Origin of the sequence: Staphylococcus sp. HMSC06C11 (assembly GCF_001808345.1) — a bacterium.
Lineage (GTDB): Bacteria > Bacillota > Bacilli > Staphylococcales > Staphylococcaceae > Staphylococcus > Staphylococcus capitis.
In genome coordinates, this window is sequence record NZ_KV793048.1 from 1 (window position 1) to 57671 (window position 57671).

Consider the following 57671-nt stretch of genomic DNA (forward strand, 5'->3'; position numbering starts at 1 on the left):
AGAGGGTCAGAGGTTCGAATCCTCTATGGCTCACTTTTAAACACCTTCATTATTGAGGGTGTTTTTTTATTATTTGATTTAAATAAATATAACTACAATACTTCTTGAAAAATGCAAGCGTATACATTATTCTGAATCTATGTAAATGAAAGGGGTATTGTCATGAATCAACGTATTGAAATTATTGGTGCACCTTCCACATTCGGTCAAAAGAAACTTGGTGTAAACTTAGGACCAGATGCAATTCGTTATGCAGGATTATTGTCACGTCTTAAAAAAATGGGACTTGATGTTATAGATAAAGGTAATATAGAAGTACCAACATTAGATGTAGAGAAATTTAACTCTGATCAAGAAGGGTTAAGGAACTATGATGAAATAGTAACTGTTTCTGAAAATCTTAGCAAAGCTACATCAGAAATAGTAGAGAAAGGAAACTTTCCACTTACACTTGGTGGCGATCATTCAATAGCTGTTGGTTCGATTTCAGGTATTAGTCAACATTACGAAAATCTAGGTGTCATTTGGTACGATGCTCATGGTGACTTAAATGTACCTGAAGAATCTCCTTCTGGTAATGTTCACGGTATGCCTTTAAGAATATTAGCAGGTGATGGACCAGATGAACTTGTCAATATAAATGATTTTACGCCTAAAGTTAAACCTGAAAATATCGTATTAATTGGTATGAGGGATTTAGATGAAGGTGAAAGGAAATACATAAAGGATAAGAATATTAAAACTTTTACTATGGCGGATATCGACCGGTTCGGAATACAAGAGGTGATTGAAAGATCTCTTGAGTATCTAAAATCTAGAAATATAGATGGCCTTCATTTCTCACTAGACGTTGATGCTTTAGATCCCGCTGAAACTCCTGGAACGGGTACAAGAGTAATGGGTGGTTTGAGCTATAGGGAAAGTCACTTTGCACTCGAATTGTTAAATGAATCAAAATTAGTTACTTCAATGGATATAGTTGAGGTTAATCCTCTTATTGACAATTCGAATCATACTGCTGAACAAGCTGTTGCGCTATTAGGTACTTTCTTTGGTGAAACACTTCTATAAATAAAATTGTGAAAGCACGACTTACATGGTATATACTGTGTAAGTTTTTTTATTTTTTAGTCTTTGTTCATATGACACTATTAACAATGATTGGTATAATAATTAATATGGAAAAATATTACCCGGAGGAGATGTTATGGATTTTTCCAACTTTTTTCAAAATCTTAGTACATTAAAAATTATTACTAGTGTACTTGATTTACTGATTGTTTGGTATGTACTTTATCTTCTCATAACAGTTTTTAAAGGCACTAAAGCGATTCAATTACTAAAAGGGATTGTCGTAATTGTTATCGGCCAACAAGTCAGTAAGATGCTTAATTTAACAGCAACCTCTAAATTATTTGATATCGTTATTCAGTGGGGAGTACTTGCACTAATTGTTATTTTCCAACCTGAAATACGACGTGCATTAGAACAATTAGGTAGAGGTAGCTTTTTAAAACGTTATACCAACACTTATAGTCGTGATGAAGAGAAATTAATACAATCTGTTTCTAAAGCTGTTCAGTATATGGCTAAAAGACGAATAGGTGCACTTATTGTTTTTGAAAAAGAAACAGGATTACAAGACTACATAGAAACTGGTATTCCAATGAACTCAGATATTTCTCAAGAGTTATTGACAAACGTCTTTATTCCAAACACACCATTACATGATGGTGCGATGATTATTCAAGGTAGTAAAATAGCTGTAGCAGCGAGTTATTTACCTTTATCAGACAGTGTTAAAATATCTAAAAGTTTAGGAACAAGACATAGAGCAGCAGTTGGGATTTCAGAGGTATCTGATGCTTTTACAGTTGTAGTTTCAGAAGAAACTGGAGATATATCTGTAACTTTTGATGGTAAACTTAGAAGAGATATATCTAATGAAGTTTTCGAAGAATTACTTGCTGAACATTGGTTTGGCGCACACTTTCAAAAGAAAGGTGTGAATTAAAATGTTAGAAAGTAAGTGGGGATTAAGATTTGTAGCGTTAATCCTAGCTATATTTTTCTTTTTATCAGTTAATAATGTATTTGGAAATGTGTTTAATACAGACGATATATCACAGAAATCCACTAAAACAATTCAGGATGTACCTGTAGATGTAATTTACAATAATAAAGATTTACATGTTACGAAAGCGCCTGATAATGTCGATGTTAATTTATCAGGCCCCCAATCAAAGTTAATTAAAATTGAAAATCCAGAAGACCTTAAAGTAACAATTGATTTATCCGATAAAAAAGCTGGAGAGTATCACAAGAAATTTCAGGTTAAAGGTATAGATGACGATGTAAGCTACAGTGTAAAACCTAAAAGCGCAGATGTTCATCTAGAGAAAAAGATTACTAAAAAAATGCATGTTCAACCTGATGTAAGTCAAAGTGATATTGATGCAAAGTATAAAGTAAGTAAACAAAGCATTTCTCCTGAAACTGTTAAAGTGACAGGTGGGGAGCAACAGCTTAAAAAAATTGCTTATTTAAAAGCTACATTTAAAAAGGCTAGTAAAATTTCAAAAGATACAAATGATGTAGCTGAAGTCAATGCATTTGATAAAGAATTAAATAAATTAAATGTCTCAATTAATCCTAGTGAAGTAGATTTAAAAGTTGCAGTTGAACCTTATAGTAAAAAAGTAAAAGTTCGTACTAAATCAACGGGTAAACTAGATAATGATAGAGAATTAGATAATATCAAATTAAACGATAAAGAAGTTGAGATTTACGGTAGTAGAGACGATTTACAAAGCATCAATGAAGTAACAGCTGAAGTTGATTTAGATGGCGTATCAGAATCAACTGAGAAAACAGTAAAATTTGACTTGCCAGACAATGTTACAAAAGTAAGTCCTAAGGAAACGAAAGCATATATAAACGTTAAATAATTGTTAGATATAAAGGAGAGTTTAAAAATGGGAAAATATTTTGGTACTGATGGTGTTCGAGGCATTGCCAACCAAGAGCTTACACCTGAATTAGCTTTTAAATTGGGTAGATATGGTGGATATGTTTTAGCACATAATAAAGGGGAGAAGCATCCAAAAGTACTAGTGGGTAGAGATACGCGTGTTTCAGGTGAAATGCTTGAATCAGCCTTAATCGCAGGTCTTATCTCTATTGGCGCTGAAGTCATGCGTTTAGGTATTATTTCAACACCAGGTGTAGCTTATTTAACTAAAGAAATGGAAGCTGCTTTAGGTGTTATGATTTCAGCTTCTCACAACCCAGTTGCAGATAACGGCATAAAATTCTTTGGTTCAGATGGTTTTAAATTATCTGATGATCAAGAAAATGAAATCGAAGAATTGTTAGATCAAGATAATCCTGAATTACCACGTCCTATCGGTGAAGACATTGTACATTACTCAGATTATTTTGAAGGTGCTCAAAAATATCTAAGCTATTTAAAATCAACTGTAGATGTTAATTTTGAAGGACTTAAAATTGCTTTAGATGGTGCTAATGGTTCTACATCATCACTAGCACCGTTCTTATTTGGTGATTTAGAAGCTGATACTGAAACAATTGGATGTAATCCGGATGGATATAACATTAATGAACAATGTGGTTCTACACATCCTGAGAAATTAGCGGAAACTGTCTTAGAGACTGAAAGTGATTTTGGTTTAGCCTTTGATGGCGATGGAGATAGAATTATTGCTGTAGATGAAAATGGTCAAATTGTTGATGGAGACCAAATCATGTTTATAATTGGTCAGGAAATGCATAAAAACCATGAATTAAATAATGATATGATTGTCTCAACAGTTATGAGTAATCTCGGTTTTTATAAAGCATTAGAAAATGAAGGTATTCAATCTAACAAAACAAAAGTAGGAGATCGTTACGTTGTCGAAGAAATGAGAAGAGGTAACTATAATCTTGGTGGCGAGCAATCTGGTCATATTGTGATGATGGATTATAATACAACGGGTGATGGATTACTTACAGGTGTTCAACTTGCTTCTGTAATTAAAATGAGTGGTAAATCACTAAGTGAATTAGCATCACAAATGAAAAAATATCCTCAATCTCTTATCAATGTTAAAGTAACTGATAAATATCGAGTAGAAGAGAATATTCATGTACAAGAAGTGATGACTAAAGTTGAAACTGAAATGAATGGGGAAGGTAGAATTTTAGTTCGCCCTTCAGGTACAGAACCTTTAGTAAGAGTTATGGTGGAAGCAGCCACTAATGAAGACGCTCAACGTTTTGCTCAAGAGATTGCAGATGTTGTTCAAGATAAAATGGGATTAGATAATGCGTAACGAATAAGTTATTCTTATATTCCTTATTAATAAATTAAAACACCTTCGAAAGAATCTTTCTTCTTTCGAAGGTGTTTTTTATATCATTTACTTTTTCTGTAATAATTCTAGTTCTTTAACAATTTCATCAGCTAATTGATCGTCAACTTTGGCATATGTTTTTAAGAAGGCCTTAGCACCATGTTCTTTAATATAATTATTTTTTTCTACTGTTTCTTGATCAGCATTGTCATCGTATGCAAGAAGAAGAGCAGCTGCTTTAACTAAACCTTCACGTTCTAAACCTTTATTATATAAATAAGTTAATGGTTTAATAATACGATCTTTAGGACCTATTTTACGTATTGTTCCTCGACCAACTCGTGTAACTTCATCAGATAGGTTAGGATTGTTGAAACGATCAATAATTTTCTCAACGTATTGCTTTTGTTCATTTTTAGAGAAATCAAATTGATCTGTGATATATTGACTCGTTTCACTAAGAGCTTGGCGAAGGCCTGCTTCTATTTGTTTATCTTCGATAGAATCTAAAATAGTAGCTTTATTTTCAAAATGACCAGCGTAAGCTAAAAATGCATGTCCTGTATTAACTGTTAGCAATTTTCTTTCTATATATGGTGTTAAGTCATCTACATATTTAATATGTTCTAATTCTTCACCGTACCAAGCATCTTTTTCGATAACCCATTCAAAGAAAGGTTCTACCATGACGTCTAATATATTTTCATTTTTTTGTAATGGCACAATTCTATCCACTGCTGAATTTGCAAAATGGATATTGTCAGCTAATGGCCCAGTAATATCCAGAATGGCTTTTTTCAAAGTATCTGTGGCCATAATTGCATTTTCACAAGCAACAATATTTACATGATTTTTCTTTTCTTTTAAATATGGAGCAAATGATTTAGCAATAATTGGTAAAATATTTACTCCAACAGCCGTTGTGATTAAATCTGCTTCAAGTATTGCTTCTTTAAGTTGATCTGAGGGTTTAGCTGAATTAATAGCATCTACATTATTCACTCGAGTTGTTGTTTTAGCTTCATCAGCTAAAATAACATCGTATTGATGTTCACTATCCAGTGCATTAATTATATCTTCATTTACATCTGCAAAGGTAACTTTAATGTTATTGTCAGCTAATATATATCCGATAAAACCTCTGCCGATATTGCCGGCACCAAAATGAACTGCTTTCATTATGCGTCAGCCTCCTCGAATACTTGTTTAATTTCATCTGCAGATGTAGCATTTACGATGCGATCAACATTTTCTTCTTCACTAAAAGTAATTGCAATTTTAGAGAGTAAATCTAAATGATCGCCATCTTTACCTGCAATGCCAACTACGACTTTTACTTCTTCGCCATTCCAGTCAACACCTTCAGGAATTTGTAATAAGCTTAAACCTGAACGAATCACATTACCTTTAGCTTCTTCAGTGCCGTGAGGAATTGCTAATGCATTACCCATGAAAGTTGATACTACGTTTTCACGGTCTTTCATAGCTTCGATATAGTTTGGTGTTACAGCACCACTATCAACTAAAACTTGTCCTGCTTTTTCGATTGCATCATTTTGATCAGATGCTGATACATTTAAAAAGATATTGTCATTACTAAATAATTCACTCATTTAAAACACTCCTATTGTAATTGATTTTTTATTTGATTTAATAATTTGCTTCTTAAAATAGTTTTAAATTCATATGGATTTTGCATAAATTCTTCGATGTCATTCAAATGCTCGCTTAACGCCTCTGAGAGGGCACTTACGAATTGAGCCATTTTTTGATTATCTGGAATAAACATACTTATCAAATAATGAACTGAATTTAAATCATTTTGATTACGTTGCAATTGTATCGGTTCTTCCAAAATAGTAATAAGTATGGAAGGTTTTTTGAACATGTTATCTTTTAAATGTGGGATTGCTACCGGATAAGGATGTAACACCCAATTAGGATTTTGTTCAAACTTTGATTGCAGTAAATCAGCGAATGATTGCCTGTCCTCAATTATATTTTCATTTAATAAGTAAGTTTCTAAATATTGCTTCCAATTATCTACTAATTTATATTCTATTTTCACTGAATCTAATACCTCTAAACCTATGCGCATATCTTGAATTATTTCTTCAGGATTTGTAAAGGTATTTGAGTTATCATTTTCAGCTAGAAGAGTTTGATTTGAATTCGTACTTAGAAAAGAAGCTACATAAGACACTTCATGTTCTGGTAATAATGGATTAACAATTAGAAATGGGGCTTCGATATCTAAATTTACAGTCGAAATAATTCCGTCGTAGTTATTTAAATCTAATACATTCAAGTCGCTTACAGAAGCTTGAGTAATTCTTTCAATTTCACTAAAGACTTGCTCAAGACGATTGGCTAATAAACGACTTGTTCCAATGCCACTACTACATACGACTAGGATATTTAAAAAGCGATTTCCTTGATTTTTGATGGATCCACCAAAATGAAGCACTATAAAAGCAATCTCACTTTCAGGAAAAATTAAATCAGACCACACCATATGCAATGCTTTATGAATCGTTTCAAAAAGACGAGGATATTTAAATTTAATCATTTCAGTTAAAGGATTGTAGGTTTCAATGTTAGATTTCAAACGATTAATTGCAGGATTGATATGCAATGTTAACCCCTCGATTAAGTTTTCCTTATCTTTAAAATGTTGTCCCGATATTCGTGTAACTGTATTAACAAATTGACGAATCTTTTTACTACTATTATCTTCCTCAGAATTAGAATCCTTTGTACCTTTACGTTTAGCACCACGCAAATGAATTGTTATAAAAGTGATTTCAGCTTGGTTAAACTCAACGTTATATATTTCTTCAAGACGTTTAGCAATTTCTGTTGCAACTTCATGCTCGAAGGTATCTTTAACTGTTTCATATATATCTTTATTTAGTGAGACGTATTCACCATTTTGCATACGTGTAATACTTAACACAATGTGAATCGTCAAAGTTAAATAACTAGATTCTGTTAGGGTATAGGGCAGTTGACCTAAATAGTCCATCAATATACGTTCAATTTTAAATATTCGATCTAAATCTACGAGAGATTGTTGAGAATGATTCAAAGATTGGTAAACAAAGTGATTTTCAATTACAGAATAAACGCTTGTACTATTTAAGTTATTTACCATAAGTTGACTAAGAAATTCTCTTTTTTTAGACTCAGGACCATTTAAGTAGACACCTTCGCCACGTTTTCTTGAAAGTGACAGTTGATAAGATAATAATTCTTCTTCTAAATCATCTAAAAGTTTAGCTAGAGCTTGAATTGAAACACCAATTTCGTGTGCTAAACTAAATTGTTTTATTGCGTGTTTAGTTTGTATAAGAGCATAAAGAATGATTACTTTTTGTTCTTCAATTGATAAATCTAATGTTTGTTGAGTTGTAACTGCTTCCTTCAATCGTCTAATATTGTTAGCTTCTCCAGACAATCGTATACCCTTTTTATTGGCTCGCTCTAATTGTATTGAAAATGTACTTAAGTACGATTCAATTTGTTTTAACTCTCTATGAATAGTACGAGAGGACACCGCTAGTTGTTGAGCGATGTCGTATATAGTGACATATTGGCCGTGATACTTGATTAATATTTCAATAATCTCTTTTTCACGTGTACTCAGTAACATGGCGGTATCCTCCATTTTTGAAAATAATTAAGTTAATCTTCGTGCTTTAAATTATTTAATAACTCTTCATATCTTGGTGAATTTAAGAAGTTATCCACTGAAATATGAATAGCATTTGGAACTTGTTTAATGGCACGATCTGTTAGTGTTTTTTGCGTGATTACAAGTTGTGCATCATGAGGTAATTGATTAATAGCTGTATTAGTCACATTGACGTCAGTAATACCAGCTTTCTTAAATTTATTACGTAGCATACTTGCACCCATAGCACTTGAACCCATACCCGCATCACATGCGAATATAACATGATTTACACCGCTATAATCGTGTGCATCAACATTCTCAGTATTGTAATTATCTAAAAGTTGTTCAGTATTATCTTCATCATTTTCTTTCTCATTTTCTGTAGAAGACATAGTAACACCTGTTGTTCCAGCTGCGCTCGCATTCTGTGCATTTGAACGAGTTGCTTCTTTATCAGAATGCGTTAGTTTAGATGAAACGTTAGATTTTTTACCTTTCGTCGCTTCCATTTGAGCTGTAGCAGATTCTAAATCTTGTTTAGGTTCTTTAGTGAATTTCATAATAAGTGCTGCGATGACAAATGATACTAATGTAGCAAGTACTACACCAAGTAACATGTGTAAGAATTCGCCTCTAGGTGCGTTTAAGCAGTAAACGATAAATGAACCTGGGGACGCTGGACTTTTGAAACCGAAGCCAGTAGCTTGATAAGTTGCAACGCCCGTCATACCACCTAAAATAACTGCAATAAATAGTAATGGACGCATTAAAACATATGGGAAGTAAATTTCATGAATACCACCTAGGAAGTGGATAATACCTGCACCATATGAAGTTGCTTTAGCAGTTCCTTTTCCGAAAATCATATAGGCCAATAAAATACCTAGACCAGGTCCAGGGTTAGATTCAATAGTAAATAAGATAGATTGACCAGCATGAGCTGCTTGGTCGGTACCAAGTGGTGTAAATACACCATGGTTAATCGCGTTATTTAAGAATAAAATTTTAGCTGGTTCAACAATAATACTTACTATAGGTAGTAAATGAAGGTGAACTAAGAATTCAACAGCAACAGACAAGATGTGCATGATGAATTTCATGATTGGAGCTAAAATTTCAAAACCAATAATTGTCATAATAAAACCTAAGATACCTGCAGAAAAGTTATTGAATAACATTTCAAAACCTTGTGGTGTTCTAGGTTGCACGAATTGGTCTACTTTTTTCATTAACCAACCAACAAGTGGCCCCATAATCATGGCACCAAGTAACATTGGTGTTTCAGGTAAAGCTACAATAACCCCCATAGTTGCTGTAGCTGCAATAATACCACCACGTAAACCATGAATTAAACGCCCACCGCTAAATGCGATGAGTAATGGAATTAAGTACGTAATCATCGGTCCAGCTAATTGAGATAAATCTTTGTTAGGGAACCAACCATTATCAATGAAGATTGCGGCAATAAAACCCCATGCGATAAATGCACCAATGTTAGGCATAATCATACTGCTTAAGAATGATCCAAACGCTTGGACTTTACGACCGACTCCTTTTTTCTCTTGAGTTTGTGACATCTCTACACCTCTTTTTTAATTAGTATGTGACTATATTTAGTTTAAATCTTGTAGTTAGTTTCTCTCAATATAAACAAAAATTGAGTTTGTCATGATATTTGTGACAAGATTAAGTCTAACTATTATATATAGTAGAACTTTGAATTAGTTTATATTAATAAGTTTTTTCAAAGGTTAAAAAATAAGTTTTTTAACTTATTTTAGGAAGTATTGTTAAATCATTTGCAAAATAAATCATCGTCAGTGTACAATAATGATTAATGGAAAGGAGGAAAGAAAGTAAATAAATAGTTATAGCGCCTGTGCAAATGACTATATTATTGTTGAAAATTAAAAGTTAATTATGAGAACTTTTATAGAGAATAATATAGCTTTTGTAGACGAGGAGGATAGTGATCGAATAGATCGGCGGATGCTATCCCGGATGTGGCTCATTCGTTAGCTTATTAAGTAAAACACTAGGGCAACTTAGTGGACAAAGTTAATAAGATCGCCGAAATAAAATACTACTAAGGGAAGCGTAGAGTAGCGTGTTAAAATGATCAATTACACACGCTTATTTCTTAATGTCCTCGTATGACATCATTGATATGGTAGAAGGTTATTAATATAAATTAAAATAACAAATCATATTGCTCTTGCTATCCCTCATTTTGGAGGAAATAGATTATGTGTGGAATTGTTGGTTATATTGGATACGACAATGCTAAGGAATTACTTTTAAAAGGTTTAGAAAAATTAGAATATCGTGGTTATGATTCAGCAGGTGTTGCTGTAGTTAATGACCAAGGAACTAAAGTATTTAAAGAAAAAGGTAGAATTGCTGAACTACGTAAAGTCGCAGATAACAGTGATCAAGATGGAACAGTAGGTATTGGTCATACACGTTGGGCAACTCATGGTGTACCAAACTATGAAAACTCTCATCCTCATCAATCAGCAACAGGTCGTTTCACATTAGTACATAATGGTGTGATTGAAAACTATGAGGAGTTGAAAGCTGAGTACCTATCAGATATTAAATTCCTTTCTGAAACTGATACAGAAGTGATTGTTCAGTTAATCGAACACTTTTCAAATGAAGGACTTTCAACAGAAGAGGCCTTTACTAAAGTTGTGACTTTATTAAATGGTTCATATGCTTTAGGTTTATTGGATGAGCAAGATAAAGATACGATTTATGTAGCTAAAAACAAATCTCCATTGCTTGTTGGCGTGGGTGAAGGTTTCAATGTTATCGCTTCAGATGCATTAGCAATGTTACAAGCTACTAACCAATATAAGGAGATTCATGACCATGAAATCGTAATTGTTAAACGCGATGATGTGGTAATCAAAGACACTGAAGGTAATGTTCAAGAGCGTGAATCTTATACTGCTGAAATCGATGCTTCAGATGCTGAAAAAGGTGTTTATGATCACTATATGTTGAAAGAAATTCATGAACAACCAGCAGTTATGCGTCGCATTATCCAAGAATATCAAGATGAAGAGGGTAACTTGAAAATTGATAAAGACATTATCAAAGATGTCGCAGATGCAGATCGTATTTACATCATTGCAGCAGGTACAAGTTATCATGCCGGTTTAGTAGGGAAAGAGTTCATCGAAAAATGGGCAGGAGTACCAACAGAAGTACATGTTGCTTCAGAATTTGTTTACAATATGCCTTTATTATCTGAAAAACCATTATTCATCTATATTTCACAATCAGGTGAAACAGCAGACAGTCGTGCCGTACTAGTTGAAACGAAAAAATTAGGTCATAAATCATTAACTATTACTAATGTTGCTGGTTCAACGTTATCTCGTGAAGCGGATCATACATTACTCTTACATGCAGGTCCTGAGATTGCTGTAGCATCTACAAAAGCATATACAGCTCAAATTGCAGTATTATCAATACTTTCACAAATCGTAGCTAAAAATCACGGTCGTGAAGCTGATATCGACTTATTAAGAGAATTAGCTAAAGTAACAACTGCTATTGAAACTATCGTTGATGATGCACCAGTAATGGAAGAAATTGCTACTAATTTCTTAGAAACAACTCGTAATGCATTCTTTATAGGACGTACAATTGATTATAATGTAAGTTTAGAAGGTGCATTAAAACTCAAAGAAATCTCTTATATTCAGGCTGAAGGATTTGCTGGTGGTGAATTGAAACACGGTACAATTGCACTTATCGAAGAGGGTACGCCAGTTATCGGTTTAGCAACTCAAGAGAATGTTAACTTATCTATCCGTGGTAATATTAAAGAAGTTGTAGCTCGTGGTGCTAATCCTTGTATCATTTCAATGGAAGGCTTAGATAAAGATGGTGATACGTATGTTATCCCTCATGTACATGAGTTATTAACACCATTAGTTTCTGTTGTTACTATGCAATTAATTTCTTATTATGCTGCATTGCACAGAGACTTAGACGTTGATAAACCACGTAACTTAGCTAAATCAGTTACAGTTGAATAATTGAACTAGTTTTTAAAACCAGTTAAGGGAAACCTTGCTGGTTTTTTTAAAAACATTTTTAACAGAATATTCCGAAAAATAGCGTCGCAGTAGCTTATAATATCAATGATGTATTTTAAATTGAAATGCATCTTCGTTAATTCTACAAAAGGCAAAGGTTTCTTAGCTATATGTATGATATCAACGCTTTATTAAAGTTAAAGTCGTTGCACTTTATATCAAACAGTGACACAATTTATTTAAGTAATTAAAGTAACGAGTGGAGGATAATATGAATAACGTTAAAGCAATATTCCTAGATATGGATGGAACAATTTTACATGAAAATAATAAAGCATCTAACTATACCAAGGAAGTGGTAGATGAATTACGTGAAAAGGGTTTTAAGGTATTTCTAGCCACAGGTCGTTCATATTCTGAGATACATCAACTCGTACCTGAAGGTTTTAAAGTTGATGGAATTATTAGTTCTAATGGTACTACTGGTGAAATCGAGGATCAAAATTTGTTTAAACACAGTTTATCTTTAGAACAAGTTAAAAAAATTGTTAAATTAGCTCAACAACAACATATCTACTATGAAGTATTTCCTTTTGGAGCACAACGTATCGTTTTAAAAGAAGATTATCAATGGATGCGTGACATGATTACTGGTGAAACGCCACCCAATAATGTAAGTCATAGTGAATGGACTTCAAGACTAGACGCTATGAAAGATAAAATTGATTGGCGTGACGAGTTGCCGGACTTAGATTATTCTAAAATCTATTTGTTTAATCCAAATCTTGATAAAATTACCACATTCAGAGATGAACTTATTCAGAATAAAGTTTTGCTAAGTATAAGTGTTTCTAACTCGTCTCGTTATAATGCAGAAACAATGGCGTATAATACCGATAAGGGTACGGGGATTAAAGAAATGATTGAACACTTTGGTATTCAGCAAGAGGAAACATTAGTCATTGGAGATAGTGATAATGATCGTGCGATGTTCGACTTTGGGCATTATACAGTTGCAATGAAAAATGCACGACAAGAAATTAAAGATATCACAGATGAAGTGACTGAGGAAACAAATGAAGAAGATGGGGCAGCTAAATACTTAAAATCACGATTATTAGACAAATAAATATATAAACATTAAAAACTCGCAAGTAACGATAATAGGTTACTTGCGAGTTTATTTAATAACTATTATTTCTTGTCAAAAGTGTCTTTAGCTCTATCTGTAATGTCGTTTTTATTGTCAGACACCTTTTCAGAAGCTTTGTCTTTTAAATCTTGACCCTTACTAGAAGCGTTATCTTTTTGATTGCTAAATTGATTTTCAGCTTTATCTTTAAGATTATCACCTTTAGAGTCATTGTCGTTCACTTTATCTTGAACTTTTTCTTTTAAGTTAGATGTTTTACCTTTGTTATCGTCTTTAGATGTAGCTAATGAATCTTTGTCATTCTTCTTACCTTTGCGAGCTTTCTTACCAGGTTTATCAATTTTATCACCACGTGTGATGAAGTAATAAATGATACCCATAAGAATGATAAAGTAAATAACAATTCTAATTAGAATGATTAAAATAAGCACAACGTATGCAAGAATTTGAGCAACTGATTGTGACATATGACTAGTTAAATAACTAAATAGGGTAATTAATGGTTGACCTGTAATAAGAACAACTAGGTTAAGTAATAAAATACCAATAAAGAATTTTAACCAAGTTTTCTTACCATTCTTAATTCCATTAAATCCTTCTTTAACATTACTCATTGCTTTTCGATGTGGATTTTCTGCAAATGCAACTGTGTAATTAATCATGAAGATTAAGAAGAACCAATAAACGATTGAAGTAATGAATCCCATTAGTAAAATAATTACAATTTGAGAAATAATTAAAATAGCAATTGAATTATCCACATTACTTACTGATTGTTGTATCCACGCATACAATTGAATAAAAGTGACATTGTACAATAATTTTAGTAAGTATGCAATGATAAACATAATCATAATAGCAACAACTGAGATCAATGCTAATAATAAAGATGTTGCATAACGGCCTTTTTTAAAGGCAAAAAATAAATCACTAAATTTAATTTTTTCGTGCTTCATAGCCTTTTGGATAACATTAATAGCACCTGCTAATAGTTGATATCCAAGGAAAATAAATAGTAAAGCTAAAATAAGATAAATAATAATAATAGGGATGTACATTGTTAATGAAACGGATTGTCCGAATTGTTGTAACATTTGCATCTGAGTAGAAAATTGAGCTATAAATGCTGATGCAAATCGATAAACAATAAAACAAACTGCAAAACTAATTAAAGCGAATAATAAAGCTTTGAGTAGTTGCGGTTTAGCATTTTTAAATGCCGATTTATAATATCTAAACAAATTTTAAGCACTCCTTTAACGTAATATAAATACAATATCAAAAATCTTATTTTTTTTAAATTAATATCTAACATAAAAGGGTATTGAAGTGTTAAAATATGCTAGTAAATTCACATTGAAAGGAGATATCATCATGAAATTTGCAGTTATTACTGATATCCATGGTAATTATGATGCATTAGAAAAGGTGTTAGATGATATTGATAGTAGAGAAGATATCGATAAAATTTATAATCTTGGCGACAATATAGGTATTGGACACGAGACAAACAAAGTTTTAGATACTGTATTTGATCGTGATGATATGGAAATGATTGCCGGTAACCATGATGAAGCAATCATGACACTAGTTAATAACACACAATATCCTGAAGATCTTAAAGGCAAATTTTATGAGCATCATCAATGGATAGAAAGCCACCTCGATGAATCATATTATGATGAATTAAATCAATTACCACGATACATCGAGAAGACTATTAAAGGTAAAAAGGTTTTATTTATTCATTATGAAATTCCTAATGAAAAATTAGAAGTAGGAATTGAAGGGCAACCTTTCGCACCGATGGCTAGTGATGATGAGCAAGAGATTTCTAAGCTTTTTGAAGATAAAGACGCGGATTTAATATTATTTGGCCACAATCATCGTTTACATTTATTTGATGATAAATCTACAATTTACTTTAATCCAGGTGCAGTGGGATTAAATAACGGAGCTCATACTGTATATGGTATTGTTACAATTAATGAACAAGGCATTTCTGTTGAACGTGTAAAACTAGACTATGATGAAGAAGAATTTATAGAAGGTTTTGCTGAAAAACAAGTACCAGCAAGAGACTTTATTTTTAAAAACTTTATGTAAATAATTGAATATCCTCAAGGATGAGACATTGGAAGTGTCTTGCCCTTGAGGATATTTTTAATGACTACTGGCATGTGTATGAGTGTGTATGTGTTCATGAATACCTGAACATAATGTTGAATCATCATGTTTATGTTTAGGTGTTTCAAGTTGTATTGTCATGTGTTGAACATTTTGATGCAATAAATCATGTTCAATGGTTTCTAAAAGATTTTCACATTCTTTAACTGTTAATTGCTCTGAAACAACTGCGTGACAACTGAGTGCATTCATATCATTTGATATAGTCCAAACATGATAATCATGTACATTTTGAATGCGTTCGTCTTTAGTGATTGTAGATATCACTGCTTCTAGGTCTACATCACTAGGTGTACCTTCCATTAAAATATTTAGTGAAGATTTTGCTATACCGTAAGCACTTTTTAAAATAATTAGTGACACCAGAATACTAGCGATAGGGTCAGCAAGAGTAAAGTTAAACGCCCAAATTAATAATGCTGCTACGATTGCACCAATTGAACCAAAGAGATCACCTAATACATGGATAAAGGCGCCACGCATATTTAAATTATGAGATGTATCACCGCCTCTAAACATTAACGCTGCAACTACAATATTAACGATTAAGCCAATTAAGCTTATAATAAACATCTCTTGAGATTGCACCTCTGGAGGGGCGAAAAATCTACGAATAGCTTCGATAATAATCATAAGACTGATTATAAATAAAGTTACGCCATTGAATAAAGCAGCGAGCACTTCAAAGCGTTTATAGCCATAGGTTTTAGTTTGTGTAGCATTCTTTTCCGCATATATAAATGCGATAAGTGCTACGCCAAGTGAGATGGTGTCACTTAACATGTGAAATCCATCAGAGAGTAAGGCCAAGCTATTGGCAATAAATCCACCGATGATTTCTACTAACATAAATAATCCTATAATAAAGAAAGAGATTAAAAGTACTTTCTTATTATTTGTATGGACATGACCATGTGCATGATTGTGACTATGATGTTGATGATTGTGATTTGTCATATTAACTTCCACCTTCATTTGGATGACTAGCATGATGAATGGCTTGTTTGAGTAATGTAGATACGTGCTTGTCGTCTAAAGAATATATCATAGATTGACCTTGTCGCTTTGATTTAACCAAGTGTGTACTTTTCAATAACTTTAGTTGATGTGACACATTTGATTGAGACATATTCAATGTATGTGAAATGTGTCCTACACTTGCTTCTCCAAATTCTAATAATTCCATAATACGTAAACGGTTGAGATCGCTTAAAGCTTTGAATATCTCAGTGACTTTGCTTAAAGTATCTACATCGGTATGTTTATTTTGATCAATGTCATTCACCTTGAAGCACCTCTTTATATGAATATTTGTTCATATATTAATATAATTTATTGCGGTAGTGATGTCAATCGTATTTTTATTGGGTTTACTTTTTGAAAATGAGTGGTAAACATCAATTACGATTTTAAAAAGGGAGGACGTTAAGAATGAGTATTTTATTAATCGGTGCTAATGGTGGCGTAGGTTCAAGATTAGTACAACAATTAAAATCAGATAATATTGATTTTACTGCAGGTGTTCGTAAAGAGGAACAAGTGAAAGAATTAAAGGACCAAGATGTCGATGCAACGTTGGTAGATGTTGAAAAAGCCACTGTTAAAGATTTAACTCAACTCTTCGACAATTACGATAAAGTTATTTTCTCAGTAGGTTCAGGTGGCAGTACAGGCGATGATAAGACAATTATAGTTGATTTAGACGGTGCTGTTAAAACTATTGAAGCAAGTAAAGAGGCGGACATTAAGCACTATGTAATGGTTTCAACTTATGATTCAAGAAGAGAAGCTTTCGATTCTGCTGGCGATTTAAAACCGTATACAATTGCTAAACACTACTCAGATGATTATTTAAGAAATTCTGGTCTTAATTATACAATTGTGCATCCAGGGAGACTTACTGATGATGAAGGTACTGGTAAAATTGAAGCAGATTTATACTTTGATAAACGTGCGTCTATTCCTCGAGACGATGTAGCAACAGTGCTTAAAGAAGTAGTTACATCAGATAAATTTGCTAATCAAGAATTTCAAATTCTTAGTGGCGATAAAGAAATTAAAGATGCGTTACAAAAATATGAATAATCGTTATAAAAATGATATTAGCAAAAGCAGTCGAGTTACCTTTTAGGTGATTCGGCTGTTATTTGTTTTAAATTATCGAGTGAAAAATGGTTTATTTAACTTCAGATTGATATTGTTAATAATAATGCAAAATTTTAATTAATTAGTGAAGCGTTTGATAAACTAAAATTGAATTAAAGATGATTTGTTCTATTTATTTTTAAATAATAATTTTTATTCAAAAAATTCGGTACTTCTTTAGGTTTTGAAATGTGGTACAATCATAAATAGTGATAATGAAAAATAATGGATATAACTTAAAGTTAGGGAACTCAATACATAATTATTAAATTGACTGTTGTCTCTTTAGAAATATAGAAACTACTTAATAATAAAGTGAAAAATGTCTTTAAGGAGATAAGTATACTTAAGTTAACTTTAGAATGATAGATTAAGTTGACGTTTAAGATAATGGAGGTGTAATGATGCCGTTATTTTTAAAGCCTATTTTTCATGAAAAGGTTTGGGGTGGAAGTAAACTCCAACAATTTGGATATCATCTTCCAGATGAGCATATAGGTGAGTGTTGGGGAATATCCGCACATCCGAATGGTAAGAGTGAAATTCTCAATGGACCTTATGCGGGGCAGACACTAGATCAAGTTTGGAACGACCATAGAGAACTATTTGGCGAGTTTCCAAGTAAAGATTTCCCTTTAATGGCTAAAATTGTTGATGCTGAGGCACCTTTATCAATACATGTTCATCCTGATGATTCATATGCTTATGAAAATGAAAATGGTCAATATGGCAAGTCCGAATGTTGGTACATTATCGAAGCGGAGGAAGATGCTGAAATTACCATTGGCACTAAAGCATCATCTCGTGAAGAATTTGAACAACAAATAAAGGAAGGCAAGTTCCAAGAAAACTTAAGAAAGATTAAAGTTAAACCTGGAGACTTTTATTTTATTCCTGCTGGCACAATTCATTCTATAGGCGCTGGAATCATGGCATATGAGACAATGCAGTCATCTGATGTATCATATAGAGTATATGACTACGATCGTAAACTTAATAACAATGAACAACGGACACTAAATGTCTCTAAAGCATTAGACGTAATGGAGTACTCTAGTGAACTGCCAAATATTGTACCTCAGAACGAAGTGATAGAGAATCACAATTGCACCCACGTAGTGTCTAATGACTTCTTTACTATAGTAAAATGGGAAATTTCAGGTACATTAAATTATATGAAGCCACGTGAATTTTGCTTAATTTCTGTATTAGAAGGTAATGGTAAAATTATTATTGATGGTGAAATTTTTGAGATTGAAAAGGGAACTAATTTTGTTTTAACATCTGAAGATTTAGATAGCGTATTCGAAGGTGATTTTACGCTTATAATTAGTTATATTTAAGCTTGATTAAAAATAAATTGCTAGTAATTATATAGAGATTAATCATACAAGGAGCGTTAGTTTTGAAGCAATTTTTATATATTTCTCTCATTTGTGGAATGATTTCAGGAGCTGGAATATTTTTACATATGCCACATTACCCTACATTAATTCTACCGAGAGTTGTAGCAATTGTAGGTATTATTAGTGCTTTGATTACGATTAAAGATAAAGATATTAATGCTATGCTTAAATTAGGTGGAGTAATGATTAACGTCATTCCGTTATTAGGTAGCATGATTACACCTCATTAATAAATTTGTTTATTATAGGTTATGTAAATGTTTATCAAAAGTTTTAATGACTTTTTATTCGAAGCTAAGACAGATGAGTTGTCTTAGCTTCTTTTTCTTAAAATGATAAAAACAGCTAATTGTTAGAGAATATTGAAAATGTGTGATAAAAATTATGATAAAATGAATTTAAAATTTGTATCAAAGTATTCGTAATACACATTTATTTAAATTATAGGTTAGATAAGGAGTATCATAATGACTGAGGAAATTAACTATTTTTGGCTAAACTGTGGTTATAATAGATGGAATCACAATGAACCCCTTGTAGGTCAAACAACTTTATTTGAATCGGGTGCACATTTCAATCCTTCTCAAGGATTTCGTGCTTTTAAAAAGGCCAAAGCAGGAGATCAAGTCATCTTTTATCAAGTACAAACCGATTCTGGTTTATTAGGTATAGGCGAAATCATAAGTGTTCAAGCAGGCGCTCAAAATAAAATCAGGGTAGAATTTAAATTCAATGAAGAACTGAAATCATTGACAACCGACTATTTAAAACGAAGTGAAGCTTTAGATTTTCGTATGAATAATATGAAAGAAACGTTGTTTAATCAAATTAAACAATCAGAATTTGATTTAATTGTAAGTTTAGGAAAAGGGGGAACTAAAATCCCAAGATACTTTTTATTATCTGAAACAGATGACTTTGAACCAGGTAAAAATTATACAATTTTTACGCATACTTACAATGGAATAAAAAGAAATGGTTATCACTTCTATACACAACTTGAAGTTGGAGATAATATTATTATCTATAATAAAGAAAAAGATCAATCAGTAGTAGGTATCGGTGAAGTGTCTCGTCATATTCATGAGAAACCTCCAATTCCAGGTAGAACGAATAGTACGGCTATAGAAATCTTGTATGGCAAGAATATTAACCCAATTTCTTTAGGTCATTTAAATAAACATCAGAAATTAAAGAATTTATATTTCTTACAAGAAAATGCTAAACAAGCTATCGCGAGTATGTCACAAACACAATATGATGCTATATTAGAAATGAGTGACAATAATGGTATTAAAAATCCATTCGAGACAGTTCAAAAATCAGAAGTCACTGAATATCAAAATGATGATTCACTCAAACCATTTATATTATTAGTTGTTGATAGAAAAGAAGAAGGCTTAAAAGCAGCTAATGATTTATTACAAAAAACAAATGCAAATCCTGTCATTACTAGTGGACATCCTGATTTTACAGAGGATATGTTATATGGCAAATATTTACCAAATGAATCAGGCGCTCTATATTATCGCGAAGGATTTATTACGCAATTAATGCCTACCAAAGATAAAAATTATTTAGTTATTGATAATTTTAATCGTATCGATCCAGATATCTTCCAAACGTACATTAATGTATTAGAAGGTTATGAGGTGACATTACCTAGGTACAATAAAGATGGAAGTATGATTAAATGGTCTAAAAACAAAGATTCCTTCTATCACTTTAATCCTAATTGGCATATTATTGGTGTAACATATGATTCTATAGAGGACATTAAACAGAAGTATTCTCAACAGTTTCTTAAGTATACGCGCATTGTACGCGTTAATCATTCAGAGTAAGTTAGTTTAATAGAATATCTTAATTAAATTTTAGAAATTAAATTTGAAATGACTCTCCTCAAACTCTTTACGTTAATAAGTGAAAGTTTTGAGGGGAGCTTTTTATGTTTTAAAGATTCTTAATCGCCATTAAGTTAAATACAAATGCTTTTATTTCAATTAATTAAAATTACTAAAGAAATGTTTGTAAATGAGGAGGAGGCCGTGTTTATGATGTTTTGAAAAAAGGAAATGTAATTGTAAGAGTTAATAAAGGAGGTATTTAATATGCCTATTATATATTATGACGGTAATTGCATTTATTGTTATAATTATGCGATTTGGCTTATTCAAAATGGACTTTCTAAGAGCTATGAGTTCGCAACTATAAAAGGTGAGATTGGCGAACAATTTTTTAATCAACACCCCGAAGCCAAAAATAGAAATAGTGTAATCTTGCAAAAAGGTGATCATTTAGAATATAAATCAGACGCAATTGCTACGCTTATTACTTCGTTGCCAAACAATAAAAAATGGTTAGGTATAGGTCTAAGAGTACTGCCGAAACCAATACGTGATTTAGGTTATAATTTATTTGCTAATAATAGAGACAAAATGTGGAAGACACACTGGCATAAGCCTACTGAATATGAAAAATCATTCTTTTTAGATGATAATGCTAAAATCAAGTTAACTTAATTGATAATTTTGACTACTAATTGATAATATATAGGTGGAAGTCAAAAAGTAAAAATAACTTTCAATATTAGAAAATATTAGAATTTGTATGTAATGAGTTCATTGATCAATGCAAATAAGCATCGTCATAATTTCGACAACAATTTGAAATAATTATAAATAAAAGTGTGATTTTGCTTTACAGATTAGAATTATTATAATATAATAATTATTGTAATCAAGGAAAGCTGATTAATTAAGGAGTGTATTTTAAATGAGTAATCAACAAGATGTAGTAAAAGAATTAAATCAACAAGTAGCAAACTGGACAGTAGCATACACAAAATTACACAATTTCCATTGGTACGTAAAAGGACCAAACTTCTTCTCATTACACACTAAATTCGAAGAACTTTATGATGAAGCTAGCCAATATGTAGATGATTTAGCAGAAAGAATCTTAGCTATTGGTGGTAACCCAATCGGTACTTTAACTGAAAGCTTAGATAAATCAATTGTTAAAGAGGCTGGAAAAAATTATGCAGCTGAACAAATGGTAGAAGAACTTTCACATGATTTCACTAATATTTCTAAACAATTAGAACATGCAATAGAAGTAGCAGGTAATGCAGGTGATGATGTATCAGAAGATATGTTTATTGGCATGCAAACTTCAGTTGATAAACATAATTGGATGTTACAATCTTATTTAGGTAAATAATTTGATAGACAACGTTCTAAAAAATAAATTTGGACATAATTGCTAAAAATAATAGCAGTAAGAAGATTTCAATTAGAATCTTCTTACTGCTATTTTTATTTTCAACACTAAGTACTAGTGTTGATCCTTTAATATTTTATTCAGCAATTTCAAGTGCAATTTCCATCATTTGAGTGAATGATGTTTGTCTTTCTTCTGCACTTGTAGCTTCATCACGTAAAATATGGTCACTAACTGTGAAGACGCCAAGTGCTTTTTTACCTGCATTGATGGCATTTAAATATAAACCTGCTGATTCCATTTCAATTCCTAATATACCCATTTTCTTCCATGCATCGTTAAATGTTGCATCTGCATTATAAAAAGTATCAGATGATAATACATTTCCCACATGTGAAGTAGCACCAATTTCGTCTGCTGCTTTTTTAGCTTTAGTAATTAAGTCAAAATCAGCAATCGGCGCAAAATGTCCAGGAATATTAAATTGATCTACATAATTTGAATTTGTTGATGCAGCTTGAGCAATAATTACATCATATAAATTAACATCCTCTTGAAGTGCACCACATGAACCCACGCGAATAATTGTTTCTACATCAAAGAAATTATATAACTCATAAGAGTAAATACCAATACTTGGAATTCCCATTCCTGACCCCATAACTGAGATTTCTTTACCTTTATATGTTCCTGTATAACCGAACATGTTGCGTACTTCATTAAATTGTTCAACATTTTCTAAGAAGTTATCCGCAATATATTTTGCACGTAGCGGGTCACCTGGCATTAATACAGTTTTAGCAATTTTTACACCATTTGGTTGAATATGAGGTGTACCATTCGTCATAAGTTATCTTCTCCTTATTATTTAAGTTATCAATATAGATTAAAAAGCTTTATATCACAATATAAGATAACATTTGTTTATCTTTTATGCGAATTTTTGTACTATATAATTGTAAGTAAATATTATGTGATTATTAACTAAGTGTGAAGCTGTATAACAAATTAAATTAAAATTTAGTGACTTCTAGACACTTTTTTCTGTCATCTTCAGAAGTATACCAGGACTTATATTTGTATGCTAGTTTCATTCTTAGTAAGCAGTTACATATATTTTGAAAATGGAGGAACGGAAATGAACGTAGCAAAATATATAGATCATACTTTACTAAAACCTGATTCAACTAGAGAACAAATTGATAAAATTCTTGAAGAAGCTAAAAAGTATCAATTCAAATCAGTGTGCATTAATCCAACTCATGTTAGTTATGCAAGTCAACAATTACTAGATACAGATGTACTTGTGTGTACTGTAATCGGATTTCCATTAGGGGCAACTACGACTGACGTAAAGGTCTTCGAAACTGAAAATGCAATTAAAAATGGTGCTTCAGAAATAGATATGGTTATTAATATTGGGGCTTTAAAAGATCAACGCTATGATGAAGTGCAAAAAGATATTGAGGGTGTTATCGCAGCTGCTAATGGAAAAACAGTTAAAGTGATAATTGAAACAGTACTTTTAACTGATGAAGAAAAAGTTAAGGCTTGTGAATTAGCTGAAAAAGCAGGCGCTACTTTTGTTAAAACATCTACAGGATTTGCTGGTGGGGGAGCTACACCAGAAGACGTCAAATTAATGAAAGATACTGTAGGCAACCGCTTAGAAGTAAAAGCATCTGGAGGAGTGAGAAGTCTAGAAGACTTCGAAAAAATGATTGAAGCAGGTGCGACAAGAATTGGTGCAAGTGCGGGAGTCCAAATTATAGAGGGTCTTGATTCCAACTCAGATTATTAAAAGATTCATTTAAGGGAATGATTTTTATGAGAATGATAGATATTATTGAGAAAAAACGTGACGGACATGCGCTAACAGAAGAAGAGATTGAATTTTTTATTAATGGTTATACGAAAGGTGACATCCCTGATTATCAAGCTTCGAGTTTAGCTATGGCCATCTTTTTCCAAGATATGAACCAAGAAGAAAGAGCAGCAATGACGATGGCAATGGTTAATTCAGGAGATAAGATTGATTTATCTCAAATTAAAGGCGTAAAAGTGGATAAGCACTCGACTGGTGGTGTGGGAGATACGACAACACTAGTATTAGCGCCTTTAGTAGCGTCATTGGGTGTACCTGTAGCTAAAATGAGTGGTCGTGGTTTAGGTCATACTGGTGGAACGATTGATAAATTAGAATCAGTAAATGGTTTTAATGTAGAGATAAGTGAACAAGATTTTATTAAACTTGTTAATGAAAATAAAGTTGCTGTGATAGGTCAATCTGGAAATTTAACACCAGCTGATAAAAAACTATATGCACTAAGAGATGTGACGGGTTCTGTTAATTCTATTTCATTAATCGCGTCATCAATTATGAGTAAAAAAATCGCAGCTGGTGCAGATGCAATTGTTCTTGACGTTAAAACCGGGAGCGGTGCTTTCATGAAAACGTTAGAGGAAGCAGAAGCATTAGCACATGCAATGGTAAGTATAGGTAATAATGTAGGTAGAAATACTATGGCGATTATTTCTGATATGAGCCAACCATTGGGTCGTGCAATTGGTAATGCTTTAGAATTAAAAGAAGCGATTGAGACATTAAAAGGCCAAGGGCCAAAAGATTTAACGGAACTTGTATTAACATTAGGTTCACAAATGGTAGTGTTAGCTCAAAAAGCGCAATCATTAGAAGAAGCACGTCAAATGCTTGAGGAAGCTATTCAATCAGGTAAAGCTTTAGAGAAATTTAAAACCTTTATTAGTCACCAAGGTGGTGATTCGTCTATTGTTGATGACCCAGATAAGTTGCCTCATGCGAAGTATCAAATTCATTTTCAAGCGAAAAAGGATGGCGTGATTACCAAGATGATTGCAAATGAAATCGGTGTTGCTTCAATGATGCTTGGTGCAGGACGCCAAACAAAAGATGATAAAATTGATTTAGGTGTAGGGATTGTTCTAAATAAAAAAGTTGGGGATTCTGTCAAAGAAGGAGACAATATTCTCACTATTCATAGCAATAAAGAAAATGTTAATGAAATATTAGACAAATTAGACGAGAGTATTACAATTGAAGAAAAAGGTGAAACACCAACCTTAATTCACAAAATTATAACCGAGTAGGAGATGTAAAGAATGACTACAGCGTTTAATCGAATCCATCTTATCGTTATGGACTCAGTAGGTATTGGTGAGGGTCCAGATGCGGCTGCATTTAAAGATGAGGGTTCTCATACACTCAAACACACTTTAGAAGGATTTAATCAAGAACTTCCAAATTTACAACGACTTGGATTAGGAAATATTGATTCTTTACCAGTAGTTTCTAAGGTTGAAAAACCAGGTGCATTTTATACAAAATTGAGCGAAGCTTCTGTTGGTAAAGATACAATGACTGGGCATTGGGAAATTATGGGTTTAAATATTATGCAACCATTTAAAGTATATCCTAATGGTTTCCCAGATGAACTTGTTAAGGGAATTGAAGAGATGACAGGACGTAAAGTTGTTGCAAATCGTCCCGCTTCAGGTACTCAAATCATCGATGAGTGGGGCGAACATCAAATGAAGACAGGCGATTTAATTGTTTACACAAGTGCTGACCCTGTACTTCAAATTGCTGCTCATGAAGATATCATTCCACTTGATGAATTATATGATATATGTGAAAAAGTTCGTGAATTAACTAAAGACCCTAAGTATTTAATTGGACGTATTATTGCAAGACCATATGTAGGTGAACCTGGCAACTTTACACGTACATCAAATCGCCATGATTATGCATTGAAACCTTTTGGTATAACAGTGATGAATACGTTAAAAGATAATGATTACGATGTCATTGCTATTGGTAAAATTAATGATATTTATGATGGTGAAGGTGTGACAGAAGCCATTCGTACCAAAAATAATATGGATGGTATGGACAAACTCATTGAAGTAGTACAAAAAGACTTCAAAGGGATTAGTTTCTTAAATTTAGTAGACTTTGATGCGCTTTATGGTCACCGACGAGATAAAGAAGGCTATGCTCAAGCTATTAAAGACTTTGATAATCGTTTACCGGAATTAATTGAACACTTACAAGAAGACGATTTAGTGATTATTACAGCTGATCACGGAAATGACCCAATAGCCGATGGTACGGATCATACACGCGAATATATACCAGTATTAATGTTTAGTCCTAAGATTAATCAGTATCATGAACTATCTCAAGACACGACATTTAGTTCAATCGGTGCTACAATTGCGGATAACTTCAACGTAGAATTACCAGAATACGGTAAAAGTTATTTAAAAGAAATGGGAGTTGAACACAAATGAAATTCTTAAGATTTCTATTAGGAATCGCATTTGGAACAGCTGGCGTATTACATTTTACGAATGAACGTCAATTTAGAAATATTGTTCCAGATTATTTACCTTTACAAAAAACAGCTGTATTAGTTACAGGTGTTTTTGAAATCTTCTTTGGAATGATGCTATTAATTCAAAGACCAGCAAGTTGGTTGAAGAAAGGAATTAACTTATTCCTATTAGCAGTATTCCCTGCAAATATTTATATGGCACGTAAAAAATTACCATTGGGTGATAAAGAAGTTCCTAAATGGGCGCTTTATTTAAGATTACCATTACAATTTGTATTAATGGGTATTGTTAAGAAATTATAATTCATTATTGAACTACAACTACTATTAAGTAGTTGTAGTTTTATTTTTTTTTTAATGGGAAAAACCATGCATCATTAAATAATGAAAAAGATAAAAGGGAGTTTATGTAAATGATAGTTATTACAGGTGCAACGGGTACATTAGGAAGAATTGTAGTAGAAGAAGCTTTAAAAGTATATCCCGCAAATGAATTGGGAGTAAGCGTGAGAGATGCTTCCAAAGCACAAGACTTAGCTGATAAAGGTGTAAGTGTAAGGGAGGGCGATTTCAAAAAGCCAGAAACTTTAAAACAAGCCTTTGAAAATGCTGATCAATTATTAGTTATCTCAGGAAATGGACAAGGTGATGAACTAGTTGAAGCTCATAAAAACGTGATTGAGGCAGCTAAAGAAATTGGTGTCAAACGTATATTATATACTAGTCAAATTGGAAGTGCGCCTCAATCACACTTCCAACCTATGGTAGATCATTATAAAACTGAGCAAATGTTAGAAGAAAGTGGTTTGAACTTTATTGCTTCTAGAAACGGTTTCTATTCAGCAAATGGTCAGCAATTTTTCTTAGGTGGATTACAAGATTATCAACTTAAATTACCTAAAGATGGTCCGGTAAACTGGACAACACATGAAGACTTAGCAGAAGGTATGGTTAAGATTTTACAAGATGAGCAATTTAAGGAACGTTACCCTCAGCTAACAGCATCACGCACATTAACAATGGAAGATATAGCAAAAGAATATAAACAAGATGGCATCGAAAGAGTAATTATTAGTAACGATGAATATAAAGAAACTTTAGGATTTATACCTAACTTATCTGAAGAAATGAAACAAATGTTTGTCGATATTTTTGAAGCAAGTGTTGATGGTGATTTTGATAAATCTTCTTCTTTATTGGAAGATTTATTGGGACGTAAACCTCAAGATATCGTTGAAATTCTAAATAATAAATAATTATGTAGTAAAAGGAAGACTCTAGATCATCTTGCGATAAGCAAGTAAATCTAGAGTCTTATTTAATATTAAATTCATTTATTTTCCCGTACCGTAAATATCATTCCATTGGTCGCGTTTATCTAAGAAAGCTTGAGCAATTTCTTTAGCACCTTCTAATGAATGGCTTGCTGCCCATCCACATTGCACCTCATTACAAGCCGGCACTTCTGTAGCATTTAAGACATCGTTCAATGTCTTTTCAACAATATTTAAAACATCATCATAATCGTCATGATTAATAAATGATACATAGAAACCAGTTTGGCAACCCATAGGACTTAAATCAACAACTTTATCAGTGTGATTTCTAATGTTTTCGGCCATTAAGTGTTCTAAAGAATGTAAACCAGGCATTTCCATATGTTCTTTATTAGGTTGTTTGAAACGGATGTCATATTTATGGATAATATCTCCATTCAATCCTTCCATCGTACCCGCTAAACGGATAAATGGTGCAACAACTTTAGTATGATCTAAATTAAAACTTTCAACGTTCATTTTAGGCATGATTGTATCCTCCTTATTGCAATTACGCAATTTATTGTTCATTTCAATAATTTGATTGTAACAATCCTCGATGTGAATGACAATTTTGAAAAAAGTAGCAAAGCAATTAGCGTTTGAATTGTAAGAAAATTGTGTATATATGTTAAAAAGTAATGACAACAATTATTTATTCCGATAGAATAAGTAATAATTAAATTGAGGAAAGTGAAAAAAGCTAGTGTATGTTAGAAAAAAGTTAGTTATCTTTCCTCATCTTTAAGTAATAGTTTTGAGTAATAGTCATTAAATAATGAGTATGAATAAAGTATAAACTGAATTAGGCTAGTAAGGTTTTCAAGGGAGTTAGGTACAATGAGTGCAAAACAAGAGATATTAGATTTTATAGAAAATAAAAAATATGATTATGTTGAAATCAGTCATCGTATACATGAGCGCCCTGAACTAGGAAATGAAGAAATATTTGCGTCAAGAACGTTAATCGATATTCTAAAATTGCATGAATTCGAAATAGAAACAGATATTGCTGGACATGCTACAGGTTTTATTGCCTCATACGAGTCTGATAAACCAGGTCCTACAATTGGTTTCTTAGCAGAATATGATGCACTACCTGGACTAGGACATGCATGTGGTCACAATATTATTGGAACAGCAAGCGTTTTAGGGGGGACAGCTTTAAAACAAGTTATAGACGAGATAGGTGGTAAAGTTGTTGTACTAGGATGTCCGGCTGAAGAAGGTGGAGAAAATGGTTCTGCTAAAGCGTCTTATGTTAAAGCAGGCATTATAGAAGATATAGATGTTGCGCTCATGGTACATCCAGGTAATGAAACATATCGTACCATCAACACTCTGGCAGTGGATGTATTAGATATTCAATTCTATGGACGAAGTGCTCATGCTTCTGAAAATGCAGACGAAGCACTTAATGCCCTTGATGCCATGATTTCTTATTTCAATGGTGTTGCACAGTTAAGGCAACATATAAAAAAGGGACAACGTGTACATGGCGTTATATTAGATGGTGGGAAAGCTGCAAATATTATACCTGATTATACACATGCTCGTTTTTATACCAGAGCTACATCTCGTAAAGAACTAGATGTATTAACAGAAAAGGTAAAGGAAATTGCGCGTGGGGCAGCCATTCAAACAGGTTGTGATTATGAATTTGGTCCCATTCAAAACGGTGTAAATGAATTTATCAAATCGCCTAAATTAGATGACTTATTTGAAAAGTATGCTGAAGAAATGGGAGAGAAAGTCATTAATGATGACTTCGGTTATGGTTCAACAGATACGGGTAACGTGAGTCACATAGTTCCAACTATTCATCCTCATATTAAAATCGGTTCACGTAATCTTGTAGGGCATACACATCGTTTCAGAGAAGCGGCTGCAAGTGTTCATGGTGATCAAGCTTTAATAAGAGGAGCTAAAATCTTAGCCTTAATGGGCTTAGAATTAATTGAAAATGAGAAGTTATTCAATGAAATTGTTGAAGAACATACTCATATAAAGGGGCATGTTAAATAATGAATGAAAAAGTAAATGGTCCGATGTTGACTTTAAGTGATTTATACAATGATGATGTGGTTTATACATCTAGACCTTCATATATCTCTAATCCATGGTTAAAACCTGATGAACATCAATCTAATTTTTTAACTGGAAGAGAATTACTCATCGCTAATCGCTTTCCAGTTATTGTGCATGAAGCAAGTGTTACTGAGAAATTAGCATACCTATTTAAATTAGTAGGAAAGCAAATTCCAACTCACATTTACAAGTTTAATAATAAAGAGACATATGAAGAATTATTACAAACTTTAGCTCATAAAGATGGTAAGAAAATTTATTTTCAATATATACATGATGAAGATATTTTAGAGAAAGAGTATTATGCACTTAATAAAGACATATTTGTTGCTTTAAATAATAAATCAAGGATACCTGAATGGACGAACAACAAATATTTACCTGATAGAGAGATTGTACCTATAGAAGAATTTGAAACTCGAATTAAGTCTTGGTCTTATCCATTCGTAATTAAACCCGGAGATGACTTACCTACAGCAGGTGGCTATGGTGTAATGATTTGCTACAATGATCAAGATTTAGAACAAGCTAAAATTCGCATTAAAGAAGCCACTGAAGCTACAGATTATTTAATAATTGAACAAAAAATTGAAGCGGTTAATAACTACTGCGTTCAATATGCTTATGCTCCTGATTTGGGAATTAAATATTTAGGTACAGCCCAACAACTAACGAATGAGTATGGTTTTTATAACGGGAATGAAAATGTTAATGATGTACCTCAGCATGTCATTGATGCCGGCAAAGAAATTATGGAGATAGGCGTAAGTAAAGGATTCTTTGGGGTTGCTGGATTTGATTTGTTAGTAGATAAAAATAATGACGTCTTTGCAATTGATTTGAATTTTAGACAAAATGGTTCAACAAGTATGTTGTTGCTCGCAAAGGATTTAGCAAAAGGATATCATAAATTTTATAGTTATTTTTCTAACGGTGATAATACACATTTTTATAATACAATCATTAAATATATCAAGAAGGGTGTTCTTTATCCACTTTCATATTATGATGGCGATTGGTATGGCAAAGATAAAGTGAATTCTCGATTTGGATGTATATGGCACGGTTCAAGTAAAAAAGAAATTATTCAGCATGAAAATGAGTTTATTAAAGAATTAGGTTTATAAGTCATACTCGACAAATGCAAATAGATCTTTAGTAAAATTTATATTTTCGAAATTTTCAGAAATAACCAGATTTAATTACAGGCTATAACGAAATAATATTATTAATTGTACACGATTGACTATCAATTATTAGTCGTTTAACATTTAAATTGACACACTATACGAATAACTAATGAATTGAGGGTTTGACATGTCGTACAAATATGAAGCATTTTTCAAGGATATTTTAATAAACGAATATATTTATTTTGCTTCAAAAAATAAGAAGTTAGTAAGGTTAAATCAAAAAGAACAATCTTATATTGCTATGTGGACAGATGAAGCTATGGCTGAATCATATTTATCTCAACATTCTATAGATTATGATAAGGTTGTTCGAGCTGATATTGACAGATTCGTCACATATGAATTAGATGATTTATTTGATGAAGGTGATGAAATCTTAGTTAATGTTAATAATGAAGAAAATGGACAATTAGTGGATGTTATTAAAATGACTGATGAGTTGATGTCAGAACTTGATGACATCAGAATTAAAGAATTTGTTAAAGATGTAGCTAAATACGATGAAGTTTATGGTTTAACTAATAAAAATGAAAAAAACTTTGTCATGATTAGTGATGATGAACATCAAAAACCTCATATTATGCCGGTTTGGAGTATTAAAAATCGTGCGTCTAAGGTACGAGATGAAGATTTTGAGGAATGTGAAATTATCGAAATTGAAGGTAAAGTTTTTGGAGAGTGGTTAGATAAGTTACGTGATGATGATAAAGCAGTAGCTATTGACTTAAAACCTGGAGTCGTGGGCACAGTTGTATCTGCACAAAAATTATCTAACGAAATAACTTTTTAACTTATTAAATAATGACAACGGTAGTGAATGGGAAATTAATTTTAAAAAAATTATTTTCCTTTAATTCACTACCGTTGTTTTATTATTTACAAATGTAAAGCACCTAGTGCACCTGAAAATGCACCATTTTCAATATAATAAGGTTTAAAACCTCTCAATACTGTATAATTTTCAATTACTTCACGTAGTAAATTATTATTATTAAATGATGAACCTATATATACTACATTTTCGGTTTGATACTCACGGGCTAAGGTAATAGCCATTGTTGTAATGACTTCACCAACTACACCAATCACAGATGAAAGCTTATCTGCGGAAGAAAAATTGTTATCTAGGTGATGTAACACATTCCCAAAGTTTGCAGCAGTTAAATCTCCTGAAATAGGTGGTTCGCTGTCTTTGTATATATGTTTGACTTTTAAATCAATAGAATCCCGGTCGCCTTTTTGTGCTAAATTAGTAAGCTCTGTATAGTCAGTAATATTTGATAACAAGTAACCTAACCCTTGAATCATACCGCCACCGGTACCTACACCACCCACACGTTGTTGATCCTGACCATTAAAATAGTGCAATGAAGTCCCTGTACCAACATTAGCAAATATGTAAGTATCAATATGATGACCTTGTTCTTCTAACAATATACGCAACCCTCTGGACGATGCATCAAATTCAACATAGCTTTGTGCTGAAATTTTGATATGCTCAGCAATGACGCCAGCATTACCACCAGTTAAGTTAAGCGACTCAATGTCTTCATTATTTAGCCAGTCAATGACTTTATCAATATTTGTTGTAAGTTCTGTTCGATAAAAGCGTTCATTACCTTGTTCTTGAACTATCTTTATTAATGTACCTCCGGCATCAATACCTACCTTCATTAGACTCTCACTCCACATTAAAAATATGTCACTCACTATAGTATATTAAAATCTCTGAAAAACAAGCATTATTTAAATAAATTTATATTTAAGGTTGTTTAATTTCTTAATAGGGTAATGCTATTGTAAGATAAATTTTCAAAAAGAAAATTGAGCTAAATAGTAATCAATATTTATTTCATATATAATAGAAGTTGTAATTAACGAATAGGGGATTAAATAAATGTTTATCAAAAAAGAATTTGAAGGTATTACAGTCCAAGTGTTTGAAGAAAAGTATCGTGAAGCAGTGAATGAATTTAAATTAAGTGAGAGACAGCAGATTTATTCCTCATTACCTAAAACAGTTTTGGATGATGCTTTAAATGATGAAAACAGAGTAGCCAATATTGCAATGAATCAAGAGGGACAAGTGGTGGGATTCTTTGTCTTACATCAATATTATCAACATGAAGGCTATGATACACCTGAAAATGTCGTTTATGTTCGATCTCTATCAGTAAATGAGAAATATCAAGGTCATGGTTATGGAACGAAGATGATGATGTTCTTACCTCAATATGTGCAAGAATTATTCCCAGATTTTAATCATTTGTATCTAGTAGTTGATGCTGAAAATAAAGGAGCGTGGAACGTTTATGAACGCGCTGGCTTTATGCACACTGCTACTAAAGAGGAAGGCCCTATTGGTAAAGAACGACTCTATTATTTAGACTTAGATTCTAAACATGTTTCTTCACTTCGCTTAGTTGAAAGCGAAACTTCAAATGAGGCTAATATTCATGTAATTAATTTACTTAAAGATAATGAAAAAGTTGGATTTATTGCTATTGAACAGATTGAAGATAGAATGAGAATTTCAGCAATAGAAGTTAATAAAGAGCATCGTAACGAAGGTATAGCGGAAAGTGCTCTAAGACAATTGCCAACTTATATTCGTAAACATTTTGATGATATCAAGGTTTTGGCTATAACGTTATATGGAGAGAATAATGAATTAAAACCTTTATGTGATAATAGTAATTTTGTGGTTATTGAAGAAGCTGAAGACTATGTTCTATTTGAAAAGTATATCAACTACTAGTCTATCAACTGAAAGTTTACATCAATTGAACTACGAGTAGTGATTGCTAAATCAGTAGTTGTCATTTATAATTTATTTTTGTTACTATTAATTAATGAAAATTTGACGTTTAAATAAGAGAAAAATCCTTTGAAAGGAAGTATTTTAATGAAAATTCAAGATTACACAAAAGAAATGGTTGATGAGAAGTCATTTATCGATATGGCTTACACTTTATTAAATGATAAACAAACAACAATGAATTTATACGATATTATCGACGAGTTTAAATCTCTAGGTGGTTATGAGTACGATGATATTGAGAATCGTGTTGTTCAATTCTATACTGATCTTAATACAGATGGTCGTTTCTTAAATGTCGGCGAAAATCAATGGGGGCTTCGCGATTGGTACTCTGTTGACGATATTGAAGAAAAGATTGCACCTACAATTCAAAAATTTGATATTCTTGATGACGATGATGAAGAAGATCAAAACCTTAAATTATTAGGTGAAGATGACATTGATGAGGACGATGATATTCCTGCTGAAACTGATGATCAAGAAACTTTAAATGATCCAGAAGACGAAGAAGTAGAAGAAGAAATCAATGATTCAGATATCGTGATTGAAGAAGATGACGATGATGATATTGCTGAAGAGGAAGAAGAAGAATTTGAAGATGAGGAAGACTTCAACGACTAATTCTTATTTTCTGAACTTTAAAGTGGGACTTTTATTTTTAATTAAAAGATGATAGAATTTTATTCGGGCTCCTTTAATTAGGACACGTGTATTAACTAGATACGCTCCCCCTTACAATTGTTGTGAGAGGGAGCGTTTTTTTATTTTTAAATGACTAAATATTTTAAAGTGAACAGAATTGTAGAGTAATTTAAAATCTATAAACATGTCATATCATGGTCGTCATGTTACTCACAATTTTAATTAATATAATAACAACGAGGTAGCAACCCTAAATTATACAGGAGGTCAGACAATGACAAAATTTATTTTTGTAACAGGCGGAGTAGTGTCATCATTAGGAAAAGGGATTACGGCCGCTTCTCTAGGAAGATTGCTTAAGGATAGAGGTCTTAAAGTTACAATTCAAAAATTTGATCCATATTTAAATGTGGATCCAGGTACAATGAGTCCATATCAACATGGTGAGGTATTTGTAACTGATGATGGCGCAGAAACAGACTTAGACTTAGGTCACTATGAGCGTTTTATCGATATTAATTTAAATAAATATTCTAATGTGACTGCAGGTAAAGTTTACTCTCATGTATTAAAGAAAGAACGTCGTGGTGATTACTTAGGTGGCACAGTACAAGTTATCCCACATATTACAAATGAAATTAAAGAAAGATTATTATTAGCTGGAGAAAGTACAAACGCTGACGTTGTTATTACAGAAATAGGTGGTACGACAGGTGATATTGAATCACTTCCATTCTTAGAGGCAATTCGTCAAATAAGAAGTGATTTAGGCCGCGATAATGTAATGTATGTACATTGTACTTTATTACCTTACATTAAAGCAGCAGGTGAAATGAAGACGAAACCAACTCAACACAGTGTAAAAGAATTACGTGGACTAGGAATTCAACCTGATTTAATTGTTGTTCGAACAGAATACGAAATGACTCAAGATTTAAAAGATAAAATTGCATTATTCTGTGATATAAACAAAGAAAGCGTGATTGAATGTCGCGATGCTGAATCACTTTATGAAATTCCACTCCAATTAAGTGACCAAGATATGGACGATATCGTCATTAAACGTCTACAATTAAACGCTAAGTATGAAACTCAACTTGATGAGTGGGAGCACTTATTAGATACGGTAAATCATCTTGATGGTAAGATTACAATAGGATTAGTTGGTAAATATGTTAGCTTACAAGACGCATATTTATCAGTTGTTGAATCATTAAAACACGCCGGCTATCCATTCAAGAAAGATGTTGTTGTTAAATGGATAGATTCAAGCGAAGTGACTGATAATAACGTTGAAAGTTATTTATCTGACGTTGATGGTATCTTAGTTCCAGGTGGTTTCGGTTTCCGTGCAAGTGAAGGTAAAATTTCAGCAATTAAATACGCCCGTGAAAACAACATTCCTTTCTTTGGAATTTGTTTAGGTATGCAACTAGCTACTGTTGAATATGCACGTAATGTTTTAGGTTTAGAGGGCGCTCATTCAGCTGAGTTAGATCCAAGTACCCCATACCCAATTATTGATTTATTACCTGAACAGAAAGATATTGAAGATTTAGGTGGTACACTTCGACTTGGTTTATATCCTTGTCATATTAAAGAAGGCACCCTTGCAGAATCTATTTATTCTGAAAATGACATCGAAGAACGTCATCGTCATCGTTATGAATTTAACAATGAATTTAGAGAGCAATTAGAAGATAATGGAATGGTATTCTCAGGTACAAGCCCTGATGGACGTTTAGTAGAGATTGTTGAAATTCCGGAAAATGACTTCTTCATTGCATGTCAATTCCACCCTGAATTCTTATCAAGACCAAACCGTCCTCAACCAATCTTTAGATCATTTATTGAGGCTTCACTTAAATATCAACAACAATAATCGTTAATTGATTATATTTAAAATTTAGATAAATAAGTATTAAAACCAAAGCAGTAAGAAGATTGATAGCAATCTTTTTACTGTTTTTTTATCTGTATATTGTGTCGTGTGCTTTCACATTCTTAAGAGGCTACTTTTACAAATAAACAGACTATATAAATAAAGCACTTTTAAAATATAAAAAAAGAGATTGCTAATTTTTTTATAGCAATCTCAATTATATTTTAAGTGTAACTTGAGTTAATGTTTAAAATAATGAAGTGTATAAATTTATGAAAATTTAATATGAATAGCGATAAGTTTGATACCTGATTATATAGTTTGCGCAAATGTAGAAACTTAAGTTATAGATTTAAATCTCGTGTCATCTCTATCATTTGAGTGTAAATTTCATAATATACATAATTAAATGCCATCGCATGAGGTTGAACAATCTTATCGTAATCTTCAGTATAAACAATAGGTCTAGGTGTTGAAAGGTTAACGTAATGCATTAAATGTTCTGGAAAATCATCACGTTTTGGATTGTTACAAACTAATACAAAATCGACATCTAATTCAATTAAACGTTGAACGTCTTGCTCTACATCCTCATTGTAAAAAGGTGAGAATAAAAACACTCTATCTGTAGAATCAATTTCACTCATAGATTTTAAGTCATCTAGTGAACGGCTTGATTCGAGCTTTTCATTACTATTCAATACAAAAGCTTCATAAAATTTTAAATCTTCATATCCTTTAACATAAACATAACCCTCACCGCCAATAGCTTGTATTAAACATTGTGCTGCCATTTGTATATCTAATGCTTGCTTTTCAAGCCTATTAAAGATACCAGTCAATTGTGTATTTAGAATTTTTGACATGATTTTCCTCCATTCTTTTCAATAAAACATTTTAAATAATACATTATAGTAATGCAATATTTGACTGATTGTTAAAATGAATGCGGTTGCAACAGTTTAAAATCTAAGGATTGTGAAAATTATTAATATTATATAAAGTATTCGAATGCATTAACTATGTATTTTTGATATAATGATTTTTGAAAAATACGTGCACTTATGCACTCAAGGAGGAACTTTCATGCCTTTAGTTTCAATGAAAGAAATGTTAATTGATGCGAAAGAAAACGGTTATGCAGTTGGTCAATACAACTTAAATAACCTTGAGTTTACACAAGCTATTTTAGAAGCTTCACAAGAAGAGAATGCACCAGTTATTTTAGGTGTATCTGAAGGTGCTGCTCGTTATATGAGTGGTTTCTACACTGTAGTAAAAATGGTTGAAGGTTTAATTCACGATTTAAACATTACAATTCCAGTTGCAATTCACTTAGACCATGGTTCAAGTTTCGAAAAATGTAAAGAAGCGATTGATGCTGGATTCACTTCAGTAATGATTGACGCTTCACATAGTCCATTCGAAGAAAATATTGAAATTACTTCTAAAGTAGTTGAATATGCACATGAAAGAGGCGTTTCTGTAGAAGCTGAATTAGGTACGGTAGGCGGACAAGAAGACGACGTAGTAGCTGACGGCGTTATCTACGCTGATCCTAAAGAATGCCAAGAATTAGTTGAAAAGACTGGCATCGATACTTTAGCACCTGCATTAGGTTCAGTTCATGGTCCTTACAAAGGTGAACCAAAATTAGGATTTAAAGAAATGGAAGAAATTGGCGCTTCTACTGGATTACCATTAGTATTACATGGTGGAACTGGTATCCCAACTAAAGACATTCAAAAAGCAATTCCTTATGGTACTGCTAAAATCAATGTAAATACTGAAAACCAAATTGCTTCAGCTAAAGCTGTTCGTGATGTATTAAATAACGATAAAGATGTTTACGATCCTCGTAAATATTTAGGACCAGCTCGTGAAGCAATTAAAGAAACAGTAAAAGGTAAAATTAGAGAATTCGGAACTTCTAACCGAGCTAAATAATTTGATAAATCATTATCATAGACCATTGAACAAAGGTTTCAATGGTCTTTTTTATGGAATATTTTAGAAGATGAAGACTGATAGAATTCCCTTTTAATCAAGGTCTTAAAATGCATAACGACGGGAGTTTACCACTAGTAAATGAGCTAGGCATGCATGAAATGACAATGAGTGAAAGGGTTTGTCTACAGTCTGAGCCCATTGAACAAAGGTTTCAATAGTCTTATTTATGCTATACTTGAATCAGAATGAAATTCATTTAAATGAATTTCCTCAAATTAATCAGATGTTACATAAAAATAAAAGATATATAAATCATAAATAAACAAAAATTTAACGATTAAGAAGTTGTATATGAGGTAATAGTCTAATATTAATTATTAGAGTATTATTATTTAGCGAGAAACTTTGACACTATTTATGTGTAAAGTTGCTAAAATAACTTAACATTGATTAGATTTGAACTATTTTACAAACAAAGTAAAATTATTTTATAATGCTAATAATGTGAAATTTTAAAACGAAGGAAACAAAGGAGATAAATCATATGGTTCAAGAGGTAATAAAAATAAGAGGTGGACAAACACTAAAAGGAGAAGTAGAAATTAGTGGAGCGAAAAATAGTGCAGTAGCTATTATCCCCGCAACTTTATTAGCTCAAGGACATGTAAAGTTGGAAGGTCTTCCCCAAATCTCTGATGTAAAAACTTTAGTAAGTTTGTTAGAAGATTTAAATATTAAAACGACTTTAAAAGGCAAAGAATTGGATGTAGATACAACTGAAATTGAAAATGCGCCGTTACCTAATAATAAGGTTGAATCATTGCGTGCATCTTATTATATGATGGGAGCGATGCTAGGACGTTTTAAAAAATGTGTCATTGGGCTACCAGGTGGATGTCCATTAGGACCACGTCCTATTGATCAACATATAAAAGGTTTCAAAGCATTAGGGGCAGAAATTGATGAATCAAGCGATACTTCTATGAAAATTGAAGCTAAAGAATTAAAAGGTGCAAATATCTTTTTAGATATGGTTAGTGTTGGTGCTACAATAAATATTATGCTTGCTGCTGTACATGCTAAAGGTCAGACTGTCATTGAAAATGCAGCTAAAGAACCTGAAGTTGTAGATGTCGCTAACTTTTTAATGAGTATGGGAGCTAATATTAAAGGCGCAGGAACAACTACCATCAAAATTAATGGCGTGGAAGAGTTGCACGGTTCAGAATATCAAATTATTCCTGATAGAATTGAAGCTGGTTCTTATATGTGTATGGCTGCTGCTATGGGTGAAGAAGTTGTATTAAATAATATTGTACCTAAGCATGTAGAAGCGTTAACTGTTAAATTGAGAGAGCTTGGTGTTGATATCCAAATAGATGATGAGAAAGCAATTATTCGTAAACAATCACCATATAAAAATGTTGATATCAAAACTTTAGTTTATCCTGGCTTTGCTACGGATCTTCAACAACCTATTACACCATTATTATTTATGACTAATGGGCCATCATTTGTTACAGATACAATTTATCCAGCTAGATTTAAACACGTTGATGAACTACAACGTATGGGCGCAAATATTTATGCTGATGAAGGTACAGCAACTATTAAACCTTCGCGTCTTGAAGGAACGGAAGTATATGCAAGTGATTTACGTGCCGGTGCATGTTTAATTACTGCGGGATTAATCGCTGAAGGTGTAACAACAATTTTCAATGTAAAACATATATACAGAGGTTATACAAATATTGTTGAACATTTAAAATCACTCGGAGCAGATATTTGGACTGAAGAAATTTAAGGTTTTGTGGTATAATATTTATATTAATAATTGGAAGACAATAGAGAAATGCCTACAATTATAAGCATATTAAATGTGAGGTGAGGCAAATGGAAATCTGTCCATATCTTGAAGAAACCTTCAAAATTGTTGGTCGTAGTTGGAATGGGCTAATTATTAATTATTTATCAAGATGTGAAAGTCAATCAGCTCACTTTTCCGATATGAAAAGAGATCTAAAGACGATCACTCCTAGAGCTTTGAGCTTAAAATTAACCGACCTAGGAGAATGGAAACTAGTAGAGAAGCAAATTATTTCATCTAGCCCATTAGAAATTGTTTATCAATTGACTGATAAAGGACAAGCTTTAGCCGAAGCATTAAAGCCTATGGAAGCTTGGGCACAAAAATACGTTGAGTTAGAAGCAAATTCTTCAAAATAAATAAGACATGATGAACTGTTTATAAAGTAAAAAACTTTATAAGCAGTTTTTTATGTAGATGCAAAATGATGCTTTATAATTTCCAATATAAAATGAATTGAGCGTAATTCATTTTAGTGTTGCATATGTTTAAAGTAACGCTTTAAAGGATAGAATATACACATAACTTTTCTAAGGAGTGAAGATTTAATATGAGAAATTTCACTAAACAATATATTAATGGCGAATGGGTTGATAGTGCGAGTGGCGAAACAATTGACGTAATCAATCCTGCAACTGAAGAAGTGATGGGATCTGTAGCTAACGGGAATGAAGAAGATGTTAACAAAGCTGTTGAAGCGGCTGACAAAGTTTATTTAGAATTTCGTCATAGTTCAGTTGAAGAACGTAGAGACTTGTTAGATAAAATTGTAAAAGAATATGAAAATAGAAAAGACGATATTATCCAAGCGATTACAGATGAATTAGGTTCTCCATTATCTGTTTCTGAAAATGTTCACTATCAAATGGGATTAAATCACTTTACGGCAGCAAGAGATGCTTTAGATAATTTTGAATTTGAAGAGCAACGTGGAGATGATTTAGTAGTTAAAGAAGCTATTGGTGTCTCAGGATTAGTTACACCTTGGAATTTCCCTACTAATCAAACATCATTAAAATTAGCTGCTGCATTTGCTGCAGGTAGTCCAGTAGTTCTTAAACCTTCTGAAGAAACACCATTTGCAGCTATTATCTTAGCAGAAATCTTTGATAAAGTTGGCGTACCTAAAGGTGTATTCAATTTAGTTAATGGCGATGGTGAAGGTGTAGGAAATCCATTAAGTGAACACCCTAAAGTGAGAATGATGTCATTTACTGGTTCTGGCCCAACAGGATCTAAAATCATGGAAAAAGCTGCAAAAGACTTCAAAAAAGTGTCTCTAGAACTAGGAGGAAAATCTCCTTATATCGTTCTTGACGATGCTGATATCAAGGAAGCAGCTAAAGCTACAACTGGCAAAGTTGTTAATAACACTGGCCAAGTATGTACTGCAGGTACACGTGTACTTATACCTGAAAGTATTAAAGAAGATTTCTTAACAGCAGTTAAAGAAGAATTTAGCCAAGTTAAAGTAGGAGATCCTCGTGAAGATGGTACACAGGTCGGACCAATTATCAGTAAAAAACAATTCGATCAAGTTCAAGACTATATTGATAAAGGCGTAAATGAAGGTGCTGAATTATTCTACGGTGGCCCTGGTAAACCAGAAGGCCTTGATAAAGGTTATTTTGCACGTCCAACTATTTTCATCAATGTAGATAACCATATGACAATTGCTCAAGAAGAAATCTTCGGTCCAGTTATGTCAGTGATCACTTATAATGATTTAGATGAAGCAATTGAAATTGCTAATGATACTAAATATGGTCTTGCTGGCTACGTTATTGGTAAAGATCAAGAGACTTTACGTAAAGTAGCACGTTTAGTTGAAGCAGGAACTATTGAAATCAATGAAGCTGGTAGAAAACCTGACTTACCATTCGGTGGTTATAAACAATCAGGTTTAGGTCGTGAATGGGGCGACTATGGTATTGAAGAATTCTTAGAAGTTAAATCAATTGCTGGTTATTTTAAATAATTGAACAAATTAATTAAAACTTGCAATTAAACGATGCACGGAACTATATTAGTTCCGTGTTTTGTTTTTATTGTTATATTTTCTAAATTCATTTTGTAATTAAATTGAAAATTTGCTATAGTTATTCTAGTAATTAGAAGGTCATGACACATTTGAATATAAAATAAAGACGATAAGGCTTACTGAAATTCTTAAATTTAACTCGCACATCTTAAAATTTAAAAATTTCATTTAACGTCTATATTTAATATTTATATGTCAAAGTCTCGCAATATAAAAAATAATGAAATGGGTGCAAGTCTATGCCTGAAAGAGAACGAACATCTCCTCAGTATGAATCTTTCCACGAATTATACAAAAACAACACTACTAAAGAGCTCACTCAAAAAGCCAAATCTTTAAAATTAACAAATTATAGTAAATTAAATAAGAAAGAGTTAGTTTTAGCTATCATGGAAGCTCAAATGGAGAAAGATGGCAATTACTACATGGAAGGTATCCTTGATGATATCCAACAGGATGGGTATGGTTTCCTTAGAACCGTTAACTATTCTAAAGGTGAAAAGGATATATATATTTCTGCAAGTCAAATCCGACGTTTTGAGATCAAACGTGGAGACAAAGTAACTGGTAAAGTACGTAAACCGAAAGATAATGAAAAATATTATGGGTTACTTCAAGTCGATTTTGTGAATGATCAAAATGCAGAAGAAGTTAAAAAACGCCCTCATTTCCAAGCGTTAACGCCGCTTTATCCGGAAGAAAGAATTTTATTAGAAACGCTTCCGACTAATTATTCAACTCGAATTATGGATTTAGTGACGCCGATTGGTTTAGGGCAACGTGGTTTAATTGTAGCGCCACCTAAAGCAGGTAAAACAAGTTTATTAAAAGAGATTGCTAATGCGATTGCTACAAATAAACCTGAAGCTCAACTTTTTATTTTACTAGTAGGTGAACGACCTGAAGAGGTAACTGATATTGAACGTTCAGTTGAATCTGCGGAAGTAGTGCACTCCACTTTTGATGAACCGCCAGAACATCATGTCAAAGTAGCAGAATTATTATTAGAACGTGCTAAAAGATTAGTTGAAATAGGTGAAGATGTTATCATCTTAATGGATTCTATTACACGTTTAGCACGTGCTTATAACCTTGTAATCCCACCGAGTGGACGTACGCTATCTGGTGGTTTAGACCCTGCTTCACTGCATAAACCTAAAGCATTTTTCGGTGCAGCAAGGAACATTGAAGCAGGTGGTAGTTTAACCATATTAGCTACTGCACTTGTTGAAACTGGTTCAAGAATGGATGATATGATCTACGAGGAATTTAAAGGTACAGGTAACATGGAATTACATCTTGATCGTAAATTATCAGAACGCCGTATCTTCCCAGCAATTGACATTGGTCGTAGTTCAACACGTAAAGAAGAATTACTTATCTCGAAAGCTGAACTTGACTCATTATGGCAATTACGTAACTTGTTCACAGACTCTACAGACTTTACTGAACGTTTTATTCGCAAGTTAAAACGCTCTAAAAATAATAAAGACTTCTTTTCACAATTACAAAAGGCAGCAGAAGAAAGTACAAAGACAGGTAAACCAATTATCTAAGTTATCTTTGATAAAGGGTTGCGTTTTGATTTGATAACTATTATAATTACACAGTATTGGGTAAAAAACTCACAAATAACTCTGTTCCAGATGGTTCAGGGCAAAGGAGCTGAAAGAAATGAAACAAGGAATTCATCCTGAATACCACAAAGTTATCTTTTTAGATACTACTACAAACTTTAAATTCTTAAGTGGTTCTACTAAAACATCTTCAGAAACTATGGAATGGGAAGATGGAAATGAATACCCAGTTATTCGTTTAGACGTATCATCTGATTCACATCCATTCTATACTGGGCGTCAAAAATTCGCCGCTGCGGATGGTCGTGTGGAACGCTTCAACAAAAAGTTTGGTTTCAAATCAAACAACAACTAAATTTGAATTTCAACTGTCTACGTATCCATATAGGGAATGTAGACAGTTTTTTTATTTTTTAACCCTTTATTATGTTAGTAGATTTTGTTTTTACTTAATTTGTTTGTAAAATGAGAGTATCGTCGTTTAATTTAGAATAATACTTTGAAAATGCATTTAACTACTCATAAAATATGATATAATTAAGCGATTATGTTTTGAAAAAAGGTGGAACTCTCAATGTATGAAACGTACCATTCCGGATGGATTGAAACAATTACTGGAAGTATGTTTAGTGGTAAATCAGAAGAGTTGATTCGTCGTTTAAGACGAGGGATTTACGCGAAACAGAAAGTCATTGTTTTTAAGCCAGCTATTGATGATCGTTACCATAAAGAAAAGGTCGTCTCACACGATGGTAATGAAATTGAAGCGATAAATATTTCTACGTCAAGAGAAGTTTTAAACCAAGATTTAGACAATGTAGACGTTATCGGAATAGATGAAGTGCAGTTTTTTGATGGTGAAATAGTAAATATTGTAGAACAACTGGCTAAAAATGGTCACAGAGTTGTTGTTGCAGGTTTAGATATGGATTTTAGGGGAGAACCTTTTGAACCTATGCCGAAATTATTAGCTGTTAGTGAACAAGTGACTAAATTACAGGCGGTTTGTGCTGTATGTGGGTCACCTTCTAGCCGTACACAAAGATTAATCAATGGAGAGCCAGCTAAAATAGATGACCCAATTATATTAGTTGGTGCGAATGAAAGTTACGAACCACGTTGTAGAGCACATCATATTGTGGCTCCAAGTGAAAATGAGAAGGAGGAAATGTAGTGTTTGATCAATTAGATATAGTAGAGGAACGATATGAACAATTAAATGAGATGTTAAGCGACCCTGATGTCGTGAATGATTCAGATAAACTTAGAAAATATTCAAAAGAACAAGCTGATTTACAAAAAACTGTTGAAGTTTATCGTAGTTATAAATCTAAAAAAGAAGAACTTGAAGATATTGAAGAAATGTTAAAAGAAACTTCAGATAAAGAAGAAGTGGATATGCTTAAAGAAGAGAGTGCGTCTTTAAAAGCTGAATTACCTGAAATGGAAGAAGAACTTAAAATCTTATTAATTCCTAAAGACCCAAATGATGAAAAAGACGTTATCGTTGAAATCCGAGCAGCTGCAGGTGGTGACGAAGCGGCCATATTTGCTGGGGACTTGATGAGGATGTATTCTAAATATGCTGAAGCATATGGTTTTAAAACTGAAATTGTTGAAGCTTCTGAAAGTGACCATGGTGGTTATAAGGAAATTAGTTTTTCAGTATCAGGTAGTGGAGCCTATAGTAAATTAAAATTTGAAAACGGTGCTCACCGAGTTCAACGTGTACCAGAAACTGAATCAGGTGGCCGTATACATACTTCTACGGCAACAGTAGCTGTATTGCCAGAAGTAGAAGATGTTGAGATTGAAATTCGTAACGAAGATCTAAAGATTGACACGTACCGTTCAAGTGGTGCGGGTGGTCAGCACGTTAACACAACTGACTCAGCAGTACGTATTACCCACTTACCTACTGGTGTTATTGCAACGTCATCAGAAAAATCACAAATTCAAAACCGTGAGAAAGCGATGAAAGTCTTAAAAGCACGTTTATACGATATGAAGTTACAAGAAGAACAACAAAAATATGCGTCACAAAGAAAATCTGCTGTAGGTACAGGTGACCGTTCAGAACGTATCAGAACATATAACTATCCACAAAGTCGTGTGACTGATCATAGAATTGGCTTAACGCTACAGAAACTTGGTCAGATTATGGAAGGTAATTTAGATGAAATCATAGACGCACTTACTCTATCTGAACAAACTGAGAAATTGAAAGAACTTAATAATGGTGAACTATAAAGATAAACTTCAAGAGGCTATTCAATTAACATTAGATAAAGGGTATGAGCAGACTAGGGCAGAATGGCTACTGTTGGACCTTTTTAAATGGTCACGAACAGACTATCTTATCCATCGTGAAGAACAGATGTCTCAAGCTGATATAGCAAAATTTGACCTAGCTCTACATAGAATGTTGAGTGGTGAACCTATTCAATATATCGTAGGCTTTCAATCTTTTTACGGCTATAACTTCGAGGTAGATAATAATTGTCTAATCCCTCGTCCTGAAACTGAAGAAGTGATGCTTCATTTTCTAAATCAATGTCATCATCAAGATACAGTTGCCGATATTGGTACAGGAAGCGGTGCGATTGCTATTACACTTAAGTTGCTTAAGCCAGATTTAAACGTTCTCGCTACAGATTTATATGAAGATACACTGAATGTTGCACGCAATAATGCAACATTACATCAGCAAGAAATTCAATTTCTTCAAGGAGACGCATTGAAACCTCTAATTGATAATAATATTAAAGTTGACGGATTAATTTCTAATCCACCTTATATTGATGAATGTGAAGCAAGAGATATGGATGATACTGTACTTAAATATGAGCCTCACCATGCTCTGTTTGCTGAAAATGAAGGCTACGCCATCTATGAGGGTATTTTAAAAGATTTACCACAAGTAATGAAAGAACAAGGACATGTCGTGTTTGAAATTGGATATAATCAAGGCAACCAACTAAAAGCATTAATTAATTCTATGTATCCTGACAAGTTAGTCAAAGTTATTAGAGATATTAATGGTAATGAACGCATCGTGTCATTCAAATGGTAAAGAATTCATGAGATTATAATGCGTTTTTTTGTGAAATTAAATGTATCTTTATATGCGGATTAAGTTTTAAACATAATTAAAAATGAATGGGTGGAACTTCAACTTCAACAATAATGAACTGAATTGAGTTCCACTCTTTTTAAATTCATAATATAGATAAGAAAGAGGTGAAAATGGTGAATACTCAAATATGGGATCTTAGAAAATATGAAGAGAATGTAGTTAAATATCCTAAGTTAAACGAGATTAAAGAGACATTATTAAATGATGGATTAGTAGCGATTCCTACAGAGACAGTTTATGGGCTTGGTGCGAACGCAAGAAATGAACATGCGGTAAGAAAAATATATGAAGCTAAAGGACGTCCTTCTGATAATCCTTTAATCGTTCATATACATCAAAGGGAGCAACTTGAAGAGTTTGTAGATGGAATTGATGAACGTGTTTCAAAATTAATGGATGTCTTTTGGCCTGGACCAATTTCATTTATTTTACCTCTTAAAACAGGTTATTTATGTGAAAAAGTTACAGGCGGATTAAACTCTATTGCAGTTCGTATGCCAAGTCATAAAATAGGGCGGGCGTTACTTCAATATATTGACGAACCTATAGCTGCACCAAGTGCCAATTTAAGTGGTAGACCTTCACCTACAAAGTTTGATCATGTTTTTCAGGATTTAAACGGAAAAGTGGACGGAATTGTTAATGGGGATCAAAGTGAAGAAGGTCTTGAGAGTACAGTGTTAGATTGTACTCAATATCCTTTTAGAATAGCACGCCCAGGTTCTATAACCACTTCAATGATAGAACAAGTTTTACCGGGGAGTATTCAAAAGGCTAATTATTTTGAAAAGGACAAACCTATTGCTCCTGGGATGAAATATAAACATTATTCGCCAGATACGCCACTAACAATTGTTGAAAATTTAACTCACAAAATTGATAATAATGAAAAATGGAATGATGTAGTATTTATTTTTCCTATTAGTATGAAATATTTATTGCCTGAGAATGCTCAATTTATTCCACTATGTGATGATGAGCAAGATATTAAAGGGGCAAACCATAATTTATATAGTGTATTGCACTCTATAGATAGCTCTAATGATATTAAACACGCTTATATTTATAGTTTTGAAAAAAAGGATCAGTCTGAAGCGATTATGAATAGAATGTTGAAAGCAGCAGGTAATGAAGTGATAGAAGGTGACGAATTATGAAATTAATATTTGTTTGTACAGGTAATACGTGTAGAAGTCCGTTAGCTGAAAGTATTGCTAAGAAATTGTTGCCAAACGATGACATTCAATCACGTGGTTTATTTGCTATGGAAGGGCAAAAAATCTCTAAAGAATCATTACAATTGATTCATAGCTATCATCTACCTAAGCCTTCAAATGCTCAACAATTTACTTTGGAAGATTTAGAAGCAGATTTAATTCTCACAATGTCTCCTTCACATAAAGATTTAATTAAGTCTCAATACGGTCAATATTCAAATGTGTACACGATAAATGAGTATGCAGGTATTGAGGGGCATATAGAAGACCCATTTGGATGTTCTTTTGAAGTATATGAAAAAACTTTTCAAAATATCTACGATTTATTGAAAAAAATTGAAATGAATCGATAACAGAGTAAATTATATATAATTAGTATATGTTAAGCTTTAAATAAGTTATAATAAAGGGGTATAGTAAGTTTGCTATGTTCCTTTTTATTATATTCAAAGGGGTGGGTTTCATTGCGTGATTTACAAAAGCTACTTATTGAATTAAAAGATATGTCATTCTTTAAGAAAGGCGAATTGTGTATTGTCGGTTGTTCAACATCTGAGGTCATTGGCGAACGAATTGGTTCAGTTGGATCATTAGAGATAGCTAAAGAGATTTTTGATGCTTTGAAACAAATTGAAGAGGATACAGGTGTGTCATTTGTCTTTCAAGGATGTGAACATATTAATAGAGCAATCACGATTGAAAGAGCAGATTTTAACCCACTGTCTATGGAAGAGGTAAATGTAGTTCCAGATGTACATGCAGGTGGTAGTTTATCAACGTATGCCTACCAACATATGGATAATCCAATGGTTGTAGAACATATCAGTGTACCTAAAGGTATTGACATTGGCCAAACATTAATTGGTATGCATATCAAGCATGTATGTGTTCCAGTCAGAACAAGCGTTAAACAAGTTGGAGAAGCTATCGTTACCATAGCGACATCACGACCTAAGAAAATTGGTGGCGAACGTGCTAAATATCAATAATTTAATGAAAGAAGGGGAATTATTTATGTCTTACATTGAAAAACAGGATAAAGTGATTTTTGAAGCAATTCAAAAGGAGTATGACCGTCAAAATAGTAATATCGAATTAATTGCATCTGAGAATTTTGTGTCTGAAGCTGTTATGGAAGCTCAAGGTTCAGTATTGACTAATAAGTATGCCGAAGGTTATCCAGGCCGTCGTTATTATGGTGGTTGTGAATATGTTGATGTTTCTGAAACAGTAGCAATTGATCGTGCTAAAGCACTTTTTGGCGCTGAACATGTTAATGTACAACCTCACTCTGGTTCACAAGCCAACATGGCTGTTTATTTAGTTGCTCTTGAGATGGGAGATACTGTTCTAGGTATGAACTTAAGTCATGGGGGACATTTAACTCATGGATCTCCAGTTAACTTTAGTGGTAAGTTTTATAATTTCGTTGAATACGGAGTTGATAAAGAAACGGAATTAATTAACTATGATGAAGTACGCAAACTTGCACTAGAACATAAACCTAAATTAATTGTAGCGGGTGCCTCTGCTTATTCTAGAACTATTGATTTTAAAAAGTTCAAAGAAATTGCAGATGAAGTAGGTGCTAAATTAATGGTGGATATGGCTCACATTGCTGGATTAGTTGCAGCTGGTTTACATCCAAATCCTGTTGAATATGCTGATTTTGTCACTACTACTACACATAAAACTTTACGTGGCCCTCGTGGAGGTATGATTTTATGTAAAGAAGAATATAAAAAAGAAATTGATAAGACAATTTTCCCTGGAATTCAAGGTGGCCCACTAGAACACGTAATTGCAGCGAAAGCAGTAGCATTTGGAGAAGCATTACACAGTAACTTCAAATCATATCAACAACAAGTGATTAAAAATGCTCAAGTTTTAGCTCAAACATTAATTGATGAAGGATTCAGAGTGGTTTCAGGTGGTACTGATAATCATTTAGTTGCAGTTGATGTTAAAGGTTCTATTGAGATTACAGGTAAAGTCGCTGAAGAGACTCTTGATAAAGTAGGTATTACTTGTAATAAAAACACAATTCCTTTCGATCAAGAAAAACCATTCGTTACAAGTGGAATTAGATTAGGCACACCAGCTGCAACTACACGTGGATTCGATGAATCAGCATTCGAGGAAGTGGCAAAAATTATTAGCTTAGCTTTAAAACATACTGACGATGAAGCTAAACTCAATGAAGCTAAAGAAAGAGTGCACGCCCTTACTTCAAAATATCCATTATATGAATAATAGAGAAACACATTGGAGGAAATTATAAATGAGTAAAGTACATGTTTTCGATCATCCTTTAATACAGCATAAACTAAGTTATATTAGAGATGCTCATACCGGTACAAAAGAGTTTAGAGAACTAGTTGATGAAGTAGGTATGTTAATGGCTTATGAGGTGACTAGAGATTTAGAATTACAAGATGTTGAAATTCAAACACCTGTAACTAAAATGACAGCTAAACGACTAGCGGGTAAAAAATTAGCTATAGTGCCAATTTTAAGAGCAGGATTAGGAATGACTGATGGTGTTTTAAGTTTAGTTCCTTCAGCAAGAGTAGGTCACATTGGCTTATATAGAGATCCAGAAACACTTAAAGCAGTAGAGTACTTTGCTAAACTACCTCAAGATATCGATGAAAGACAAATTATCGTTGTAGACCCTATGTTAGCGACTGGTGCTTCAGCAATAGAAGCCATTTCATCACTGAAAAATCGTGGTGCGAAAAATATTCGTTTTATGTGCTTAATTGCTGCACCAGAAGGTGTGGAAAAGATGCAAGAAGCTCACCCAGACGTAGATATTTATATCGCGACACTTGATGAAAAATTAAATGACAAAGCTTACATCACACCTGGATTAGGGGATGCTGGTGACAGATTATTTGGTACTAAATAATAGATTCGGAGATAGATAGTTTGATGAAAAAAATTATGACCATCTTCGGGACAAGACCTGAAGCTATTAAAATGGCACCACTCGTAAAAGCATTAGAAAAAGATGCTGAATTAGAACCCGTCGTTGTTGTTACAGCTCAACACAGGGAAATGCTTGATTCAGTATTAAATACATTTGATATAACACCTTGTCATGATTTGAATATTATGAAATCTGGGCAGACTTTGTCTGATATTACATCAAAATCGATGGTTCTTTTAGAAGAAGTAATTAAAAAAGAATCACCAGATATGGTACTAGTACATGGTGATACAGTTACTACGTTTTCTGGGTCACTAGCAGCTTTTTATAATCAATTACCTATTGGTCATGTTGAAGCTGGGTTAAGAAGTTATGATAAGTATTCTCCTTTTCCTGAGGAGATGAATAGACAAATGGTTGGGGTAATGGCAGACTTGCATTTTGCCCCAACTTTTAATGCAGCTAAGAATTTGCTTGATGAAGGCAAATCATCTAACAATGTGGTAATAACTGGTAATACAGCGATTGATGCTATGAACTATACAATTAATGAAAATTATACTTCTCAAATCATCGATAAACATCGTAACAAGAAATTTATTTTATTAACTGCTCATAGAAGGGAAAATATAGGTCAACCTATGATTAACGTGTTTAAGGCAGTTAGAAAATTAATTGATCAGTATGAAGATTTAGCATTAGTATATCCAGTTCACATGAATCCGAGAGTTAGAGAACTCGCTGAAGCGTATTTAGGTCACCATGATCGTATAGAGTTAATTGAACCTTTAGATGTGATAGACTTTCATAATTTTGCTAAGCACGCTTACCTAATTATGACTGATTCTGGAGGAATACAAGAAGAAGCTCCATCTCTACATAAACCTGTACTCGTATTGAGAGATAGTACAGAGAGACCTGAAGGGGTAGAAGCAGGTACTTTAAGGGTTATTGGTACTAATGAGGACTCTGTTTATGAGGAAACTAAGCGTCTTTTAGACGATAAACAGCTTTATAAACATATGAGTGAAGCAAACAATCCCTATGGAGATGGGAATGCAAGTAATAGGATAGTAAATCATATTAAATATTATTTTGGATTAATTAGTGATAAACCCAATCATTTTGAAAAATAAAAAGTTTGTTACGTTACTTTTTGTGAATATTTTGTGACAAAAATGCCGTAAATTTTAACAAGACTTTGAATAGAATTGACACCATACAATAGGCTATATTATCATTTAGATTGTATGAGTGGAACGGTTTACATGATTGGTATAAGACACTCGGAGGCATATAGATGAGTCGTTTCTACATCATTTTTAAACAATATATCCAATATTATCTTTATCTCTTAATAGTATTAGGAATATTGTATCTAATTATACCCCGACCTTTTATTTTAGGATTAATGATAGGAACATGTGGTTCTTTGGTTAATACATACATCTTTGAAAGTTATTTAGCAAAGGCACAACAACAAGATGCTATACATATTTCAACGGGCAATATATGGAGATATCTTGTAGCAATCATTGCGTGTTTGTTATGGTTTTTCTTCAAAGACCACATCAATATCATAGGTGTATTAATTGGTTTAATGATTTCTTATATTGTAATCATATTACGCCCTCTACTTAAAAGGGAGTAAAAATTAAATAAGAAAGAGGTGAGTTTATGGATCACAAATCCCCACTCGTCAGTTGGAACGTGTTTGGATTCGATATTGTCTTTAACATGGCAAGTGTTATGATGGTGCTCATTACGGCGATTTTAGTTTTTATCATAGCTTTAATATGCACGCGTAATCTTAAAAAACGACCAACTGGAAAGCAAAACTTCATTGAATGGGTATTTGATTTTGTAAGAGGCATCATAGAGAGTAACATGGCTTGGAAAAAAGGTGGAAACTTTCACTTTTTAGCAGTGACATTAATTTTGTTCATCTTTGTAGCCAATATGCTTGGGTTACCGTTTGCTATTGTTACTAAAGATCACTATCTATGGTGGAAATCACCGACAGCTGACGCAACGGTAACTCTTACGTTATCTACAACTATGATTCTACTAACGCATTATTACGGTATTAAAATGCGTGGGCCTAAAGCATATGCAGCCGGATACTTTAAACCTTTCTGGCCACTTGCAATCATTAATGTATTTGAGGAGTTTACATCTACATTAACTTTAGGTTTACGACTATACGGTAATATCTTTGCTGGTGAATTATTACTTGGTTTACTGGCAGGACTATTTGTAGACCATTTATCATGGGGTTGGATTATAAGTATTCCAGGATTAATCGCTTGGCAAGCGTTCTCAATATTCGTTGGTTCAATCCAAGCGTATATCTTCATCATGCTTTCAATGGTTTATATGTCACATAAAGTGGCAGATGGACATTAAATTAATTTAATAATTATATACAATTCTTAGGAGGAAAATTTATTATGAATTTAATCGCAGCGGCAATCGCAATTGGTTTATCAGCATTAGGTGCAGGTATCGGTAACGGTCTTATCGTATCTAGAACAGTTGAAGGTGTAGCACGTCAACCAGAAGCACGTGGTCAATTAATGGGTATCATGTTCATTGGTGTTGGTTTAGTTGAGGCTTTACCTATCATTGGTGTTGTAATTGCGTTCATGACATTTGCTGGATAAGACATATTAAGGCGAGGCCTGTACAAGGCTATCGCCGTTCGTTTTGTTTTTTATAGCTTAGTGATTATATCTACGAAAGGAGTGTCATGAGCCCGTGACTGCAACAGCTAATATGTTCGTTTTAGGTGCAGGAGTCGAATGGGGAACAACATTAGTTACACTTGCCACATTCGTAATTCTTCTTGCGCTATTGAAGAAATTTGCTTGGGGTCCATTAAAAGAAGTAATGGACAAACGTGAGCGAGACATCAATAAAGATATTGATGATGCTGAACAAGCTAAAATCAACGCTCAAAAACTTGAAGAAGAAAACAGAAAGACACTTAAAGAAACTCAAGATGAAGTTCAAAGAATCTTAGACGATGCTAAGGTTCAAGCACGTAAGCAACATGAAGAAATTATTCATGAAGCTAATGTAAGAGCTAACGGCATGATTGAGACTGCTCAAAGTGAAATTAACAGTGAAAAAGAACGTGCACTTGCTGATATTAATAATCAAGTATCTGAACTATCAGTATTAATCGCATCTAAAGTTCTTAGAAAAGAAATTTCAGAGCAAGATCAAAAAGATTTAGTTGAAAAGTATTTAAAAGAGGCAGGGGATAAATAATGGTAAAGGTAGCAAATAAATATGCCAAAGCATTATTTGATGTCTCTAATGATACAAATCAATTAGATGTAGTTTATGAAGATTTAGAAACAATCAGCCATTCATCTTTCGACTATATTAAAAGTTTAAAAGCAATTGATAGTAATCCTTCATTAACTGCAGATGAGCGTAAATCATTCGTTAATGAAGTATATAGTGGTGCAAATCAATACGTCGTTAATACGCTAAAAGTTTTAGCTGATAATCGTCATTTATCATTAATTGAAGATGTATTTAGAGCTTTTCAAAGTTTATATAATGCGCACCATAACCAAGACTTTGCAATTGTAGAATCTACTTATGAATTAAATGAAGATGAATTAGCAAGAATAGAACAATTGATTAAAGATCAAACACATTTATCTAGAGTAATTGTTAGCACTAAAATCAATCCAGATTTAATTGGTGGATTTAGAGTTAAGGTCGGCACAACTGTTATGGATGGTAGCGTTAAGAATGACCTTGTTCAATTACAAAGAAAATTTGAAAGAGCTAATTAATATTTAAAGAGGAGTGACATAGATGGCCATCAAAGCTGAAGAAATCAGTGCATTACTTCGCTCACAGATTGAAAATTATGAGTCTGAAATGTCCGTAACTGATGTTGGTACTGTACTTCAAATTGGTGACGGTATCGCATTAATTCACGGATTAAACGACGTTATGGCTGGTGAGCTAGTAGAATTCCACAACGGCGTATTAGGTTTAGCACAAAACCTTGAAGAATCAAATGTTGGTGTGGTTATTTTAGGACCATACAACGATATTAGTGAAGGTGACGAAGTTAAACGTACAGGCCGTATTATGGAAGTACCAGTTGGAGACGAATTAATTGGAAGAGTCGTTAATCCACTTGGTCAACCTATTGATGGACAAGGTCCTATCAATGCAACTAAAACACGTCCAGTTGAGAAAAAAGCAACTGGTGTTATGGATCGTAAATCAGTTGATGAACCATTACAAACAGGTATCAAAGCAATTGACGCTTTAGTACCAATTGGTCGTGGTCAACGTGAGTTAATCATTGGTGACCGTCAAACTGGTAAAACAACTGTTGCTATCGATTCAATCTTGAACCAAAAAGATCAAGATACAATTTGTATTTACGTAGCTATTGGTCAAAAAGATTCAACAGTACGTGCAAATGTTGAGAAATTAAGACAAGCAGGCGCTTTAGATTACACAATCGTTGTTTCTGCTTCTGCAGCTGATCCAGCACCATTACTTTATATCGCACCATATTCAGGTGTAACTATGGGTGAAGAATTCATGTTTAATGGTAAACATGTTCTTATCGTATATGATGATTTAACTAAACAAGCAGCAGCTTATCGTGAATTATCATTATTATTACGTAGACCACCAGGTCGTGAAGCTTACCCAGGTGACGTTTTCTACTTACATAGTAGATTATTAGAAAGAGCAGCGAAGCTTAATGATGAATTGGGTGGCGGTTCAATCACTGCTTTACCTATTATTGAAACGCAAGCTGGTGACATTTCAGCTTATGTCCCAACAAACGTTATTTCAATTACTGATGGACAAATTTTCTTACAATCAGATTTATTCTTCTCTGGTGTAAGACCAGCTATTAATGCTGGACAATCAGTATCTCGTGTTGGTGGTTCTGCTCAAATTAAAGCTATGAAGAAAGTAGCAGGTACGCTACGTTTAGACTTAGCTTCTTATCGTGAGTTAGAATCATTCGCACAATTCGGTTCTGATTTAGATGAATTTACTGCTCAAAAATTAGAACGTGGTAAACGTACTGTTGAAGTATTAAAACAAGACCAAAACCACCCTCTACCAGTTGAATATCAAGTTTTAACAATTTATGCATTAACTAAAGGTTATTTAGATGATATTCCAGTAGAAGATATTACTCGATTTGAAGACGAATTAAACCACTGGGCAGATGCAAATGCAACTGACTTATTAAATGAAATCAGAGAAACTGGTGCATTACCAGATGCTGATAAATTTGATTCTGCTATTACAGAATTCAAAAAAGGTTTTAGTAAATCAGAACAATAATTCTTAATTGAAAAATTGTAACTGCAAATATGAGAGTACATTTTCAACGTTAATACTCTAATTAAAAAAGGTGGTGAGATAATGGGCTCTCTAAAAGAGATTGATAATCGAATAAAATCGACTAAAAAGATGAAGCAAATCACTAAGGCGATGAACATGGTTTCTAGTTCTAAATTGCGTAGAGCAGAAAAGAATACGAAGCAGTTCAGACCTTATATGGAAAAAATGCAAGATGCTATTACTGCAGTAGCAGGTGCTAATAGTTCTTCTAACCATCCTATGCTTAAAGCTAGAGATGTAAAACGTAGTGGTTATTTAATCATTACTAGTGATAAAGGACTTGCAGGTGCTTATAGTACAAATGTATTAAAACGTTTAGTGAATGATATTAAAGCGAAACATAATGACAGTAGTGAATACAGTATTATTGTTTTAGGTCAACAAGGTGTTGATTTCTTTAATAATAGAGGTTATGAAATCGAAAGTTCTTTAGTTGACCTTCCGGATCAACCTTCATTTAAATCAGTTCAAGCGATTGCTAAGCACGCAATTGATTTATATAGCGAAGAAAATATTGATGAATTAACAATTTATTATAGTCACTATGTTAGTGTTCTTGAAAATAAACCAACAACTAAGCAAGTATTACCATTATCTCAAGAAGATTCTAGCCAAGGTCATGGTCAAATGTCATCTTACGAATTTGAACCTGACAAAGAATCTATTTTAAGTGTTATTCTACCGCAGTATGTCGAAAGCTTAATCTATGGAACTATTTTAGATGCTAAAGCAAGTGAACATGCTTCACGTATGACTGCAATGAAAAATGCTTCTGATAATGCGACTGAACTTATTGATGATTTATCATTAGAATATAATAGAGCGAGACAAGCAGCGATCACTCAACAAATCACTGAAATTGTTGGTGGTTCAGCAGCTCTTGAATAATATTAAAAGGAGGAAATCAACATGGGAATTGGCCGTGTAACTCAAGTTATGGGTCCAGTAATCGATGTTCGTTTTGAACATAATGAAGTTCCTGATATTAACAATGCCTTACACATCGAAGTTCCTAAAGAAGATAGCACACT

Annotated in this window: 58 protein-coding genes (1 of these 58 running past the window's edge); 47 read left to right on the forward strand and 11 right to left on the reverse strand. The window is 32.9% G+C overall.

Going from position 1 to position 57671, the window contains the following annotated elements:
* Positions 1-162: 162 nt before the first annotated feature.
* The 4 genes from rocF to glmM all read left to right on the forward strand — a co-directional run bounded on the left by rocF (position 163) and on the right by glmM (position 4334).
* A complete protein-coding gene (rocF, locus tag HMPREF3154_RS10520) occupies positions 163-1071 on the forward strand; it encodes an arginase (RefSeq protein ID WP_023351327.1) in 909 nt (302 codons plus the stop codon).
* A gap of 136 nt (positions 1072-1207) precedes the next feature.
* Complete coding sequence (cdaA, locus tag HMPREF3154_RS10525; RefSeq protein ID WP_002435856.1) at positions 1208-2014, forward strand: diadenylate cyclase CdaA; 807 nt, start codon at positions 1208-1210, stop codon at positions 2012-2014.
* 1 nt (position 2015) lies between these two features.
* On the forward strand, positions 2016-2948 hold the full coding sequence (locus tag HMPREF3154_RS10530) for a CdaR family protein (protein WP_023351328.1): 933 nt from the start codon (positions 2016-2018) through the stop codon (positions 2946-2948).
* Between the two features lie 27 nt (positions 2949-2975).
* On the forward strand, positions 2976-4334 hold the full coding sequence (gene glmM / locus HMPREF3154_RS10535) for a phosphoglucosamine mutase (RefSeq protein WP_002435830.1): 1359 nt from the start codon (positions 2976-2978) through the stop codon (positions 4332-4334).
* 87 nt (positions 4335-4421) lie between these two features.
* Here the strand turns inward: glmM and HMPREF3154_RS10540 are convergent, their stop codons facing one another.
* From HMPREF3154_RS10540 to HMPREF3154_RS10555, 4 genes are read right to left on the reverse strand one after another with little or no spacing between them, the layout of a single operon-like run.
* A complete protein-coding gene (locus tag HMPREF3154_RS10540; protein ID WP_023351329.1) occupies positions 4422-5534 on the reverse strand; it encodes a mannitol-1-phosphate 5-dehydrogenase in 1113 nt (370 codons plus the stop codon).
* On the reverse strand, positions 5534-5968 hold the full coding sequence (locus tag HMPREF3154_RS10545; RefSeq protein ID WP_002435784.1) for a PTS mannitol transporter subunit IIA: 435 nt from the start codon (positions 5966-5968) through the stop codon (positions 5534-5536). Before HMPREF3154_RS10545 ends, HMPREF3154_RS10540 begins: the two co-directional genes overlap by 1 nt.
* Positions 5969-5979: 11 nt before the next feature.
* Positions 5980-8007 (reverse strand): BglG family transcription antiterminator, encoded by a 2028-nt coding sequence (locus HMPREF3154_RS10550; protein ID WP_023351330.1) that lies wholly within the window; start codon positions 8005-8007, stop codon positions 5980-5982.
* Positions 8008-8039: 32 nt separating this feature from the next.
* The gene (locus HMPREF3154_RS10555; RefSeq protein WP_030062747.1) at positions 8040-9608 is read right to left on the reverse strand and encodes a PTS mannitol transporter subunit IIBC; all 1569 of its coding nucleotides are present in this window, start codon (positions 9606-9608) and stop codon (positions 8040-8042) included.
* A 669-nt stretch (positions 9609-10277) separates the two neighbouring features.
* Between HMPREF3154_RS10555 and glmS the strand changes: the two genes are divergently transcribed.
* Positions 10278-12083, forward strand: coding sequence for a glutamine--fructose-6-phosphate transaminase (isomerizing) (gene glmS / locus HMPREF3154_RS10560; RefSeq protein ID WP_023351331.1), 1806 nt, complete (start codon positions 10278-10280; stop codon positions 12081-12083).
* A gap of 271 nt (positions 12084-12354) precedes the next feature.
* Complete coding sequence (locus tag HMPREF3154_RS10565) at positions 12355-13212, forward strand: Cof-type HAD-IIB family hydrolase (RefSeq protein WP_023351332.1); 858 nt, start codon at positions 12355-12357, stop codon at positions 13210-13212.
* A gap of 65 nt (positions 13213-13277) precedes the next feature.
* Here HMPREF3154_RS10565 and HMPREF3154_RS10570 read toward each other — a convergent pair whose 3' ends face one another.
* Positions 13278-14477: a Lytic regulatory protein gene (locus tag HMPREF3154_RS10570; protein WP_023351333.1), complete on the reverse strand. Its 1200-nt coding sequence runs from the start codon at positions 14475-14477 to the stop codon at positions 13278-13280.
* Between the two features lie 133 nt (positions 14478-14610).
* Between HMPREF3154_RS10570 and HMPREF3154_RS10575 the strand changes: the two genes are divergently transcribed.
* Positions 14611-15342 carry a metallophosphoesterase family protein gene (locus HMPREF3154_RS10575; protein ID WP_002453743.1) on the forward strand — a complete coding sequence of 244 codons (732 nt, stop codon included), beginning with the start codon at positions 14611-14613 and terminating at the stop codon, positions 15340-15342.
* A 57-nt stretch (positions 15343-15399) separates the two neighbouring features.
* On the opposite strand, the gene czrB is transcribed toward HMPREF3154_RS10575, so the two are convergent.
* Together czrB and HMPREF3154_RS10585 are read right to left on the reverse strand one after the other, a co-directional pair.
* Positions 15400-16380, reverse strand: coding sequence for a CDF family zinc efflux transporter CzrB (gene czrB / locus HMPREF3154_RS10580; RefSeq protein WP_023351334.1), 981 nt, complete (start codon positions 16378-16380; stop codon positions 15400-15402).
* Between the two features lies 1 nt (position 16381).
* A complete protein-coding gene (locus HMPREF3154_RS10585) occupies positions 16382-16699 on the reverse strand; it encodes an ArsR/SmtB family transcription factor (protein ID WP_030062749.1) in 318 nt (105 codons plus the stop codon).
* Positions 16700-16854: 155 nt separating this feature from the next.
* Between HMPREF3154_RS10585 and HMPREF3154_RS10590 the strand changes: the two genes are divergently transcribed.
* From HMPREF3154_RS10590 to HMPREF3154_RS10615, 6 genes are all read left to right on the forward strand, one after another.
* Complete coding sequence (locus HMPREF3154_RS10590; RefSeq protein ID WP_023351335.1) at positions 16855-17508, forward strand: SDR family oxidoreductase; 654 nt, start codon at positions 16855-16857, stop codon at positions 17506-17508.
* 464 nt (positions 17509-17972) lie between these two features.
* Positions 17973-18911 carry a mannose-6-phosphate isomerase, class I gene (gene manA / locus HMPREF3154_RS10595; protein ID WP_023351336.1) on the forward strand — a complete coding sequence of 313 codons (939 nt, stop codon included), beginning with the start codon at positions 17973-17975 and terminating at the stop codon, positions 18909-18911.
* A gap of 62 nt (positions 18912-18973) precedes the next feature.
* Positions 18974-19204 carry a hypothetical protein gene (locus tag HMPREF3154_RS10600; RefSeq protein WP_002453738.1) on the forward strand — a complete coding sequence of 77 codons (231 nt, stop codon included), beginning with the start codon at positions 18974-18976 and terminating at the stop codon, positions 19202-19204.
* Positions 19205-19441: 237 nt separating this feature from the next.
* Entirely contained in the window at positions 19442-20818 is a 1377-nt protein-coding gene (locus tag HMPREF3154_RS10605; RefSeq protein ID WP_023351337.1) for an EVE domain-containing protein, read from the forward strand.
* A 267-nt stretch (positions 20819-21085) separates the two neighbouring features.
* Complete coding sequence (locus HMPREF3154_RS10610) at positions 21086-21496, forward strand: thiol-disulfide oxidoreductase DCC family protein (protein WP_023351338.1); 411 nt, start codon at positions 21086-21088, stop codon at positions 21494-21496.
* Positions 21497-21749: 253 nt separating this feature from the next.
* Complete coding sequence (locus HMPREF3154_RS10615) at positions 21750-22196, forward strand: Dps family protein (RefSeq protein ID WP_002435760.1); 447 nt, start codon at positions 21750-21752, stop codon at positions 22194-22196.
* Positions 22197-22332: 136 nt separating this feature from the next.
* Here the strand turns inward: HMPREF3154_RS10615 and deoD are convergent, their stop codons facing one another.
* A complete protein-coding gene (gene deoD, locus HMPREF3154_RS10620) occupies positions 22333-23043 on the reverse strand; it encodes a purine-nucleoside phosphorylase (RefSeq protein WP_002453735.1) in 711 nt (236 codons plus the stop codon).
* A 291-nt stretch (positions 23044-23334) separates the two neighbouring features.
* Between deoD and deoC the strand changes: the two genes are divergently transcribed.
* From deoC to HMPREF3154_RS10645, 5 genes are all read left to right on the forward strand, one after another.
* Positions 23335-23997, forward strand: a complete 663-nt coding sequence (gene deoC / locus HMPREF3154_RS10625) for a deoxyribose-phosphate aldolase (RefSeq protein ID WP_002435874.1) — start codon at positions 23335-23337, stop codon at positions 23995-23997.
* A 26-nt stretch (positions 23998-24023) separates the two neighbouring features.
* Positions 24024-25325, forward strand: coding sequence for a pyrimidine-nucleoside phosphorylase (locus tag HMPREF3154_RS10630; protein WP_023351339.1), 1302 nt, complete (start codon positions 24024-24026; stop codon positions 25323-25325).
* Between the two features lie 12 nt (positions 25326-25337).
* A complete protein-coding gene (gene deoB, locus HMPREF3154_RS10635) occupies positions 25338-26528 on the forward strand; it encodes a phosphopentomutase (RefSeq protein WP_023351340.1) in 1191 nt (396 codons plus the stop codon).
* The gene (locus HMPREF3154_RS10640) at positions 26525-26875 is read left to right on the forward strand and encodes a DoxX family protein (RefSeq protein ID WP_023351341.1); all 351 of its coding nucleotides are present in this window, start codon (positions 26525-26527) and stop codon (positions 26873-26875) included. Before deoB ends, HMPREF3154_RS10640 begins: the two co-directional genes overlap by 4 nt.
* A gap of 110 nt (positions 26876-26985) precedes the next feature.
* Entirely contained in the window at positions 26986-27828 is an 843-nt protein-coding gene (locus HMPREF3154_RS10645; protein ID WP_023351342.1) for an NmrA family NAD(P)-binding protein, read from the forward strand.
* 78 nt (positions 27829-27906) lie between these two features.
* Here HMPREF3154_RS10645 and HMPREF3154_RS10650 read toward each other — a convergent pair whose 3' ends face one another.
* Positions 27907-28377 (reverse strand): S-ribosylhomocysteine lyase, encoded by a 471-nt coding sequence (locus HMPREF3154_RS10650; RefSeq protein ID WP_002435842.1) that lies wholly within the window; start codon positions 28375-28377, stop codon positions 27907-27909.
* A 351-nt stretch (positions 28378-28728) separates the two neighbouring features.
* Here HMPREF3154_RS10650 and HMPREF3154_RS10655 point away from each other — a divergent pair, with 351 nt between their 5' ends.
* From HMPREF3154_RS10655 to HMPREF3154_RS10665, 3 genes are all read left to right on the forward strand, one after another.
* Positions 28729-29913 (forward strand): M20 family metallopeptidase, encoded by a 1185-nt coding sequence (locus HMPREF3154_RS10655; protein ID WP_023351343.1) that lies wholly within the window; start codon positions 28729-28731, stop codon positions 29911-29913.
* Complete coding sequence (locus HMPREF3154_RS10660) at positions 29913-31103, forward strand: L-aspartate--L-methionine ligase LdmS (protein ID WP_023351344.1); 1191 nt, start codon at positions 29913-29915, stop codon at positions 31101-31103. The genes HMPREF3154_RS10655 and HMPREF3154_RS10660 overlap by 1 nt, the downstream gene beginning before the upstream one ends.
* 190 nt (positions 31104-31293) lie before the next feature.
* Positions 31294-31959 (forward strand): DUF2750 domain-containing protein, encoded by a 666-nt coding sequence (locus tag HMPREF3154_RS10665; RefSeq protein ID WP_023351345.1) that lies wholly within the window; start codon positions 31294-31296, stop codon positions 31957-31959.
* 86 nt (positions 31960-32045) lie between these two features.
* Here the strand turns inward: HMPREF3154_RS10665 and coaW are convergent, their stop codons facing one another.
* A complete protein-coding gene (gene coaW, locus HMPREF3154_RS10670; protein WP_002435515.1) occupies positions 32046-32843 on the reverse strand; it encodes a type II pantothenate kinase in 798 nt (265 codons plus the stop codon).
* Positions 32844-33066: 223 nt separating this feature from the next.
* Between coaW and HMPREF3154_RS10675 the strand changes: the two genes are divergently transcribed.
* The 3 genes from HMPREF3154_RS10675 (at position 33067) to HMPREF3154_RS10685 (ending at position 36514) form a co-directional block, all read left to right on the forward strand.
* Complete coding sequence (locus HMPREF3154_RS10675; RefSeq protein WP_023351346.1) at positions 33067-33927, forward strand: GNAT family N-acetyltransferase; 861 nt, start codon at positions 33067-33069, stop codon at positions 33925-33927.
* Positions 33928-34074: 147 nt separating this feature from the next.
* Entirely contained in the window at positions 34075-34611 is a 537-nt protein-coding gene (gene rpoE, locus HMPREF3154_RS10680; protein WP_002435872.1) for a DNA-directed RNA polymerase subunit delta, read from the forward strand.
* A 295-nt stretch (positions 34612-34906) separates the two neighbouring features.
* Positions 34907-36514 carry a CTP synthase gene (locus HMPREF3154_RS10685; RefSeq protein ID WP_002435764.1) on the forward strand — a complete coding sequence of 536 codons (1608 nt, stop codon included), beginning with the start codon at positions 34907-34909 and terminating at the stop codon, positions 36512-36514.
* A 344-nt stretch (positions 36515-36858) separates the two neighbouring features.
* Here HMPREF3154_RS10685 and HMPREF3154_RS10690 read toward each other — a convergent pair whose 3' ends face one another.
* On the reverse strand, positions 36859-37380 hold the full coding sequence (locus HMPREF3154_RS10690) for a DUF2529 domain-containing protein (protein WP_002435809.1): 522 nt from the start codon (positions 37378-37380) through the stop codon (positions 36859-36861).
* A gap of 220 nt (positions 37381-37600) precedes the next feature.
* On the opposite strand from HMPREF3154_RS10690, the gene fdaB reads away from it, so the two are divergent.
* The 23 genes from fdaB to atpD all read left to right on the forward strand — a co-directional run.
* Positions 37601-38461 (forward strand): class IIb fructose-bisphosphate aldolase FdaB, encoded by an 861-nt coding sequence (fdaB, locus tag HMPREF3154_RS10695; RefSeq protein ID WP_002435762.1) that lies wholly within the window; start codon positions 37601-37603, stop codon positions 38459-38461.
* A 547-nt stretch (positions 38462-39008) separates the two neighbouring features.
* Complete coding sequence (locus HMPREF3154_RS10700) at positions 39009-40268, forward strand: UDP-N-acetylglucosamine 1-carboxyvinyltransferase (RefSeq protein ID WP_002453720.1); 1260 nt, start codon at positions 39009-39011, stop codon at positions 40266-40268.
* A gap of 89 nt (positions 40269-40357) precedes the next feature.
* A complete protein-coding gene (locus HMPREF3154_RS10705) occupies positions 40358-40690 on the forward strand; it encodes a winged helix-turn-helix transcriptional regulator (protein ID WP_002435794.1) in 333 nt (110 codons plus the stop codon).
* 191 nt (positions 40691-40881) lie between these two features.
* The gene (locus tag HMPREF3154_RS10710; protein WP_070474719.1) at positions 40882-42309 is read left to right on the forward strand and encodes an aldehyde dehydrogenase family protein; all 1428 of its coding nucleotides are present in this window, start codon (positions 40882-40884) and stop codon (positions 42307-42309) included.
* A gap of 302 nt (positions 42310-42611) precedes the next feature.
* On the forward strand, positions 42612-43928 hold the full coding sequence (rho, locus tag HMPREF3154_RS10715) for a transcription termination factor Rho (RefSeq protein WP_023351347.1): 1317 nt from the start codon (positions 42612-42614) through the stop codon (positions 43926-43928).
* Positions 43929-44046: 118 nt separating this feature from the next.
* The gene (locus HMPREF3154_RS10720) at positions 44047-44304 is read left to right on the forward strand and encodes a type B 50S ribosomal protein L31 (protein WP_002435494.1); all 258 of its coding nucleotides are present in this window, start codon (positions 44047-44049) and stop codon (positions 44302-44304) included.
* Between the two features lie 219 nt (positions 44305-44523).
* Positions 44524-45123 carry a thymidine kinase gene (locus tag HMPREF3154_RS10725; protein WP_023351348.1) on the forward strand — a complete coding sequence of 200 codons (600 nt, stop codon included), beginning with the start codon at positions 44524-44526 and terminating at the stop codon, positions 45121-45123.
* Positions 45123-46199: a peptide chain release factor 1 gene (gene prfA / locus HMPREF3154_RS10730; protein WP_002435511.1), complete on the forward strand. Its 1077-nt coding sequence runs from the start codon at positions 45123-45125 to the stop codon at positions 46197-46199. Before HMPREF3154_RS10725 ends, prfA begins: the two co-directional genes overlap by 1 nt.
* Positions 46186-47022, forward strand: a complete 837-nt coding sequence (prmC, locus tag HMPREF3154_RS10735; protein ID WP_023351349.1) for a peptide chain release factor N(5)-glutamine methyltransferase — start codon at positions 46186-46188, stop codon at positions 47020-47022. Before prfA ends, prmC begins: the two co-directional genes overlap by 14 nt.
* Positions 47023-47198: 176 nt before the next feature.
* A complete protein-coding gene (locus tag HMPREF3154_RS10740) occupies positions 47199-48242 on the forward strand; it encodes an L-threonylcarbamoyladenylate synthase (protein WP_030062760.1) in 1044 nt (347 codons plus the stop codon).
* A complete protein-coding gene (locus HMPREF3154_RS10745; protein WP_023351351.1) occupies positions 48239-48655 on the forward strand; it encodes a low molecular weight protein arginine phosphatase in 417 nt (138 codons plus the stop codon). Before HMPREF3154_RS10740 ends, HMPREF3154_RS10745 begins: the two co-directional genes overlap by 4 nt.
* A gap of 111 nt (positions 48656-48766) precedes the next feature.
* Positions 48767-49291: a TIGR01440 family protein gene (locus HMPREF3154_RS10750; protein WP_023351352.1), complete on the forward strand. Its 525-nt coding sequence runs from the start codon at positions 48767-48769 to the stop codon at positions 49289-49291.
* A gap of 25 nt (positions 49292-49316) precedes the next feature.
* A complete protein-coding gene (gene glyA / locus HMPREF3154_RS10755; RefSeq protein ID WP_023351353.1) occupies positions 49317-50555 on the forward strand; it encodes a serine hydroxymethyltransferase in 1239 nt (412 codons plus the stop codon).
* Between the two features lie 28 nt (positions 50556-50583).
* Positions 50584-51213 (forward strand): uracil phosphoribosyltransferase, encoded by a 630-nt coding sequence (gene upp, locus HMPREF3154_RS10760; RefSeq protein ID WP_002435776.1) that lies wholly within the window; start codon positions 50584-50586, stop codon positions 51211-51213.
* Between the two features lie 23 nt (positions 51214-51236).
* The gene (gene wecB / locus HMPREF3154_RS10765) at positions 51237-52370 is read left to right on the forward strand and encodes a non-hydrolyzing UDP-N-acetylglucosamine 2-epimerase (protein WP_030062761.1); all 1134 of its coding nucleotides are present in this window, start codon (positions 51237-51239) and stop codon (positions 52368-52370) included.
* Positions 52371-52534: 164 nt separating this feature from the next.
* Entirely contained in the window at positions 52535-52885 is a 351-nt protein-coding gene (locus HMPREF3154_RS10770) for an ATP synthase subunit I (protein ID WP_002453711.1), read from the forward strand.
* Positions 52886-52911: 26 nt separating this feature from the next.
* Entirely contained in the window at positions 52912-53640 is a 729-nt protein-coding gene (atpB, locus tag HMPREF3154_RS10775; RefSeq protein WP_023351355.1) for a F0F1 ATP synthase subunit A, read from the forward strand.
* Positions 53641-53684: 44 nt separating this feature from the next.
* Positions 53685-53897 carry a F0F1 ATP synthase subunit C gene (gene atpE / locus HMPREF3154_RS10780; RefSeq protein ID WP_001048816.1) on the forward strand — a complete coding sequence of 71 codons (213 nt, stop codon included), beginning with the start codon at positions 53685-53687 and terminating at the stop codon, positions 53895-53897.
* Positions 53898-53991: 94 nt separating this feature from the next.
* Entirely contained in the window at positions 53992-54507 is a 516-nt protein-coding gene (locus HMPREF3154_RS10785) for a F0F1 ATP synthase subunit B (RefSeq protein WP_023351356.1), read from the forward strand.
* On the forward strand, positions 54507-55046 hold the full coding sequence (locus tag HMPREF3154_RS10790; RefSeq protein WP_023351357.1) for a F0F1 ATP synthase subunit delta: 540 nt from the start codon (positions 54507-54509) through the stop codon (positions 55044-55046). The genes HMPREF3154_RS10785 and HMPREF3154_RS10790 overlap by 1 nt, the downstream gene beginning before the upstream one ends.
* 22 nt (positions 55047-55068) lie before the next feature.
* Positions 55069-56580: a F0F1 ATP synthase subunit alpha gene (gene atpA, locus HMPREF3154_RS10795; RefSeq protein ID WP_002435859.1), complete on the forward strand. Its 1512-nt coding sequence runs from the start codon at positions 55069-55071 to the stop codon at positions 56578-56580.
* Positions 56581-56661: 81 nt separating this feature from the next.
* Complete coding sequence (gene atpG / locus HMPREF3154_RS10800; RefSeq protein ID WP_002435866.1) at positions 56662-57528, forward strand: ATP synthase F1 subunit gamma; 867 nt, start codon at positions 56662-56664, stop codon at positions 57526-57528.
* Positions 57529-57549: 21 nt separating this feature from the next.
* Positions 57550-57671 carry the beginning of a F0F1 ATP synthase subunit beta gene (gene atpD, locus HMPREF3154_RS10805; RefSeq protein WP_002435865.1) on the forward strand. 1291 nt of this gene lie beyond the right edge of the window, so only the first 122 of its 1413 coding nucleotides appear in the window; the start codon lies at positions 57550-57552; the stop codon falls past the right edge of the window.

Bases quoted from the DNA above. Each gene is read 5' to 3' on its own strand.
- HMPREF3154_RS10615 (WP_002435760.1), top strand. From the start codon at position 21,750: ATGAGTAATCAACAAGATGTAGTAAAAGAATTAAATCAACAAGTAGCA.
- rocF (WP_023351327.1), top strand. From the start codon at position 163: ATGAATCAACGTATTGAAATTATTGGTGCACCTTCCACATTCGGTCAA.
- HMPREF3154_RS10725 (WP_023351348.1), top strand. From the start codon at position 44,524: ATGTATGAAACGTACCATTCCGGATGGATTGAAACAATTACTGGAAGT.
- glmS (WP_023351331.1), top strand. From the start codon at position 10,278: ATGTGTGGAATTGTTGGTTATATTGGATACGACAATGCTAAGGAATTA.
- cdaA (WP_002435856.1), top strand. From the start codon at position 1,208: ATGGATTTTTCCAACTTTTTTCAAAATCTTAGTACATTAAAAATTATT.
- HMPREF3154_RS10770 (WP_002453711.1), top strand. From the start codon at position 52,535: ATGAGTCGTTTCTACATCATTTTTAAACAATATATCCAATATTATCTT.
- HMPREF3154_RS10790 (WP_023351357.1), top strand. From the start codon at position 54,507: ATGGTAAAGGTAGCAAATAAATATGCCAAAGCATTATTTGATGTCTCT.
- rpoE (WP_002435872.1), top strand. From the start codon at position 34,075: ATGAAAATTCAAGATTACACAAAAGAAATGGTTGATGAGAAGTCATTT.
- atpE (WP_001048816.1), top strand. From the start codon at position 53,685: ATGAATTTAATCGCAGCGGCAATCGCAATTGGTTTATCAGCATTAGGT.
- HMPREF3154_RS10745 (WP_023351351.1), top strand. From the start codon at position 48,239: ATGAAATTAATATTTGTTTGTACAGGTAATACGTGTAGAAGTCCGTTA.
- HMPREF3154_RS10555 (WP_030062747.1), bottom strand. From the start codon at position 9,608: ATGTCACAAACTCAAGAGAAAAAAGGAGTCGGTCGTAAAGTCCAAGCG.
- coaW (WP_002435515.1), bottom strand. From the start codon at position 32,843: ATGAAGGTAGGTATTGATGCCGGAGGTACATTAATAAAGATAGTTCAA.
- HMPREF3154_RS10530 (WP_023351328.1), top strand. From the start codon at position 2,016: ATGTTAGAAAGTAAGTGGGGATTAAGATTTGTAGCGTTAATCCTAGCT.
- HMPREF3154_RS10675 (WP_023351346.1), top strand. From the start codon at position 33,067: ATGTTTATCAAAAAAGAATTTGAAGGTATTACAGTCCAAGTGTTTGAA.
- HMPREF3154_RS10700 (WP_002453720.1), top strand. From the start codon at position 39,009: ATGGTTCAAGAGGTAATAAAAATAAGAGGTGGACAAACACTAAAAGGA.
- deoB (WP_023351340.1), top strand. From the start codon at position 25,338: ATGACTACAGCGTTTAATCGAATCCATCTTATCGTTATGGACTCAGTA.
- HMPREF3154_RS10685 (WP_002435764.1), top strand. From the start codon at position 34,907: ATGACAAAATTTATTTTTGTAACAGGCGGAGTAGTGTCATCATTAGGA.
- manA (WP_023351336.1), top strand. From the start codon at position 17,973: ATGCCGTTATTTTTAAAGCCTATTTTTCATGAAAAGGTTTGGGGTGGA.
- HMPREF3154_RS10655 (WP_023351343.1), top strand. From the start codon at position 28,729: ATGAGTGCAAAACAAGAGATATTAGATTTTATAGAAAATAAAAAATAT.
- wecB (WP_030062761.1), top strand. From the start codon at position 51,237: ATGAAAAAAATTATGACCATCTTCGGGACAAGACCTGAAGCTATTAAA.
- HMPREF3154_RS10550 (WP_023351330.1), bottom strand. From the start codon at position 8,007: ATGTTACTGAGTACACGTGAAAAAGAGATTATTGAAATATTAATCAAG.
- fdaB (WP_002435762.1), top strand. From the start codon at position 37,601: ATGCCTTTAGTTTCAATGAAAGAAATGTTAATTGATGCGAAAGAAAAC.
- HMPREF3154_RS10545 (WP_002435784.1), bottom strand. From the start codon at position 5,968: ATGAGTGAATTATTTAGTAATGACAATATCTTTTTAAATGTATCAGCA.
- glyA (WP_023351353.1), top strand. From the start codon at position 49,317: ATGTCTTACATTGAAAAACAGGATAAAGTGATTTTTGAAGCAATTCAA.
- HMPREF3154_RS10565 (WP_023351332.1), top strand. From the start codon at position 12,355: ATGAATAACGTTAAAGCAATATTCCTAGATATGGATGGAACAATTTTA.
- HMPREF3154_RS10575 (WP_002453743.1), top strand. From the start codon at position 14,611: ATGAAATTTGCAGTTATTACTGATATCCATGGTAATTATGATGCATTA.
- HMPREF3154_RS10610 (WP_023351338.1), top strand. From the start codon at position 21,086: ATGCCTATTATATATTATGACGGTAATTGCATTTATTGTTATAATTAT.
- HMPREF3154_RS10540 (WP_023351329.1), bottom strand. From the start codon at position 5,534: ATGAAAGCAGTTCATTTTGGTGCCGGCAATATCGGCAGAGGTTTTATC.
- atpA (WP_002435859.1), top strand. From the start codon at position 55,069: ATGGCCATCAAAGCTGAAGAAATCAGTGCATTACTTCGCTCACAGATT.
- HMPREF3154_RS10705 (WP_002435794.1), top strand. From the start codon at position 40,358: ATGGAAATCTGTCCATATCTTGAAGAAACCTTCAAAATTGTTGGTCGT.
- upp (WP_002435776.1), top strand. From the start codon at position 50,584: ATGAGTAAAGTACATGTTTTCGATCATCCTTTAATACAGCATAAACTA.
- HMPREF3154_RS10720 (WP_002435494.1), top strand. From the start codon at position 44,047: ATGAAACAAGGAATTCATCCTGAATACCACAAAGTTATCTTTTTAGAT.
- deoC (WP_002435874.1), top strand. From the start codon at position 23,335: ATGAACGTAGCAAAATATATAGATCATACTTTACTAAAACCTGATTCA.
- prmC (WP_023351349.1), top strand. From the start codon at position 46,186: ATGGTGAACTATAAAGATAAACTTCAAGAGGCTATTCAATTAACATTA.
- HMPREF3154_RS10650 (WP_002435842.1), bottom strand. From the start codon at position 28,377: ATGCCTAAAATGAACGTTGAAAGTTTTAATTTAGATCATACTAAAGTT.
- HMPREF3154_RS10665 (WP_023351345.1), top strand. From the start codon at position 31,294: ATGTCGTACAAATATGAAGCATTTTTCAAGGATATTTTAATAAACGAA.
- glmM (WP_002435830.1), top strand. From the start codon at position 2,976: ATGGGAAAATATTTTGGTACTGATGGTGTTCGAGGCATTGCCAACCAA.
- atpG (WP_002435866.1), top strand. From the start codon at position 56,662: ATGGGCTCTCTAAAAGAGATTGATAATCGAATAAAATCGACTAAAAAG.
- HMPREF3154_RS10605 (WP_023351337.1), top strand. From the start codon at position 19,442: ATGACTGAGGAAATTAACTATTTTTGGCTAAACTGTGGTTATAATAGA.
- HMPREF3154_RS10640 (WP_023351341.1), top strand. From the start codon at position 26,525: ATGAAATTCTTAAGATTTCTATTAGGAATCGCATTTGGAACAGCTGGC.
- HMPREF3154_RS10690 (WP_002435809.1), bottom strand. From the start codon at position 37,380: ATGTCAAAAATTCTAAATACACAATTGACTGGTATCTTTAATAGGCTT.
- HMPREF3154_RS10645 (WP_023351342.1), top strand. From the start codon at position 26,986: ATGATAGTTATTACAGGTGCAACGGGTACATTAGGAAGAATTGTAGTA.
- HMPREF3154_RS10710 (WP_070474719.1), top strand. From the start codon at position 40,882: ATGAGAAATTTCACTAAACAATATATTAATGGCGAATGGGTTGATAGT.
- HMPREF3154_RS10630 (WP_023351339.1), top strand. From the start codon at position 24,024: ATGAGAATGATAGATATTATTGAGAAAAAACGTGACGGACATGCGCTA.
- HMPREF3154_RS10660 (WP_023351344.1), top strand. From the start codon at position 29,913: ATGAATGAAAAAGTAAATGGTCCGATGTTGACTTTAAGTGATTTATAC.
- HMPREF3154_RS10590 (WP_023351335.1), top strand. From the start codon at position 16,855: ATGAGTATTTTATTAATCGGTGCTAATGGTGGCGTAGGTTCAAGATTA.
- czrB (WP_023351334.1), bottom strand. From the start codon at position 16,380: ATGACAAATCACAATCATCAACATCATAGTCACAATCATGCACATGGT.
- rho (WP_023351347.1), top strand. From the start codon at position 42,612: ATGCCTGAAAGAGAACGAACATCTCCTCAGTATGAATCTTTCCACGAA.
- deoD (WP_002453735.1), bottom strand. From the start codon at position 23,043: ATGACGAATGGTACACCTCATATTCAACCAAATGGTGTAAAAATTGCT.
- atpB (WP_023351355.1), top strand. From the start codon at position 52,912: ATGGATCACAAATCCCCACTCGTCAGTTGGAACGTGTTTGGATTCGAT.